This is a genomic window from Paractinoplanes ovalisporus (assembly GCF_016834655.1).
GTDB lineage: Bacteria > Actinomycetota > Actinomycetes > Mycobacteriales > Micromonosporaceae > Actinoplanes > Actinoplanes ovalisporus.
The window spans coordinates 1-55,625 of the sequence record NZ_JAENHP010000020.1 but is presented as its reverse complement, the minus strand read 5'-3'; the positions used below and the strand labels follow the sequence as shown (position 1 = coordinate 55,625).

56 protein-coding genes (1 of these 56 running past the window's edge) are annotated in these 55,625 nt (G+C 71.2%); 33 read left to right on the top strand and 23 right to left on the bottom strand.

What is annotated here, in order from left to right; all coding sequences use genetic code 11:
* A protein-coding gene (locus JIG36_RS39150) for a DEAD/DEAH box helicase (protein ID WP_203381516.1) crosses the window boundary here: on the bottom strand, positions 1-226 show its beginning. It extends 1,262 nt beyond the left edge of the window; the window shows 226 of its 1,488 coding nt (coding positions 1-226); its start codon is at positions 224-226; its stop codon lies off the left edge, out of view.
* 310 nt (positions 227-536) lie between these two features.
* Here JIG36_RS39150 and JIG36_RS39145 point away from each other — a divergent pair, with 310 nt between their 5' ends.
* Positions 537-1,418: a sigma-70 family RNA polymerase sigma factor gene (locus JIG36_RS39145; RefSeq protein ID WP_203381515.1), complete on the top strand. Its 882-nt coding sequence runs from the start codon at positions 537-539 to the stop codon at positions 1,416-1,418.
* 68 nt (positions 1,419-1,486) lie between these two features.
* Here JIG36_RS39145 and JIG36_RS39140 read toward each other — a convergent pair whose 3' ends face one another.
* Positions 1,487-2,002 (bottom strand): hypothetical protein, encoded by a 516-nt coding sequence (locus JIG36_RS39140; RefSeq protein WP_203381514.1) that lies wholly within the window; start codon positions 2,000-2,002, stop codon positions 1,487-1,489.
* Positions 2,003-2,162: 160 nt separating this feature from the next.
* On the opposite strand from JIG36_RS39140, the gene JIG36_RS39135 reads away from it, so the two are divergent.
* Positions 2,163-4,481: a HelD family protein gene (locus JIG36_RS39135; RefSeq protein WP_203381513.1), complete on the top strand. Its 2,319-nt coding sequence runs from the start codon at positions 2,163-2,165 to the stop codon at positions 4,479-4,481.
* A 70-nt stretch (positions 4,482-4,551) separates the two neighbouring features.
* On the opposite strand, the gene JIG36_RS39130 is transcribed toward JIG36_RS39135, so the two are convergent.
* Positions 4,552-5,466 (bottom strand): sigma-70 family RNA polymerase sigma factor, encoded by a 915-nt coding sequence (locus JIG36_RS39130; RefSeq protein ID WP_203381512.1) that lies wholly within the window; start codon positions 5,464-5,466, stop codon positions 4,552-4,554.
* Between the two features lie 331 nt (positions 5,467-5,797).
* Here JIG36_RS39130 and JIG36_RS39125 point away from each other — a divergent pair, with 331 nt between their 5' ends.
* Positions 5,798-6,313 (top strand): DUF456 domain-containing protein, encoded by a 516-nt coding sequence (locus tag JIG36_RS39125; RefSeq protein ID WP_203381511.1) that lies wholly within the window; start codon positions 5,798-5,800, stop codon positions 6,311-6,313.
* A gap of 213 nt (positions 6,314-6,526) precedes the next feature.
* Here JIG36_RS39125 and JIG36_RS39120 read toward each other — a convergent pair whose 3' ends face one another.
* On the bottom strand, positions 6,527-7,696 hold the full coding sequence (locus tag JIG36_RS39120; RefSeq protein ID WP_438870789.1) for a D-alanyl-D-alanine carboxypeptidase family protein: 1,170 nt from the start codon (positions 7,694-7,696) through the stop codon (positions 6,527-6,529).
* 188 nt (positions 7,697-7,884) lie between these two features.
* Entirely contained in the window at positions 7,885-8,313 is a 429-nt protein-coding gene (locus JIG36_RS39115; RefSeq protein WP_203381510.1) for a hypothetical protein, read from the bottom strand.
* A 266-nt stretch (positions 8,314-8,579) separates the two neighbouring features.
* Between JIG36_RS39115 and JIG36_RS39110 the strand changes: the two genes are divergently transcribed.
* On the top strand, positions 8,580-8,927 hold the full coding sequence (locus tag JIG36_RS39110; protein ID WP_203381509.1) for a histone-like nucleoid-structuring protein Lsr2: 348 nt from the start codon (positions 8,580-8,582) through the stop codon (positions 8,925-8,927).
* A 228-nt stretch (positions 8,928-9,155) separates the two neighbouring features.
* Here the strand turns inward: JIG36_RS39110 and JIG36_RS39105 are convergent, their stop codons facing one another.
* The 3 genes from JIG36_RS39105 to JIG36_RS39095 form a co-directional block, all read right to left on the bottom strand.
* Positions 9,156-9,617, bottom strand: coding sequence for a MarR family winged helix-turn-helix transcriptional regulator (locus JIG36_RS39105; protein ID WP_203381508.1), 462 nt, complete (start codon positions 9,615-9,617; stop codon positions 9,156-9,158).
* Positions 9,618-9,690: 73 nt separating this feature from the next.
* A complete protein-coding gene (locus JIG36_RS39100; protein ID WP_203381507.1) occupies positions 9,691-10,833 on the bottom strand; it encodes a PP2C family protein-serine/threonine phosphatase in 1,143 nt (380 codons plus the stop codon).
* Positions 10,834-10,933: 100 nt separating this feature from the next.
* Complete coding sequence (locus JIG36_RS39095; protein ID WP_236049107.1) at positions 10,934-11,323, bottom strand: ATP-binding protein; 390 nt, start codon at positions 11,321-11,323, stop codon at positions 10,934-10,936.
* Positions 11,324-11,491: 168 nt separating this feature from the next.
* Here JIG36_RS39095 and JIG36_RS39090 point away from each other — a divergent pair, with 168 nt between their 5' ends.
* Positions 11,492-13,357 (top strand): sigma-70 family RNA polymerase sigma factor, encoded by a 1,866-nt coding sequence (locus JIG36_RS39090; RefSeq protein WP_203381505.1) that lies wholly within the window; start codon positions 11,492-11,494, stop codon positions 13,355-13,357.
* 10 nt (positions 13,358-13,367) lie between these two features.
* On the top strand, positions 13,368-14,366 hold the full coding sequence (gene fgd / locus JIG36_RS39085) for a glucose-6-phosphate dehydrogenase (coenzyme-F420) (RefSeq protein WP_203381504.1): 999 nt from the start codon (positions 13,368-13,370) through the stop codon (positions 14,364-14,366).
* A gap of 14 nt (positions 14,367-14,380) precedes the next feature.
* Here the strand turns inward: fgd and JIG36_RS39080 are convergent, their stop codons facing one another.
* A complete protein-coding gene (locus JIG36_RS39080) occupies positions 14,381-15,586 on the bottom strand; it encodes a glycosyltransferase family 2 protein (protein WP_203381503.1) in 1,206 nt (401 codons plus the stop codon).
* Between the two features lie 297 nt (positions 15,587-15,883).
* On the opposite strand from JIG36_RS39080, the gene JIG36_RS39075 reads away from it, so the two are divergent.
* From JIG36_RS39075 to JIG36_RS39055, 5 genes are all read left to right on the top strand, one after another.
* Positions 15,884-16,756 (top strand): LLM class F420-dependent oxidoreductase, encoded by an 873-nt coding sequence (locus JIG36_RS39075; RefSeq protein WP_203381502.1) that lies wholly within the window; start codon positions 15,884-15,886, stop codon positions 16,754-16,756.
* A gap of 2 nt (positions 16,757-16,758) precedes the next feature.
* A complete protein-coding gene (locus JIG36_RS39070) occupies positions 16,759-17,415 on the top strand; it encodes an HAD family hydrolase (RefSeq protein WP_203381501.1) in 657 nt (218 codons plus the stop codon).
* A gap of 67 nt (positions 17,416-17,482) precedes the next feature.
* Positions 17,483-19,153 carry a sodium:solute symporter family protein gene (locus tag JIG36_RS39065; RefSeq protein WP_203381500.1) on the top strand — a complete coding sequence of 557 codons (1,671 nt, stop codon included), beginning with the start codon at positions 17,483-17,485 and terminating at the stop codon, positions 19,151-19,153.
* A gap of 12 nt (positions 19,154-19,165) precedes the next feature.
* Entirely contained in the window at positions 19,166-19,462 is a 297-nt protein-coding gene (locus JIG36_RS39060) for a hypothetical protein (RefSeq protein ID WP_203381499.1), read from the top strand.
* 88 nt (positions 19,463-19,550) lie between these two features.
* Positions 19,551-19,802, top strand: coding sequence for a hypothetical protein (locus JIG36_RS39055; RefSeq protein WP_236049106.1), 252 nt, complete (start codon positions 19,551-19,553; stop codon positions 19,800-19,802).
* A gap of 5 nt (positions 19,803-19,807) precedes the next feature.
* Here the strand turns inward: JIG36_RS39055 and JIG36_RS39050 are convergent, their stop codons facing one another.
* Complete coding sequence (locus JIG36_RS39050) at positions 19,808-20,926, bottom strand: PQQ-dependent sugar dehydrogenase (protein ID WP_203381498.1); 1,119 nt, start codon at positions 20,924-20,926, stop codon at positions 19,808-19,810.
* A gap of 115 nt (positions 20,927-21,041) precedes the next feature.
* On the opposite strand from JIG36_RS39050, the gene JIG36_RS39045 reads away from it, so the two are divergent.
* The 4 genes from JIG36_RS39045 (at position 21,042) to JIG36_RS39030 (ending at position 27,627) form a co-directional block, all read left to right on the top strand.
* Positions 21,042-22,511 (top strand): alpha/beta hydrolase, encoded by a 1,470-nt coding sequence (locus JIG36_RS39045; RefSeq protein ID WP_203381497.1) that lies wholly within the window; start codon positions 21,042-21,044, stop codon positions 22,509-22,511.
* Positions 22,512-22,727: 216 nt separating this feature from the next.
* Positions 22,728-23,921, top strand: coding sequence for an MFS transporter (locus JIG36_RS39040; protein WP_203381496.1), 1,194 nt, complete (start codon positions 22,728-22,730; stop codon positions 23,919-23,921).
* Positions 23,922-23,932: 11 nt separating this feature from the next.
* Positions 23,933-25,711: an ABC transporter ATP-binding protein gene (locus JIG36_RS39035; protein WP_203381495.1), complete on the top strand. Its 1,779-nt coding sequence runs from the start codon at positions 23,933-23,935 to the stop codon at positions 25,709-25,711.
* The gene (locus JIG36_RS39030; RefSeq protein ID WP_203381494.1) at positions 25,708-27,627 is read left to right on the top strand and encodes an ABC transporter ATP-binding protein; all 1,920 of its coding nucleotides are present in this window, start codon (positions 25,708-25,710) and stop codon (positions 27,625-27,627) included. The genes JIG36_RS39035 and JIG36_RS39030 overlap by 4 nt, the downstream gene beginning before the upstream one ends.
* A gap of 12 nt (positions 27,628-27,639) precedes the next feature.
* On the opposite strand, the gene JIG36_RS39025 is transcribed toward JIG36_RS39030, so the two are convergent.
* Positions 27,640-28,464, bottom strand: a complete 825-nt coding sequence (locus tag JIG36_RS39025) for a LysR family transcriptional regulator (RefSeq protein WP_203381493.1) — start codon at positions 28,462-28,464, stop codon at positions 27,640-27,642.
* Positions 28,465-28,533: 69 nt separating this feature from the next.
* On the opposite strand from JIG36_RS39025, the gene JIG36_RS39020 reads away from it, so the two are divergent.
* The 3 genes from JIG36_RS39020 to JIG36_RS39010 all read left to right on the top strand — a co-directional run bounded on the left by JIG36_RS39020 (position 28,534) and on the right by JIG36_RS39010 (position 32,582).
* Positions 28,534-29,280, top strand: coding sequence for an SDR family NAD(P)-dependent oxidoreductase (locus JIG36_RS39020; RefSeq protein WP_203381492.1), 747 nt, complete (start codon positions 28,534-28,536; stop codon positions 29,278-29,280).
* A 78-nt stretch (positions 29,281-29,358) separates the two neighbouring features.
* Positions 29,359-31,152, top strand: a complete 1,794-nt coding sequence (gene ggt, locus JIG36_RS39015) for a gamma-glutamyltransferase (RefSeq protein WP_203381491.1) — start codon at positions 29,359-29,361, stop codon at positions 31,150-31,152.
* A gap of 113 nt (positions 31,153-31,265) precedes the next feature.
* Positions 31,266-32,582, top strand: a complete 1,317-nt coding sequence (locus tag JIG36_RS39010; protein ID WP_203381628.1) for a hemolysin family protein — start codon at positions 31,266-31,268, stop codon at positions 32,580-32,582.
* Positions 32,583-32,656: 74 nt separating this feature from the next.
* Here the strand turns inward: JIG36_RS39010 and JIG36_RS39005 are convergent, their stop codons facing one another.
* On the bottom strand, positions 32,657-33,142 hold the full coding sequence (locus tag JIG36_RS39005) for an ArsI/CadI family heavy metal resistance metalloenzyme (protein WP_203381490.1): 486 nt from the start codon (positions 33,140-33,142) through the stop codon (positions 32,657-32,659).
* Positions 33,143-33,219: 77 nt separating this feature from the next.
* On the opposite strand from JIG36_RS39005, the gene JIG36_RS39000 reads away from it, so the two are divergent.
* The 3 genes from JIG36_RS39000 to JIG36_RS38990 all read left to right on the top strand — a co-directional run bounded on the left by JIG36_RS39000 (position 33,220) and on the right by JIG36_RS38990 (position 34,798).
* Positions 33,220-33,594, top strand: coding sequence for an ArsR/SmtB family transcription factor (locus JIG36_RS39000; RefSeq protein ID WP_307873088.1), 375 nt, complete (start codon positions 33,220-33,222; stop codon positions 33,592-33,594).
* Positions 33,591-34,322 carry an aquaporin gene (locus tag JIG36_RS38995; RefSeq protein WP_203381489.1) on the top strand — a complete coding sequence of 244 codons (732 nt, stop codon included), beginning with the start codon at positions 33,591-33,593 and terminating at the stop codon, positions 34,320-34,322. The genes JIG36_RS39000 and JIG36_RS38995 overlap by 4 nt, the downstream gene beginning before the upstream one ends.
* A 65-nt stretch (positions 34,323-34,387) precedes the next feature.
* On the top strand, positions 34,388-34,798 hold the full coding sequence (locus JIG36_RS38990) for an arsenate reductase ArsC (protein ID WP_203381626.1): 411 nt from the start codon (positions 34,388-34,390) through the stop codon (positions 34,796-34,798).
* A gap of 76 nt (positions 34,799-34,874) precedes the next feature.
* On the opposite strand, the gene JIG36_RS38985 is transcribed toward JIG36_RS38990, so the two are convergent.
* Positions 34,875-35,516 carry an alpha/beta fold hydrolase gene (locus tag JIG36_RS38985; protein ID WP_203381488.1) on the bottom strand — a complete coding sequence of 214 codons (642 nt, stop codon included), beginning with the start codon at positions 35,514-35,516 and terminating at the stop codon, positions 34,875-34,877.
* A gap of 55 nt (positions 35,517-35,571) precedes the next feature.
* On the bottom strand, positions 35,572-35,916 hold the full coding sequence (locus JIG36_RS38980; RefSeq protein WP_203381487.1) for a hypothetical protein: 345 nt from the start codon (positions 35,914-35,916) through the stop codon (positions 35,572-35,574).
* 97 nt (positions 35,917-36,013) lie between these two features.
* On the opposite strand from JIG36_RS38980, the gene JIG36_RS38975 reads away from it, so the two are divergent.
* The 7 genes from JIG36_RS38975 to JIG36_RS38945 all read left to right on the top strand — a co-directional run bounded on the left by JIG36_RS38975 (position 36,014) and on the right by JIG36_RS38945 (position 43,135).
* The gene (locus tag JIG36_RS38975; protein ID WP_203381486.1) at positions 36,014-36,748 is read left to right on the top strand and encodes a hypothetical protein; all 735 of its coding nucleotides are present in this window, start codon (positions 36,014-36,016) and stop codon (positions 36,746-36,748) included.
* Between the two features lie 125 nt (positions 36,749-36,873).
* On the top strand, positions 36,874-37,830 hold the full coding sequence (locus JIG36_RS38970; RefSeq protein ID WP_203381485.1) for a TolB family protein: 957 nt from the start codon (positions 36,874-36,876) through the stop codon (positions 37,828-37,830).
* Between the two features lie 67 nt (positions 37,831-37,897).
* On the top strand, positions 37,898-38,269 hold the full coding sequence (locus JIG36_RS38965; protein WP_203381484.1) for a hypothetical protein: 372 nt from the start codon (positions 37,898-37,900) through the stop codon (positions 38,267-38,269).
* Positions 38,270-38,323: 54 nt separating this feature from the next.
* Complete coding sequence (trmB, locus tag JIG36_RS38960; RefSeq protein ID WP_236049118.1) at positions 38,324-38,968, top strand: tRNA (guanosine(46)-N7)-methyltransferase TrmB; 645 nt, start codon at positions 38,324-38,326, stop codon at positions 38,966-38,968.
* A 19-nt stretch (positions 38,969-38,987) separates the two neighbouring features.
* A complete protein-coding gene (locus tag JIG36_RS38955; protein WP_307873087.1) occupies positions 38,988-41,030 on the top strand; it encodes a sensor histidine kinase in 2,043 nt (680 codons plus the stop codon).
* Positions 41,031-41,090: 60 nt separating this feature from the next.
* Positions 41,091-42,500 carry a selenium-binding protein SBP56-related protein gene (locus JIG36_RS38950; protein ID WP_203381482.1) on the top strand — a complete coding sequence of 470 codons (1,410 nt, stop codon included), beginning with the start codon at positions 41,091-41,093 and terminating at the stop codon, positions 42,498-42,500.
* Positions 42,497-43,135, top strand: coding sequence for a hypothetical protein (locus JIG36_RS38945; protein WP_203381481.1), 639 nt, complete (start codon positions 42,497-42,499; stop codon positions 43,133-43,135). Before JIG36_RS38950 ends, JIG36_RS38945 begins: the two co-directional genes overlap by 4 nt.
* On the opposite strand, the gene aroA is transcribed toward JIG36_RS38945, so the two are convergent.
* From aroA to JIG36_RS38930, 4 genes are read right to left on the bottom strand one after another with little or no spacing between them, the layout of a single operon-like run.
* On the bottom strand, positions 43,124-44,368 hold the full coding sequence (gene aroA, locus JIG36_RS38940; RefSeq protein WP_307873086.1) for a 3-phosphoshikimate 1-carboxyvinyltransferase: 1,245 nt from the start codon (positions 44,366-44,368) through the stop codon (positions 43,124-43,126). The two genes, JIG36_RS38945 and aroA, sit on opposite strands and share 12 nt — an antisense overlap.
* Before the next feature lie 4 nt (positions 44,369-44,372).
* Complete coding sequence (locus JIG36_RS53660; protein WP_268919863.1) at positions 44,373-44,495, bottom strand: hypothetical protein; 123 nt, start codon at positions 44,493-44,495, stop codon at positions 44,373-44,375.
* Positions 44,492-45,001: a pyridoxamine 5'-phosphate oxidase family protein gene (locus tag JIG36_RS38935; protein WP_203381480.1), complete on the bottom strand. Its 510-nt coding sequence runs from the start codon at positions 44,999-45,001 to the stop codon at positions 44,492-44,494. Before JIG36_RS38935 ends, JIG36_RS53660 begins: the two co-directional genes overlap by 4 nt.
* The gene (locus JIG36_RS38930; protein WP_203381479.1) at positions 44,992-45,210 is read right to left on the bottom strand and encodes a hypothetical protein; all 219 of its coding nucleotides are present in this window, start codon (positions 45,208-45,210) and stop codon (positions 44,992-44,994) included. Before JIG36_RS38930 ends, JIG36_RS38935 begins: the two co-directional genes overlap by 10 nt.
* Before the next feature lie 387 nt (positions 45,211-45,597).
* On the opposite strand from JIG36_RS38930, the gene JIG36_RS38925 reads away from it, so the two are divergent.
* Together JIG36_RS38925 and JIG36_RS38920 are read left to right on the top strand one after the other, a co-directional pair.
* Entirely contained in the window at positions 45,598-46,203 is a 606-nt protein-coding gene (locus JIG36_RS38925) for a hypothetical protein (protein WP_203381623.1), read from the top strand.
* Between the two features lie 230 nt (positions 46,204-46,433).
* The gene (locus JIG36_RS38920) at positions 46,434-47,186 is read left to right on the top strand and encodes an alpha/beta hydrolase (RefSeq protein ID WP_203381478.1); all 753 of its coding nucleotides are present in this window, start codon (positions 46,434-46,436) and stop codon (positions 47,184-47,186) included.
* A gap of 50 nt (positions 47,187-47,236) precedes the next feature.
* Here JIG36_RS38920 and JIG36_RS38915 read toward each other — a convergent pair whose 3' ends face one another.
* Both JIG36_RS38915 and JIG36_RS38910 read right to left on the bottom strand, forming a co-directional pair.
* Positions 47,237-48,145, bottom strand: a complete 909-nt coding sequence (locus JIG36_RS38915; protein ID WP_203381477.1) for a proteasome assembly chaperone family protein — start codon at positions 48,143-48,145, stop codon at positions 47,237-47,239.
* Positions 48,146-48,204: 59 nt separating this feature from the next.
* Positions 48,205-50,541, bottom strand: coding sequence for a putative bifunctional diguanylate cyclase/phosphodiesterase (locus tag JIG36_RS38910; protein ID WP_203381476.1), 2,337 nt, complete (start codon positions 50,539-50,541; stop codon positions 48,205-48,207).
* A 123-nt stretch (positions 50,542-50,664) separates the two neighbouring features.
* Between JIG36_RS38910 and JIG36_RS38905 the strand changes: the two genes are divergently transcribed.
* Positions 50,665-51,396, top strand: a complete 732-nt coding sequence (locus JIG36_RS38905) for an EcsC family protein (RefSeq protein ID WP_438870788.1) — start codon at positions 50,665-50,667, stop codon at positions 51,394-51,396.
* Here JIG36_RS38905 and JIG36_RS38900 read toward each other — a convergent pair.
* Positions 51,296-52,138, bottom strand: coding sequence for a helix-turn-helix transcriptional regulator (locus JIG36_RS38900; protein ID WP_203381474.1), 843 nt, complete (start codon positions 52,136-52,138; stop codon positions 51,296-51,298). The genes JIG36_RS38905 and JIG36_RS38900 overlap by 101 nt on opposite strands.
* Positions 52,139-52,199: 61 nt before the next feature.
* Between JIG36_RS38900 and JIG36_RS38895 the strand changes: the two genes are divergently transcribed.
* A complete protein-coding gene (locus tag JIG36_RS38895; RefSeq protein ID WP_203381473.1) occupies positions 52,200-52,907 on the top strand; it encodes an SDR family NAD(P)-dependent oxidoreductase in 708 nt (235 codons plus the stop codon).
* Positions 52,908-52,978: 71 nt separating this feature from the next.
* Positions 52,979-53,557 (top strand): fibronectin type III domain-containing protein, encoded by a 579-nt coding sequence (locus JIG36_RS53655; RefSeq protein ID WP_203381472.1) that lies wholly within the window; start codon positions 52,979-52,981, stop codon positions 53,555-53,557.
* Here the strand turns inward: JIG36_RS53655 and JIG36_RS38885 are convergent.
* Entirely contained in the window at positions 53,544-54,371 is an 828-nt protein-coding gene (locus JIG36_RS38885) for an NAD-dependent epimerase/dehydratase family protein (protein WP_203381471.1), read from the bottom strand. The two genes, JIG36_RS53655 and JIG36_RS38885, sit on opposite strands and share 14 nt — an antisense overlap.
* On the bottom strand, positions 54,368-55,447 hold the full coding sequence (locus tag JIG36_RS38880) for a cytochrome P450 family protein (RefSeq protein WP_203381470.1): 1,080 nt from the start codon (positions 55,445-55,447) through the stop codon (positions 54,368-54,370). The genes JIG36_RS38885 and JIG36_RS38880 overlap by 4 nt, the downstream gene beginning before the upstream one ends.
* Positions 55,448-55,625 lie beyond the last annotated feature (178 nt).

The window sequence follows — 55,625 nt, the reverse complement described above, 5'->3', positions numbered from 1 at the left end:
GCCGGCCAGGGCGGCGCGGCGACTTCGACGCGGCCAGGCGGGCCAGCAGGGGCAGGACGAACGCGTACGTCTTGCCGGAACCGGTGCGGCCCCGGCCCAGCACGTCACGGCCGGCGAGCGAGTCGGGCAGCGTGGCGGCCTGGATGGGGAACGGGGTGGTGATGCCGAGTTCGGCGAGGGCCGTGGTGAGCACGGCGGGCACGCCGAAATCGGTGAAGGTGGTCATGTAGCGGAAGCTCCTGAGCTGTTGAAAGGTCGTCCTGCCCGGCGCAACTATTGCTCTCAGTTGCGGCGCGTGGTGGCCGATCCGAGGGACGGTGCGGCGCTGATGAGCGAGCACCCGTCCAAGGCGGCCCGAGGCAAGACTGGGCGGGCCGCGTGATCAAGCATACCCGCGCTCCGGAATCGGGGATGCCGGGCCGGGAAGCAACCACCTTGCACCCGTACGAGACCCATTTCGCACTTTATCGGGATCACCTTTCTTCTCAGTGCCGGGAACCCCCCTCCCGGCCTGGTTCGCGAGGAGACCCCCCAACATGAGCGGTGCCACATTTGCTGCCGACCGCCGTCGCGAGAACCGTGGTGGCGAGGACCGCCGCCGCGAGGACCGCGTCCAGGCCCACATGCCGCTCGTCGGCCATCTGGTCCGCGAGATGCTGGCGCGGGTCCCGGCGCACGTCAACCGGGACGACCTGCTCTCGGCCGGATACGCGGCCCTGGTGCACGCGGCCCGGGGCTACGACGAGGACCGCCAGGTTCCGTTCGCCCGGTTCGCGGCCGCCCGCGTCCGGGGCGCCCTGCTCGACGAGCTGCGCGGCCTCGACTGGGCCAGCCGCTCGGTGCGGCAGCGGGCCCGGCGAACCGACGGCGCCCGTCAGGAACTGACCGCCGAGCTGGGCCGCGTGCCCACCGTCCGCGAGGTGGCGGACCGTCTCGGCTGCTCGGTCGAGGACATCGAGCACGCCGACGACGACGTCCAGCGCGCGGTGGTGTTCAGCCTGCAGGGCTTCGCCACGGCCGGCGCCGAGGACATGGTGACCGAGCCCAGCGCCGGTCCCGAGGAGATGCTGCTGATGCGCGAGCGTCTCGGTTACCTGCGTCACGCCATCGAGGCGCTGCCCGAGCGGCTGCGCGTGGTGGTGCAGGGCTACTTCTTCGAGGAGCGGCCGATGGCCCGCATCGCCGAGGAACTGGGCGTCACCGAGTCGCGTGTGTCACAACTGCGCGCCGAGGCGCTGACCCTGCTGCGGGACGGCCTGAACACGCACCTCGATCCGTCGCTGGCGGCGCAGACCCCGGCCAAGGAGGGCTGCGTGGCGCGCCGCCGGGCCGCCTACTACGACCAGATCGCGTCCCGCGGCGACCTGCGCACGCGGCTCTCGCTGACCGGCCCGGACGGCCTGCCGGTGGCCGCCTGAAGTCTTCACCTAGTGGTTCGGTGCCCGCCGCGGTTCGCGGCGGGCACCGGGGTGTTTCCGGGGGACGGTTACTGGTTGGCGCAGGTGCCGGCCTTCTTCTGGGCCGCGATGGCCTTGGCCGCGCCCTGCTTGTAGAGGGCGAGACCCTCCTTGGCCGGCTCGAGCTTCCAGGCGTCGGCCTCGTAGACCATCGTGTAGGACTGGGCGGCCACGAGCTGCTTGGCGATGACGACGGCCCGGTCGGTGCCCTCCATGCGGGCGCTGGTGAGCTGGATCGCCAGGCCCTTGCGGGAGCAGGCCTGGTTCAGCTTCACGTAGTCGTCCTTGCTGATCGCCTGCTTGCCGGCGGCGGTGTACATGTCCCAGGCGCCGGCGAAGTCGCCCCCGGCGAATCGGTCGAAGACCGTCTGGGCGGCCGACTTGGCGCCGTCGATGGTCTTGGCCTCGGGGCCGCCCGCGGCCGCCTGGGCGGCGTTGCCGGCCGGGGCCTCGTCGTCGCCGGTGCACGCGGAGGAAAAGGCGAGGGTGGCGGCAGCGATGAGGGCGAGCGCGCCGAGGCGTCGGATCGGGTGGTTGTGGGTCATGCCCGGGTTAAAGCGGATCGGCGGTCGTGCGTAACGGCTCGCCGTAAAGCATGACCGATAGACGACAATTTCCCGGCGAGCCGTAACCTGCCATCGATGCGCTAGTCTGGTCGTTTGCCGAGCAATAAAAAAGCGGCCGTCAATGGGCCGCTGAGCCCGAATGTTACCACAAAGGGGAGTGGCTTTGTCAAGCTCCGCCGCGGCCGACCTCGAAGCCGAACAGGCGTACCTCACCACCCTCTACAACCGGCTGGACGGCCTGCGTACGCAGGCTGACGAGCGTCTTCGTGCCATTCTGCTCGAGGGCGGCGGCACCCCGCAGGGCCGCGCCCAGCGCGAGGCGACACGCTCCCATTACGCCGAACAACTGGCGCAGATGAATGCCGTGGAAAACGGCCTCTGCTTCGGACGGCTCGATTTCGCCGCCGACCAGCCGCGCTACATCGGACGGATCGGACTGTCCGCCGAGGAACACGATCGTGACCCGCTTCTCGTCGACTGGCGGGCCCCGGCCTCCCGGGCCTTCTATCTGGCCACCGCGGTGTCGCCCGACGGAGTGACCCGCCGCCGCCATCTGCGCACCAGGGGCCGGCTGCTGACCGCCATCGACGACGAGGTGCTCGACCTCGAAGCCGGCGGGAGCGGCGGCCGTGAAGACGTGACCGGCGAGGCCGCGCTGCTGTCGGCGCTGACCGCCAACCGTACGGGCCGTATGCGCGACATCGTCGAGACGATCCAGGCCGAGCAGGACGAGGTGATCCGGGCCGGGCTCAACGGCGTGATGGTGGTGCAGGGCGGCCCCGGCACCGGCAAGACCGCCGTCGCGCTGCACCGCGCGGCCTACCTGCTCTACACCTATCGCGGTCAGCTGACCAAGCAGGGCGTGCTGATCCTCGGGCCCAACCCGACGTTCCTGCGCTACATCTCGCAGGTGCTGCCCTCCCTCGCGGAGACCGGCGTGCTCCTGGCCACTTTGGGGGACATGTTTCCCGGCGTACGGGCCCGGGCCGTGGAACCCCCCGCCGCCGCGGCGCTGAAGGGTCGCACGGCGATGCTCGACGTCCTGGCCCGCGCGGTCGCCGACTGGCAGACCGTGCCCGAGACGTATGTCGAGGTGGATCACGACGGTTACCCGCTGCGGATCGAGCGCTCGGTGCTCGAGGACGCCCGGGCCGTGGCCCGCCGGTCCGACCGCCCGCACAACGTGGCCCGGTCGATCTTCGTCACCGAGGCCATCCACGCGCTGTCGCTGCAGATCGCCGAGCGCATCGGCGCCGACCCGCTGGGCGGGGAAAATCTGCTCTCCGAGGCCGACCTGGCCGAGACCCGGCGCGAGCTGCGCGAAGACATCGACGTCCAGCAGGTGCTCTTCGACTTCTGGCCGGTTCTGACCCCGCGCCGCGTGCTGCGCGAGCTGCTGACCGACCCCGACCGGCTCGGCCACGCGGCCCCCGGCCTGACCGAGGCCGAACGGGCGCTGCTGCTGCGCGACCGCGAAGCCCGCTGGACCCCGGCCGACGTGCCGCTGCTCGACGAACTGGCCGAACTGCTGGGCGTCGACGACACCCTCAAGGCCCGGCAGGCCGCGCAGGAGAGGCGGGAGGCGATCGAGTACGCCGAGGGTGTGCTCGAGATCGTCGAGGGCTCCCGGTCGCTCGACTTCGAGGACCAGGAGGAGGAGATCCTGTCCGCGACCGACGTCGTCGACGCGAGCGCGTTCGTCGAGCGGCACGAGGTGCTTGACACCCGTACCGCCGCCGAGCGGGCCGCCGCCGACCGTACGTGGGTCTTCGGTCATGTGATCGTCGACGAGGCGCAGGAGTTGTCCCCGATGGCGTGGCGGCTGCTCATGCGGCGCTGCCCGAGCCGCTCGATGACCGTGGTCGGCGACGTGGCCCAGACCTCGGAACTGGCCGGCACCACGACGTGGGAGCAGGTCTTCGAGCCGTACGTGGCCCAGCGCTGGAACCTGGTCGAGCTGACCGTGAACTATCGCACTCCGGCCGAGGTGATGGCGGTGGCGGCCGACGTGCTGGCGGCGGTCGACCCGGCGCTGGAACCGCCCCGGTCGGTGCGGACGGCCGGCGTCGAGCCGTGGGCGCTGCGGGTGCCGGCGGTCGCGCTGGGGGCCGAGACAATTGCGGCCGTACGGCTCGAGGCCGCCGAAGCCGGCGAGGGGCGCGTGGGGGTTCTGGTTCCCGAAGCGCGTCAGGCGGATCTGGGCCGCGCTCTCGTCGAGGCGGTGCCCGGTGCGGCCGTGGGGGAGCAGCCCGACCTGCTCAACCAGGTCGTGCTGATGACCGTGCGGCAGGCCAAGGGGCTCGAGTTCGACTCGGTGATCGTGGTCGAGCCCGACCAGATCATCGCGGAGTCGCCGCGGGGGTTGTCCGACCTTTACGTGGCGGTCACCCGGGCCACGCGGCGGCTCGGTGTGCTGCACACAGCCGATCTGCCGAAGGTGCTCAGCGCGTTGGCATAAATGGTTGTGGGGGGCTCGGCATCTGCCGAGCCCCCCACTTTGTTCTGGTCTTGTTCAGGTCTGGTTCAGGTCAGACGGCCGCCGCGAGCGGGCCGCGGCTGTACGCGGTGTGGCCGTGCGCGTTGGTCATCGCGAGCCGGCTGTGCATCGTGGTGCTCTCGGCGATGCTGTTGTAGTAGCTGGCCCGGCGGCGGGCGGTGATGCTCTCCGGGTTGTCCGGAACCGGCGCCAGCTCGGGGTTCAGGTGCGTGTTGAGACCGTCCTTGAGCAGCGACAGCGCCTCGGCGCGCAGCTGCGACACCCGCGACTCGGTCACGCCGAGGTCGGCCGCGATGTCGGCCATCGGACGCTCCTGCAGGAAGTACTCGGTGATGACGACCTGCAGACGCTCCGGCAGCGAGCTGATCGCGTGGTGCAGGTAGCCGATCTGCTCACGGCGCAGCAGCATGTCCTCCGGGCCCGGGGTCTTCTCGGTGACCAGGTCGTCGGCGCTGCTGGTGGTGAAGCCCTGCAGCGACAGCACGGTCGCGCGCTGCACGTCGGTGTCGGTCTGCTTGAGGTCGGTGGTCGTGGTGCCGAGGGCCTGGGCCAGCTCGTCGGCGGTGGGCGTGCGGCCCAGCGTCGTGGTCAGGGCCTGGCGGGTGGTGTCGGTGGCGCGGGCCTTCGTACGCACCGAGCGGGTCGCCCAGTCGAGAGCGCGCAGCTCGTCGAGGATGGCGCCGCGGATGCGGGTGCTCGCGAAACGGTGGAACGGGATGCCGCGCTGCGGGTCCCAGCCGCGGGCCGCGGTGACCAGGGCGTGCAGGCCGGCGCTGGTCAGGTCGTCGCGGTGGATGTGGTTGGGGATGCGGCTGAGCATGTCGCGCACCAGGTGGCCGACGAGCGGCATGTGGGTGCGGATCATCTCCTCCTGCTCGGCAGCGGACAGAACCGTGACGGCGGCGGTGTCGGCAACGATGTCGGCAGCGTTCGCGATGGTGGTCATGTGTGGTTCCCCCCGTTGTCGGCGGCCCGTTTCGCAGCGGGCTCGTCGGCGTGACACAAGGAGGTTCGGCGGGGGATCGGTGCAGGCTAAGCGCCGATGAGGTGCGGACCGGTTGCCGTTGGGCGGGTTGCTTCGCGCTCTCTTTCCGCGCTCCCGGCGGTCGCGTTTCTGTGCCTCTGGTCTCGGCCGCAGCTGTGCTTCTGGTTTCGCCCGCAGCTGTGCTTCTGGTTTCGCCCGCAGCTGTGCTTCTGGTTTCGGTCGCGGCTGTGGGTTGGTTGAGAACTCGGGCCCGTGACTTTGCGCGATTGCCCCGGGCTGGCACCTTTGGCGCATGGACCTCACCGACAGCGCCTGGCTGATCAACCTGATCGCCGGCGTCGCGATCGCCGTGGGCGTGGTCGGCGTAGTCGTCCCGGTCGTGCCCGGCCTCCTGCTGAGCTGGGCCGGGGTGCTGTTCTGGGCCATCTTCGGCGAGGGCAGCGGCGCCGTACGCTGGCTGGTCTTCGGCGTGGCGACCGCGGTGGCCCTGCTCGGCGGCCTGATCAAATACATGGTTCCCGGCCGCCGCCTGAAGAACGCGGGCGTCCCCAACTCGGCCCTGCTGGCCGGCGGCGTGCTCGGCGTGGTCGGCTTCTTCGTGATCCCGGTGCTCGGCCTGCCGCTCGGCTTCGTGCTCGGCGTCTACCTGGTCGAACGCGCCCGCCTGGGCCCCGGCCAGGCCTGGCCCTCCACCAAGTACGCACTGCACGCGGCCGGCATGGCCATGCTGATCGAGTTCACCGCGGCCCTGGCGGTGGCCGTCGTCTGGGTGTTCGGCCTGCTGTGGTCAGGCTGGGCCCTGCCCTGAACTGACACTCAGGTCACACGTGTCGCCCTGTGGATAACCCGATGGTGGCCCTCCCCGCGGCGTATTTTTTGGCCAGCCCCCTGGGAGCGGTGGGGTGGGCAAGTTGCGGCTTGATCAGTGGTCCGGCTGGGCGAAAGAAAGCCATTTGGGCTGGTCAAACGCGCGCCGACGGCCTGCGGCGCGGATTCAGCGGGCTTGTGGGGCGGTGCTGGGTCAGCGGGCCCGTGCGGTGGGGCGTCGGCGGCGGCGCTGGGTCAGCAGGAGCAGCAGCGGGGCGCCGCCCAGCAGCAGCGCGACGGAGGCGGCTGCGGCGACCGTCAGCACCTTCGGTGGCTCGCCGCGTGTGGGCTGTGTGGCTGCGGGTGGGGCACCGGCGGGCTTCTGGGTGGGGGACGGCTCGGGAGCGACCTCCTGCGGGGAGACCAGCTTGCCGACCGACTCGTCCTTCGGCAGGGCGAAACCCCAGTCGAGCAGGGCCGCGCCCTGCTGATAGCCGCGCATCGGGCGGGCCTCGGCGCCCAGCAGGGTCACCACCAGGCGGCGGCCGTTGCGTTCGGCCGCGCCCACGTAGCTGTGCCGGGCCACCGTGGTGAAGCCGGTCTTGCCGCCCAGGGCGCCCTCGTAGTTGAAGATCAGCTTGTTCTCGTTCTGGAACTGGAACCCGCCCTTCTTCAGCTGGGGCTGGGCGGGCATCTGGGCGCTCCGGGTCAGCACATAGCGGCGGAAGTCGGCGTTGGCGAAGCAGACCCGGGCGATCAGCGCCAGGTCGTACGCGCTGGTGAACTGGCCCTTGCCGTCGAGGCCGGACGGGGTCACAGCGTGGGTCTGCCAGGCGCCGATCCGCTTGGCCAGCGCGTTCATCTCGCCCACGGTCTTCGCCACGCCGTCGGTGCCGCCGCCACCGGCGAGCCGGGCCAGCGCGTTCGCGGCGTCGTTGCCCGAGTTGAGCATCAGGCCCAGCCAGAGGGTCGAGATCGGGTATTTGCCGCCGACCACCAGGCCCACCGCCGAGCTGCCGGGCTCGATGTCGAGATCGCCGCGGGTCACGGTGATCCGCTGGTCGGGGTCGAGCTTGTCGATCACGGTGGCCGCCAGCAGCGTCTTCTGCACGCTGGCGGGGGTCTGGTAGACGTGGGGCCCGCAGCCGCCCAGGACCTCGCCCGTGTCGAGGTCGGCGACCATCCAGGTGGTCGCCGTGACCGCCGGCGGTGACTTCACGCCGGGCGGGATCACCAGGCCGTGGGTGGCGAGCGCGTCGCCGCCGATCGCGCTGCCGACCGGGTCGTCCGGCGGCGGAACCGGCCGGGGCGGGCGGTTGGCCGGCGGCGCCACCTTGGGCTTGGGACAGGGGACCTCGGCCGCGGCCCGACCGGCGTGAGCCACGAGCGGCGCGACCCCACCGGGGCCGGCCGACAGAGCGAGGGGCGCGGCTCCAGCGGGGCCGGCGGGAAGAGCGAGGGGTGCCACCCCAGCCGGGCCGGGAGCAGCGAGAGGCGCGGCCGCAGCGGGGCCGGCGGGAACAGCGAGGGGGACGAGCAGGGCGGCACCGCACGCCGCCAGGACGCGACGGATCAAGGCCAGGAGACCCCCGCCTCGAGCCGCTGGTCGAGCAGCTGCCGCAGCGGGATCGTCTCGCCGTCACCGCCGCCCGCGCCGACGATCAGCCGGGGCATGCTCGGGGTCAGCTCGGCGCCGGTGAAGCGGGCGCGCAACGAGGCCGGCACGGTCAACACGTAGTACTCCCCGTCCTCGCCCACGGCGACCGACCGGTTCGACTTGAGATACCACCCCCGCACATGGGTCCGGTACGTGGCGCGGCCGTCGAAGGTTCGAGCCATCAGCATGTGTGGTGTCAGCCCGTGGTCGCCGGCCTTTCGCACGAACTCGTCGATCAGGGCCGCGGCCTCGCGGGCCTCGGCCGCCCGGCCGGCCTCGAGCGCGGCGGCGTGACCGGCGATAGCCTGCCGTCGCTGTTCCTGCCAGTCGGCGTCGCGCTCCATGCCCGCGACACTAGCGCCTGCTTCGTGGCTGAGGCGAGGCCGCGGCGGGGTCCGGCCCCCGGCTGCGAAACGGGCGCCGGGTGATGTCCGGCCGCCCGTCCCAGCCGAGTTTTCCGCTCTGATTCCGGTGAATGCCTGGGGTCCCCATTCAATAACCGGGCGGCCGGGGGAGAAAAAAGAATTGCTAATCCGCGCCGGACAGTTGCGCGCGAAGGCCGTTCCGAGCAACACTTGGCGCGGTTGGTCGGGCGGACTCGGGAGTCGTCATGGCGCGGCAGGTAATCACCACTCTGATCGACGATCTGGACGGAAAGACGGCGGACCGCACGGTCGAGTTCAGTCTGGACGGCATTAACTACACGATCGACCTTTCCGAGGCCAATGCGGGGAAGCTGCGTAAGGCCCTCGACCCGTACATCAACGCCGGCACCCGGCTCGGGCGCTCGTCCGGCCGCATCCCGCCCCGGCGTCCCGGCGCGGGCCGCACCGCGGGCTCCCGCGACGAAAACCGCCAGATCCGCGAGTGGGCGACGGCCAACGGGCATCAGATTTCCGAGCGCGGCCGCATTCCACAGAGCGTGACGCAGGCATACCGCGCGGCGAACGGGCGCTGACCGCACGCACCCGCGCCACGTGCAAATTGCGTACCACGAAAGGCGTTGCCGCCTTTTCGCCGGCCGCATACCAACGTGACTTGCGCAGCCAATGCGTGATCACGCCGGCGCGCCCAGGACCCACAGTCGTCGCGCCGCGGCCCGGCGAATAGTCGTTGGCAAGTGCGGGTTCAGATAGTGCGGCATCGACCGCCCCGCGAACGGGACTCGGCGAACGGCGGTGCTGAATCAGGCCGTACGGCGGGATTCGTCTTCCTCTTCGCCGCCGGCCGCCGCCGCGAAGGCGCGCAGCGAGTGCACCAGCTCCTCGCGATCGCCGGGCGACATGCGCTTCAGCACCTCTTCGAGGGCCAGGCGCCGCCGTTCCCGCAACTCGTCGAGCAACCGCTGCGCCGACGGGGTGAGCAGCAACCGCACCTCGCGCCGGTCCCGTGGGTCGGGCACGCGGCGCAGCAGGCCGGTGGCCTCGAGACGGTCACAGAGCCGGCTGGCCGACGACGGCACCACCTCGAGCGCCTCGGCCAGGCGGCTCATGTTGGTGGTGTGCCGGTTGTCGGCCACGATGGCCAGCACCCGCAGCTGGGCCGGCGGGACGCTCGGGCTCTGGCCCAGGCCGGCCGACTCGAGCACCGTCATGAGCGCGTCAGCTGTCGACTCGACGGCCGACGCGACGTCGGTGACCCGGTCCATGGCGGATGCGTTCCTGTTCGTCAGACGTACTCGGCCCTGCGCCCGCACTGCCACTACCCGCCCGGCCGGAGCTTCATGCCGACTGGCGCAGCCAATCCAGGCAGACGATGACGGCGTCGTCGTCCGGGTCGGAACCGGCGTGGTATTCGCGCAAGGCTCGGATCACCGTACCCACCGCCTCGGTCGGTGGCTGCAGGCGCGTCCGTCGCAGCGCGGTGAGCAGTCCGGATTCACCGTACGGGGAACGGCCGCCGGGTGCCGCCGCGTGCACGCCGTCGCTCACCACGAGCAGGCGGTCGCCGGGCTCGAGCTGGAACTTCTGAGTTTCGTAACGGCTGTCGCCGAACATGCCGAGCGGCAACTGTTGTTCCAAACTGACCGCGCGGATGTCACCGTCGTGCGCGACCAGGGCCCGGGGCGAGCCGGCGTCGACCGCCTCGATCGTGCCGCCGGTCAGGTCGATCTCGAGCAGCAGCGTGGCCACGTGCAGGCCGCCGCCGTACCGCGAGTAGACCGCGTCGGAGGCCAGCTCGGCCTGCTCGACGATGTTGGCGCCGGAGCGGCGGGCGTTGCGCATGGCGTTGACCGCGACCGTGGTCAGCAGCGCCGCCTCGATCCCGTCGCCGTCGCCGTTGAGCACGGTGAGGGTGAGCCGGTCGTCGGTGACCGCCCAGTCGTAGTGGTCGCCGTACATCGCGTACGCGGGCTCGAGCTGGCCGGCCAGCTGGAAGCGCTCGCCGCTCAGCGAACGACCGGGCAGCAGGTCCCACTGGAGTTCGGCGGCCATGGTGAGGCGCTGCCGGCGGACGATTTGGCGGTAGCGGTCGGTGTCCTTGTCGGCGGCGCGCAGACCCAGGGCGAGCTCGTCGGCGACGGTCGTGAGCTCGGCGCGCAGCTCGCTCGTGGGCGTTTCGGTGAGGTCGATCCGCAGCACGCCGAGGCGGTCGCCCCACGTGGTCAGCGGCAGCAGCAGGCGCCGCGACCCGTTGTCGACGATCGGCTGCTGGCTGCCGAAGCAGCGCTGCTCGAGGGCTCCGCCGGTGGGTGACTCGGGATCGAGCAGGGGCCACAGGGAACTCAGGGTGAGGTCGCTGAGCAGCAGTTCGACGTCGCTGACGGGAAACCAGGTGCGCAGGTGCTCGGCCACGACCTCGGGGAGACGATCAGGCGGCGCGGAACGCAGGAACGAGCCAACAGATGCCGGACGGACGGACACTTCATCTCCCCTTCTGTGAGGCGTGAGGGCAATAGTTGCCGAGGAGCAAGCATCATATGCGCTTGTCTCCCGTCGGCCGACACGAGGTACTGGTCGTGTCCTATGCGAACGACTTCTCGAAATGGATCAAGCTGCCTCGCCTCGGCACGGAGTGCATGCGGACGTTCTCGCCCAGGGCCTTGATCAGGAAAAGCCCGCGGCCGCTCTCGTTCGAGGCGTCCGTGTGCCCGCCGACCGCCTCGGGGTCGAACCCGTCCCCGGTGTCGCGCACGTCGATCGAGCAGTGGTGGTCGGCCACGTCGAGGCTCACCTCGAAGTTCTCGGCGCCGTTGGCGTGCCGCACGACGTTGGAGCACGCCTCGGTGATCGCGATCTCGAGGTCGTCCTGGGCGTCCCGGTCGATGTGCAGGACGGCCAGAGCGGAGCGCAGCATCCGGCGGACGGTGGGCACACTGCCCGCCTCACGAGGGAGATCCAGCTGGACTGTCATACGCATGCTCTTGTGGTTCCCGCTCTGCCCGGGCGTTAATCGTGGCCGGCGCCGCAGCACCTCATCCGATCATCGCCGAAAAACGTGTTATCCATGGACGGCTTGGGCGTCTCCCTTCCCGTGGCCGGCAAGGGCCCACGGCACGGACGTCCGACGGAAGGCTGAACAATGGCGGAGCAACCCGACATCGCGGTCGTGATCGCCGCTCGCGACGGCGACCCGGTGGCGGTCGACCGGCTCGTGGCCGGCTATCTGCCGCTGGTCTACACGATCGTCGGCCGGGCGCTGGAGGGTCACGCCGACGTCGACGACGTGGTGCAGGACGTGATGCTGCGGGTGCTGCGCAACCTGGGTGACCTGCGCGAGCCCGAGGCGTTCCGGTCGTGGCTGGTGGCCATCACGGTCCGCCAGGTGCGCGAGCGGTTCCGGGCCCGGCGCGGCGCTCCCGAGGCGCTGGTGCACGAGGACGTCCGCGACCCCGGCGCCGACTTCACCGACCTGTCGATCACCCGGCTCGAGCTCAGCGGCCAGCGCCGCGAGACCGCCGAGGCGACCCGCTGGCTCGACGAGGACAACCGCGAGCTGCTCGCGCTGTGGTGGCTGGAGGCCTCGGGCGAGCTCACCCGCGACGAGATCGTCGAGGCCATGGACGTCACCCGCCAGCACGCGGCGGTGCGCATCCAGCGGATGAAGGGCCAGCTCGAGACGGCCCGGGTCGTGGTGCGGGCGCTCGCCGCCAGCCCGGCCTGCCCCGACCTGCAGCTGCTGACCACCGAGTGGGACGGCCGGCCCAGCCCCCTGTGGCGCAAGCGCATCGCCCGTCACACGCGCGAGTGCCGCTACTGCTCCCCGGCCTGGAACGGGCTCGTGGCGGCCGAGCGGCTGCTGGCCGGCATGGCCCTCGTGCCGCTGCCGGCCGGTCTCGTCGGCAAGGGCGCGCTGGCCTCGCTGGGTGCCGGTGGTGGCACCGCGGCTACAAAAGCGGCGGCCGGCGCCGCCGCGACCAAGGCCGGCGGCGCGGGTGGCTCCCACCTCGCGGCCAAGGTCGGCTTCAGCCTTTCCCGCAAGGTCCTCACCGCCGCGCTGTCGACCACCGCGGTCGCGGGGGGCACGGCCGCCGTGGTCGTGACCCAGCAGCCCGACCCGCCGGTCACCACCGCCGCGATCGTCGCCCCGACCACCCGCCCGGCGCCCACGCCGACCACGGTCAAGCCGACCACGGCCAAACCGTCGCCGAGCGTCACCCCGAGCGCGAAGCCCAAGCCGACCACCAAGGCGCCGGCCGTGATCACGGCCAAGGCGAGCAAGAAGAAGGGCGTCGGCGTCTGGGAGTTCACCGGCACCAAGTCGGCCCTCGACGACGTCGGGGCCGGCTGGTACTACAACTGGTCGTCGAACAACAAGAGCATGCCCGGCCCGGCCGACGTCGAGTTCGTGCCGATGATCTGGGGCAAGGACAACGTCAACGACGCCACCCTGGCCGAGGCCAAGAAGGAGGGCGACGTCCTGCTCGGCTTCAACGAGCCGGACATGGACGGCCAGGCCAAGATGTCGGTCGAGGACGCCCTGGCCGACTGGCCCAAGTTGCAGGCGACCGGCATGCGGCTGGGCAGCCCGGCGGTCGCGTTCGGCGGCGACACCGCGGGCGGCTGGCTCGACCGGTTCATGACCGGGGCCATGGACAAGGGCTACCGAGTCGACTTCATCACGTTGCACTGGTACGGATCGGACTTCTCGGCGGCCGCGGTCAACCAGTTCCTGGGGTACGTCGATGCCGTGCACAAGCGGTACGGCAAGCCGATCTGGATCACCGAGTACGGCCTGATGAACTTCGGTGGTTCCCCCAAGTACCCGACGCAGGCCCAGCTCGTGACGTTCATCGACGGCTCGACCAAGGGCCTGGAGAAGCGGTCGTTCATCGAGCGCTATGCCTGGTTCGGCCTGCCCGCCGTCGGTGACAGCGTCGATTTCGGGCTCTACAAGGACGGGAACAGTCCCACCGAGGCCGGAAAGGCGTACAAGGCCGCGGGGTAACGTCAGGATCATGATTCGGTTCGGGTACAAGGCTTCGGCGGAGCAGTTCCCGCCGGCGGAACTTCTCAAGTACGGCGTGCTGGCCGAGGAGCTGGGGTTCGACTCGGTCTTCGTCAGCGATCACCTGCAGCCGTGGCGGCACGACGGCGGGCACGCTCCCGCCGCCCTGCCGTGGCTGGGCGCGCTGGCCGCCCGCACCGAGCGCGTGCTGATCGGCACCAGCGTGCTCACGCCGACGTTCCGCTACCACCCGGCCGTGGTCGCGCAGGCGTTCGCCACGCTCGGCTGCCTCGCGCCCGGGCGGGCGATCCTCGGCGTCGGCTCCGGCGAGTCGCTCAACGAGGTGCCGCTCGGGCTCGAGTGGCCCGACGGCAAGGAGCGGTTCGCCCGCCTCAAGGAAGCGGTGCTGCTGATCCAGAAGCTCTGGACCGAAGACCGGGTGACGTACGAGGGGCAGTTCTACAAGACCGAGAACGCCACCATCTACGACAAGCCCGAGACCCCGGTCCCGATCTACATCGGCGCCTCCGGCCCGGCCGCCACCCGGCTCGCCGGCCGCATCTCGGACGGTTTCATCACCACCAGCGGCAAGGGCCACGCGCTCTACACCGACACGCTGCTGCCCGCCGTCAAGGAGGGCGCCGAGAAGGCCGGCCGCAAGATCGACGACCTCGACCTGATGATCGAGGTCAAGGTCAGCTTCGACGACGACCTGCAGAAGGCGCTCGACGACACCCAGCACTGGGGCGCGCTGGCCCTCTCGCCCGACGAGAAGACCGGCGTGGAGGACCCGATCGAGATGCAGCGGCTCTCCGACGCGCTGCCGGTCGAGCGCACGGCCAGCCGCTGGATCTGCTCGTCCGACCCCGACGAGCACGTCGCCAAGGTCGTCGAATACCTCGACATGGGCTTCAAGCACCTGGTGTTCCACGCGCCCGGCCCCGACCAGGAGCGCTTCCTGCGCCTGTACTCCGAGCGCATCCTGCCGCAGCTGCGCGCCCGCAGCTGAGAGAGCCGAAAACCTCAGCTCTCGGGCTTCTCCACCGCGCGGAGGCGGGCCCGGCGGCCGGACGTCGTGCCCGTCCCCTCGCCGTTGATCACCCGCAGGTCGGGCTGGGACTGCCGCACGCCGGGGATGCGACGCCGCCGCGAGCCGACCTCGCGCTTCACGGGCTGGGTCGCGCCCGGGGCGACGCGCCACGGCGTCTGGGCCGACCGGGGCTGCACGTCGGGCCCGCCCAGCCGTTCCGGGTGCCCGTCGCGCCAGGTCGCCGGCACGCCGTTGCGGGTGCTGCGCGTGTCGGCCCGGTGGAACGGTGGCTGGACGGGCGGCATCCAGGCGTGCTGCCGCTGGTCCGCCTCCGACCAGCCCTTGGTGCCGGTGAACCGCCTCACGGTGGTGCGTTCGCGGGTCAGCCGCTCGTGCGCGAGGCGTTCGGCGGCCAGCGCCTCGACCGCCCGGCGGTCCAAGGCCCGGCGACCAGCACCGGTCTCGTCGTTCAGCGGCGCGTGGCGTTCCGCACCGGCATAGGTGAGGTTGCGGACCGGGGTGGGCGGCGACCACACCGCCCGGTCGTGGCCGCCGCGCAGCTCGCCGAGGGCGGTGCGCAGCCAGTGCCGCAGGCGGGGACGGTCGGCGCCGGCGGCGCGGCGGACCGGGGGATAGGCGATCGTGGCGACCTCGGCCACGCGCAGGCCACGGGTGGCGGGCCGCAGGGCCAGCAACGGTCCGATCTCGGGGCCCTCGCCCCAGGCCGCGGCCGATCGGGTGCCCGGGTCGGCCAGGCCGAGGCCCGGCACGGCGTCGCGCCAGAACGCGGCGTACCCGAAACCGGGGTCGGTGCGGCGGATCCCGAGGACGGTGCTGAGGCACCAGATGAGCAACAGGTCGGCCCAGCGGCGGAAGCGGCCGCCGGTCAGATCGCGCCCGCCCGCCGAGTAGCGCGTGCCGAGCGCCACGTCGGCCCCCGCGACCAGCGCGTCCACGAAGCGCGGGATCTCGCCCGGGTCGGTCGAGCCGTCGCCGTTGAGGGTCACCACGATGTCGCCGTGCGCCGCCCGCACGCCGCACGCGATCGCGTTGCCCAGGCCGGGCCGGGTCGGCGGCACCATCGTCACGCCGGGACGCCCGGAGAGATCCGCGCCCGTGCCGACCACGATCACCTCGTCGACCCGGGGGAGTCCGCGCAGCATCAGGTGCAGGCCGGCGGAGTCGCGGGCCGGGATCACAACGCTTACGGAGGGTGACGATGTTCGGTGGTGGTTCGTCGCTGCGGAAAGCGGCGAAGGAGGCATGGCGGTGCTCCTCAGGCTGGTTCCTGATCAAGAAAACTACCGGTCGGCAACCGGACAGCAACTCACCGGAACGGTGGAGGGCGATCATCTTCGCGGTCTGTCCGGGGCCCGCCCGACGGCCCTCGGGGGTCCGATAAGGCCGGTTCGTCACTACGCTGCGTACGGGAATGGGGGTTTAGGGGTAGGGTTTGATCCGATGCGGGGAATGTCGGAAGACGAGGGGATCCAGCAGTGAAACTCGGCCTGCACATCTCGAACTTCACCTGGCCCGACGGGGCGCCCCGGCTCGGCCCGGTGCTCGCCGATATCGCTTCGGCCGCCGATCAGGCCGGCTTCGAGCGCATCAGCGTCATGGACCACTTCTGGCAGATCGGGGTGATCGGCCCGCCGGAGTGGGACATGCTCGAGGCCTATACGGCGCTCGGCTTCCTCGCTGCACATACAAAGAACGCGAAGCTGTTCACCATGGTTACGGGCGTCGTCTATCGAGAGCCCGGCCTGCTGGCCAAGGCGGTCACCACGCTCGACGTGCTCAGTGGCGGCCGGGCGATCCTCGGCATCGGCGCCGCCTGGAACGAGGAGGAGTCGCGCGGGCTGGGCCTGCCGTTCCCGCCCACCAAGGAGCGGTTCGAGCGGCTCGAAGAGGCCCTGCAGATCTGCAAGCAGATGTTCTCGGGCGACGAATCCCCGTACGAGGGAAAGCATTACCAGCTCGGCCGCACGCTCAACCATCCGCAGCCGCTGAGCCGCCCGCACCTGCCGATCCTGATCGGTGGCGGGGGCGAGAAGAAGACGCTGCGGCTGGTCGCGCAGTACGGCGACGCCTGCAACCTGTTCGCCGGGCCCGAGCTGCCGCACAAGCTCGACGTGCTCAAGCGGCACTGCGACGACGTCGGCCGCGACTACGACGAGATCCAGAAGACCGTGATGTACCGGTACGACCTGGGTGAGCGCGGCGAACGGGTCGGCGAGACCCTGAACGACCTGCGCGACCTGGCCCGTCTGGGCGTCGAGGTCGGGCACGGCGGTCTGCGCAACGCCTGGCAGCTCGATCAGTACGAGGTCTTCGCCAAAGAGATCATCCCGGCCGCGGAGGCGTTCTGAGCATGGCGATCGAGGCGGTGGTCTTCGACCTGGACGGCGTCATCATCGACACCGAGGAGGTCTGGGAGCAGGTGCGGCGGGGCTACGTCGCCGAGTACGACCGTGAGTTCCTGCCCGACACGCAGGACCGCATGATGGGGATGAGCACCCCGGAGTGGTCCGGTCACCTGGCGAACGACGTCGGGGTTCCCCGTACGCCCGAGCAGGTCGCCGACGACGTGCTGAGCCGGATGGCCGAGCGTTACCGCACGTCGCTCCCGCTCATCCCCGGCTCGATCGAGGCGGTGCAGCGTCTCGGCGCGCGCTTCCCGCTGGCCCTGGCCAGTTCGTCGGCCCGGGTCCTGATCGACCAGGTGCTCGAGACGGCCGGCCTGACCGACGCGTTCCGGGTCACCCTGTCGACCGAGGAGGTGCCGCGCGGCAAGCCGGCCCCCGACGTCTATCTGGCCGCCTGCGAGAAGCTGGGTTTCGCCCCGTCCGTCTGCGCCGCGGTCGAAGACTCCAGCAACGGCCTGCGCTCGGCGGGCGCGGCCGGTCTGGCCGTGATCGCCGTCCCGCACGGCGTCTACCCGCCGGCCGAGGACGCCCTCGCCCTGGCCTCCATGGTTGTCACCAATGTGTCCGAGTTGTCACCGGCGGTTATCGAAGGTCTCCGCTAGGACACATCCAGGTGTGAAAGATCTTCGAGTCGGGTAGTCCGCGGCTGACCTGCCTTGGAGGTGGCCTGTGGTAACTGCCGCGGAGAGTGGGCTACGGCTCGATCTCGACCTTTTCGACTACCTGATCCTCGTCCTGTACTTCGGCACCGTCCTGGGGGTTGGTTTCGCGGCGCGAAGAGCGATCAAGACCAGCGCCGACTTCTTCCTCTCCGGACGGTCGCTGCCGGCCTGGGTCACCGGCCTCGCGTTCGTGTCGGCCAACCTGGGCGCGCTCGAGATCCTCGGCATGGCCGCCAACGGCGCCCAGTACGGCCTTCTCACGCTGCACTACTACTGGATCGGCGCCGTCCCGGCGATGGTGTTCCTCGGCATCGTGATGATGCCGTTCTACTACGGCTCCAAGGTGCGCAGCGTCCCCGAGTTCCTGCGGCGGCGCTTCAACCGGCCGACGCACATCTTCAACGCGATCAGCTTCGCGGTGGCGCAGGTGCTGATCGCCGGCGTCAACCTCTTCGCACTGGCGCTCATCCTGGACGCGCTGCTCGGCTGGGAACTGTGGGTGTCGATCCTGGTCGGCGCCGCGATCGTGCTGACGTACATCACGATCGGCGGCCTGTCCTCGGCGATCTACAACGAGGTGCTGCAGTTCTTCGTCATCCTGGCCGGCCTGATCCCGCTCACGATCGTCGGCCTGGTCAAGGTCGGCGGCATCGACGGCCTGTTCGACGCCGTGCGCAGCGGCCCGCTCGGTGACGCCGCCCTGCACACCTGGTCGAACACCGGAAGCAGTGCCGACAACCCGCTCGGGGCCAACTGGATCGGCATCCTCTTCGGTCTCGGCTTTGTGCTGTCGTTCGGCTACTGGACGACCAACTTCGCCGAGGTGCAGCGTGCGCTCTCGGCCAAGGACATGAACGCGGCCCGCCGTACGCCCATCATCGCGGCCTTCCCCAAGCTGCTGATCCCGGCCGTGACCGTGATCCCCGGTCTGATCGCCGTCATCACGGTCAAGGGCCTGGGCGCCGACGAGGGTGACCTGACCTACAACAACGCGATCCCGCTGCTGATGCGCGACCTGCTGCCCAACGGCGTGCTCGGGGTCGCGGTGACCGGTCTGCTGGCGTCGTTCATGGCCGGTATGGCCGCCAACGTCAGCGGCTTCAACACCGTCTTCACATACGACATCTGGCAGGCCTACATCAAGAAGGGCCGCAGCGACGAGTACTACCTGCGGATCGGCCGGTACGCCACGATCGGCGGTGTCGTGATCGGCATCGGCACGGCGTTCATCGCCTCCGGCTACGGCAACATCATGGAGTACATCCAGCAGCTGTTCTCGCTCTTCAACGCCCCGCTGTTCGCCACGTTCATCGTCGGCATGTTCTGGAAGCGGATGACCCCGTGGGCCGGGTTCTGGTCGCTGGTGCTCGGCTTCATCGCCTCGCTGGCCCTCTACGTGGCCTACCTGACCGACGCGATCGCGTTCAACTCGGCGCTGGAGCAGAGCTTCTGGGGCGCCGGTGTGGCCTTCGTGACGGCGGTCATCGTGGCCGTCGCGGTCACCTTCTTCACCCCCTCGAAGCCCGACGACGAACTGCGTGGTCTCGTCTACGGCCTCGGCGGCACCTCCGGCGGCGAAGTGATCGTCTCCGGCGAGAAGGTCTGGTGGCGCAACCCGGTGGTGCTCGGCGTGACCGCGGTCGTGCTGGCCCTCGCCCTGTACATCCCGGTCTGGTAAGGAGGAGTCGCGATGGCGGAGAACGACCAGGTCGACGAGAAGAAGCTCTCGGCCGCGGCAAGGCTTTTCGACGTACGGCGGGTGATCGGTGGCCTGTTCGTCGTCTACGGCGTGATCGTCACGCTGATCGGCCTCTTCGACAGCCAGGCCGAGATCGACAAGGCGGAGGGCGTCCGGATCAACCTCTGGATGGGCCTCGGCATGCTGGTCCTGGGACTGCTGTTCCTCCTGTGGCTCCGGCTCAATCCCCCCAAAACGCCCGACCCGTCGGATCTCGACACGGACGACGACCGGCCCCCGGCGCACTGATGTCCGAGGCGGTGTGACCCGGTTGCCTTCGGGTTGCACCGCCTCCGCATTCTTCGAGTGCGGCCGGTCGGTGACCGATACACGGGGCATGGAAGCCATCGCCCCTATCAGCAACGCCCGGGCTGGCGGTTACCGCACCGCCGGCTGGCAGCAGCAGATCCGTGTCGACTACGCCGTGAACAAGGTCATGCAGACCCACCGGGGTCAGAGCGAGGACCAGGTCGCCCAGGCCATTCACGACCAGCTCCGCGCTGTCGGTGTGGTGCCCAACAGCCGTCAGATCGCGCAGTACGCCGCCGCGATCTCGGCCCTGCCCGAGCTCCCGCCCAACAACAAGTAGGCCGTTCAAGCAGCCGCAAACCGCAAGATCTTGTCGTCGCCGTCGCGGGGATCACCTCGGCCGTCCCGGTTCGAGGTGGTCACCCACAGGGCGCCGTCCGGGGCCACGGCCACCGTCCGCAACCGGCCGTACTTCCCGCTGAACTCCGCCTTCGGCTCACCGCCGCCGAGCGGGACCGTCCACAAGCGCTCACCACGCAGCCCGGCCGCATAGAGCGTGTCGCCGGCCACGGCCGCGCCCGACGGCGAGGCGTCGTCGGTGGACCACTGCACGATCGGGTCGACGTACTTGGCGTTGCCCTCCTTGCCCTCCACCTCGGGCCAGCCGTAGTTCCGGCCCGGCTGGATGACGTTCACCTCGTCCCACGTGTTCTGACCGAACTCGATGCCGTACATCTTCTTGTCCGGCCCCCAGGCCAGGCCCTGCACGTTGCGGTGGCCCACCGACCACACCGGTGAGCCGTCGAACGGGTTGCCGGGCGCCGGTTTTCCGTCGCGGGTGATCCGCAGGATCTTGCCGTTCACGTCGTCGCGGTCCTGGGCCGCGCTGCCGTCGCCGGCGTCGCCCGTGCCCACATAGAGGAAGCCGTCGGGGCCGAACGCGATCCGCCCGCCGTTGTGGATGCGCGCCTTGTCGATCCCGTCCAGGATCACCTGCTGCTTCCCGTCCGGAAAGGTGAACCGCACGATGCGGTTGTCACCGCTCGCCGTGAAGTACGCGTAGACGAACTTGTTCCGTGCGTAGTCGGGGTCGACCGCGATGCCGAGCAGGCCGCCCTCGCCACCCGCGTCGACACCGCGGATCTCGGCCACCTTTTTCGGCTCGCCGCCACCGGCCGGGATCTGCCGGATGTCGCCCGCGTCGCGCTCGCTGACCAGCGCCGAACCGTCGGGCAGGAACGCCAGCCCCCACGGCACGTCGAGTCCGCTCACGATCGTCTGCGGCCGGCTCAGGTCGGGTTTCCGATCTTGAGCAGGACTTTCCGAAAAGGATGACGGCGCGGACGACGGCGGCGCGTAGGTCGTCTCTCCGCGCGGCGCCGAAGCCTCGCCGTCGGAGCAGGCCACGAGCAGAAACGCTCCGGCCGTGGCGAAAACCAGGCGGGTCCGGGCGGCGGGAGTCATCGCTCCACGGTGCCACGGCCCGGCGAACTTCACCGGTTTACCGGACTCATGATCTTGGTTCGTCCGAAGATGGGGCCGCGCGGTGCCTCGGCCGTGCAGGGCGGAGAAACAGCGCGTGCGAGCCGCGGTCCTCACGGTCATCACCCTGCTGACGTACGGCGTCACGCCGGCCCCGGCGAGCGGCGCCACCACGATCACCTGGTCCACCTGTCCCGAGGACGCGCAGGTGCAGTGCGGCGAGATGAAGGTGCCGGCCGACTGGTCGAAGCCGGACAGCCCGAAGATCACGCTGACGATGGCGCGACGCAAGGCGACCGACCCCGCCCACCGCCTCGGCGTGCTGATCGTCAACCCGGGCGGGCCGGGCGGCTCGGCGGTCGACTTCACGTTCGGCGCGACCGGCTTCTTCGGCGAGGAGGTGCGCAAACGGTTCGACATCGTGGGCGTGGACCCGCGCGGGGTCGGCCGCAGCGCGCCGGTGCTGTGCTCGCGTGACCTGGTCGACGCCAAGCCTTCCCCGCTCGTCGAGTCCGAGCAGCAGTACGCCGCGATGATCACCTTCAACCGCAAACTCGCCGCCGACTGCGCCGCCCGCACCGGAGCCCACTTCAACCACGTCGACACGGCCAGCGTGGTGCGCGACTTCGACACCGTCCGCGCGGCGCTGGGCGAACAGAAAATCAACTTCTACGGCGCCTCGTACGGAACCCTGATCGGCCTGCAGTACGCCCAGCGCTACCCCACCCGGCTGCGCGGGCTCGTGCTCGACAGCGTGATGGACCACAGCGCCGACCTCGGCGACTTCCTGATCCGCGAGACCGACGCCGCGCAGGACTCGTTCGGCGAGTTCGTGAAGTGGTGCGCCCGCGACACCCGGTGCGTGCTGCGCGGGCAGAACCTCTACCAGCTCTGGGCCACCGCCGTCGTGAAGGCCCGGGCCGGGCAGCTGACCAACCCGTACGACCCGTCGCTCAAACTGAGCCTGTCCGACCTGCTCACGGCGGCGTTCTCGGCGTTCTACGATCCGCAGTGGTACTCGTTCGCCTATTACCTGCGCGACGCCCTGGCCCCCGCGCCCGCCCCCACCCCGGCCCAGAAGTCAGCCCGGACCACGCCGCCGACGGTCGACCTCATCGACTACAGCTTCTCGCCGGTCATCTGCGAGGACTGGAACCTCTCGGTCACCGGCTACGCCGACCTGCGCGCCCGGATGACCGAACTGGCCGCCCGCGCACCCCAGATGCTGATCTCGCCGCTGGCGCTGACCGCGATGACCGGCTGCCTGGGCTGGCCGTCGCCGCCCAGCAACCCGCAGGCCGCGATCACCCCGCCGCCCGGCCTCGGCCCGGTCCTGCTCGTGAACTCGCGCCACGACCCGGCTACGGCCTACCCCTGGGCCCGTAACGTCGCGGCGCAGCTCGGCACGCCGACGAGCCTGCTGACGTACGACGGCTGGGGTCACGTCGCCTACAACAAGAGCCCGTGCGTCTCCGGCGTGGTCGACCGTTACCTGCTCAAGCTCCGCCCGGTCGCCCCCGGCGCCCACTGTCCGCCGGCCGATCCCGAGCCCTTCGGCGTCGGCTGACCGGCTCCGGCGCCGCTCCGGCCGCTGGGCCCTCGGGCGTCGCGCCGATCGGGTTCGGCGTCGTCCCGGCCGCTGGGCCCTCGGGCGTCGCGCCGATCGGGTTCGGCGTCGTCCCGGCCGCTGGGCCCTCGGGCGTCGCGCCGATCGGGTTCGGCGTCGCCCCGGCCGCTGGGTCCTCGGGCTTCGCGGTGATCGGGTTCGGGCAGACTGGGCCCGGTGTCGTCCTCGTTCGTCCTCGCCCGCTATGTGGGCGCCGCGGTGTTCGCCCGCCTCGCCGACGAGGGCGCCCGGGTGTCGATCCTGTTGCTGGTGCTCGAGCGCACCGGCGACGAGGCCCTGGCCGGCCTGTTGATCGCCGCTCTGATGGTGCCGCACGTGCTGGCGGCTCCGGTGGTGGGCGCGGTGGCCGACGCCGTCCGGTCGCGCCGCCTGCTCTATCCGGTCGCCTATCTCGCGTACGCCGCATGTCTCGCGGCCGCCGCCGCGATGATCGGCCGGTCCACCGCGGGCGCCGTGCTGGTGCTGGTGCTCGCCGGCTGCGTCGCCCCGCTGCTCATCGGCGGTCTCAGCAGTCTGCTCGGCGACCTGGTGCCCGACCGGCTGGAGCGGGCGTTCGGCCTCGACGTGATGTCCTACAGCGTGGCCGGCATCGCCGGGCCCGCCCTGGCCGCCGTGCTGGCCGGGCTGGCCGGCGCCGCCTGGTCGACCGTCGGCCTGGCGGCGCTGGTGCTGGCGGCGGCGGTGCTCGTGATCACGTTGCCCCTGCCGTCCGCCACCCGTCGCCGGCGGCTGGCCTCGCCGCTTGCCGCGTTCGCCCTCATGTGGCGGCGGCCGCGCCTCGGCGGGGTGACCGCCGGAACCGTGTTCAGCATGGTCGGCACGGGTGCCCTGCCTCTGGTGGCGGCCCTGATCGCGGCGGGGGAGCACCGGCCCGAGCTCACCGGCGTGATCCTCTCGGCCGGTGCGGCCGGCGGCCTGATCGGTTCGCTGCTGTGCACCCGTTGGCCGATCCGCCGGTGGCGCCCGGAACGGGTCGTGATCGTCTGCCTGGCCGCCACGGCACTGCCGTACCTGATCCTGATCGTCCTGCCGGTCGGCTGGGCCGGGTTGCCGTTCTTCGCGCTCGCCGGCGGTCTGGGGGCGCCGGTGTCGGTGGCGGTCTTCGCGGTGCGCGATCAGGAGTCGCCACCCGGGCTGCGCACGCAGGTCTTCTCGCTCGGCGCCGGGCTCAAGGTGACGGCGGCCGCGACCGGGGCGGCCGCGGCCGGGCTGGCCGCGGGGGCCGGAGCGGCCGTCATTCTCGCCGCAGTCGGGATCTGCCAGTTGCTCGGCGCCGTGGCCGTGCTGGCGGTGGGCCGCGTCACCCCCACGTCTCCCCAGCCTCGGAGTATCGTTAGCCAGGCTAACTAAGGGAGGCCCGTTTGACCCGTCGCGCGCCCCGGGCATCCATCGATCCGGACGCCCGCAAGAGCTGGCTGCGGCGGGCGCTGCCGCTGGTCAAGGCCCACCGGGCTCTGCTGATCACGTCGCTCACGCTGTCCTTCGCCGGCCTGATCGTGCAGGTGCAGATCCCCAACCTGGTGCGGGTCGGCATCGACGACGCCATCGTCGAGAAGACCGCGCAGCTCAGCACGTACGTCTGGTGGATCGTCGGGCTGGCCCTGCTGCAAGGGCTGATCAACTTTCTGGCGCGGCTCTATCTGCTGCGTACCGCGTTTGAACTCGAATACGACCTGCGCAACATCGTCTACGCCCACCTGGCCCGCATGCCGTTCGGCTTCTACGACCGGGTGCAGACCGGCGAACTGATGTCGCGCTCCGGCTCCGACATCCGAGCCGTCCAGCTCTACCTCTCGTTCGGCCCGTCGATCCTCGTACAGTGCCTGATCGCGGTGGTCGCCTTCGGCCTGATGCTCTCGATCAACGTGCCGCTCGCGATCGTGGCGATGGCGACCATGCCGGTCATCGGGCTGCTCGGCGTCAGCATGCGCAAGGCGATCTTCCCGGTGTCCTGGATGATCCAGGCCCGGCTGGCCCAGCTCGCGACCGTGGTCGACGAGAACATCCAGGGCGTCCGGATCGTGAAGGCGTTCTCGGCCGAGGGCCGTCAGCTGCGCCAGCTCGCCGAGAGCGCCGACCGCATCCGGTGGGCCTACCGGCAGGACGCCCGCATCCGCAGCCGCTGGAACCCGGTGCTCGACAACCTGCCGCGCCTCGGGCTGGCGCTGGTGCTGCTGGTCGGCGGCTGGATGGTGATCGAGGGCAGCACCACCGTGGGCACGATCGTCGCGTTCAACTCGTACGTGCTGATGCTCCAGCCGCCGTTCCGCCTGCTCGGCATGATGATCATGATGGGGCAGCGGGCCTCGGCGTCCGCGCGGCGGATCTACGACATCCTCGACACGCCGAGCGACGTGGTGGACGGGCCGGAACCGGTCGTGGTGCCGCTGCGCGGGGATCTTGCGTTCGACGAGGTCGGTTTCGCGTACCCGAACGGAACTCCCGCCCTGGACGGACTGAACCTGCGCATCCGGGCCGGGGAGACGGTGGCCGTGGTGGGCGGGACCGGGTCGGGCAAGTCGACACTGGGCCGGCTGATCGCGCGTTTCTACGACGTCTCGGCCGGGCGGGTCACGATCGACGGGCACGACGTGCGCTCGCTCGCGCTGGAGTCGTTGCGGCAGCAGGTCGGCATCGTGCCCGACGAGCCGTTCCTCTTCTCGCTCTCCCTGCACGACAACATCGCGTACGGGAAACCGGAAGCCTCCCGGGCCGAGGTCGAGTCGGCGGCGATCGCGGCCGGCGCCGACGAGTTCATCCGCGCGCTGCCCGACGGCTACGACACCGTGGTCGGCGAACGCGGCTACACGCTGAGCGGCGGCCAGCGGCAACGCGTCGCGATCGCGCGGGCGCTGCTGGTCAACCCGCCGGTGCTGGTGCTCGACGACGCCACCAGCGCCATCGACGTGACCGTGGAGCAGCGCATCCACTCCTCGCTGCGCGACCAGATGCGCGGGCGGACCACGCTGATCGTCGCGCACCGGCTGTCCACGATCGGGCTGGCCGACCGGGTCGTGCTGATGGAGGGTGGCCGGGTGATCGCCGACGGCACGCACGCCTCGCTGCTGGCTTCCGAACCGCGGTACGCCGCCGTTCTGGCTTCCGCTTCTTCCGCTTCTTCCGCGGAGGTTCCGTCATGAGCATGTACGGGGGTGGGTTCGGGGGCTTCAACGTCGGCGGGCGCCCCACGGTCGGCGCGGCCGGTCGCAAGGGCAACGGGCTGCCGTTCGCTGGCATCCCCGACGACCTGCGTGAGGGCGTCGCCCAGCTGGAGGCGCGCGAGCCCGAGCACGGCGATCCCGGCGTCTCGTACGACCCGGTCGGCGACTCGGGGCGGCGCATCTCGATGACCCGGCTGCTGCTGGGCCGGCCCGGCCTGCTGATCGCGGCGTCGCTCGCGATCGGAGTCGAGACGCTGCTGCTGCAGATCGGCCCCTACCTGCTGCAGATCGGCATCGACCACGGCATCTCGGCCGGCAACCTGCGGGTCCTGATCCTGGCAACGGTCTGCTTCGTGGCGGCGGTGCTGCTCACCGGCGTGGCCACCGCCGTACGCATGCGCAAGAGTGGCCTGCTGGCGGCCGCCGCCACCCGTGACCTGCGCATCCGCATCTTCGCCCACCTGCAGCGGATGTCGCTCGACTACTACACCCGCGAGAAGGCCGGGGTCACCATGACCCGGATGACCTCCGATGTGGAGTCGTTGCAGAGCCTGCTGCAGGACGGCTTCGCCCAGTTCCTGATCCAGGGGCTGACCATGGTGGTCGTCACCGGGGTGCTGTTCCACTACAACGCCTACCTGGCGATCATCACGCTGGCCCTGGTCGTGCCGCCGCTGACGATCGCGTCGCTGTGGTTCCGGCACGCGGCCGACCGTGGCTACAACCGCCAGCGCGACGCCATCGCCACCATGTTCGCCGACCTGTCCGAGAGCCTGAACGGCGTACGGGTAGTGACCGCCCACAACCGCCAGGAGCGCAACGTCGTCGCCCATCGTGAGGTGGTCGGCGGCTACCGCGACGCGAACGACTTCACCGGGCGGATCAACGCGATCTACGGCCCCGGTACGTCGGTGATCGGCCTGATCGCGATGGCCGTGCTGCTGCTGGTCGGCGGGCGGATGGTGCTGCGGGGCTCGCTGACGATCGGAGAGCTGACGGCGTTCGTCCTCTACGTGAACTCGTTCTTCCAGCCGGTGCAGCAATTGGTGCAGCTCTACACGCAGTACCAGCAGGGCAAGGCCGCGATCGGCAAGATCCGGGGGCTGTTGTCTTCTGTTCCGTCGGTTGTCACCGCGCCGGACGCCGTCGTTCTGCCGCCGGTCACCGGGAAGATCGTTTTCGATGACGTGACCTTCGGCTATTCCTCGGACCGTCCGGTGCTGGCGGGCGTCAATTTGGACATCTCGCCCGGCGAGACTGTTGCCTGCGTCGGCCCGACCGGCGCCGGCAAATCGACGCTGGCCAAGCTGGTGACCCGGCTCTACGACCCGACCTCGGGCCGCATCACGATCGACGGCCACGATCTGCGCGACGTCACCCTGGAATCGCTGCGCACCCAGATCGGGGTCGTCCCGCAGGAACCGTTCCTGTTCGCCGGCACGCTGCGCGACAACATCGCCTTCGCCCGTCCCACGGCCACCGACGACGAGATCTGGGCCGCGGTCGACGCGGTCGGCCTGCGCGAGCTGGTCTCCCGCTCGCCCGAGGGCCTGGACACGCCGCTGCACGAACGTGGTCAATCGGTGTCGTCGGGGGAGCGGCAGTTGCTGGCGCTGGCCCGGGCGTTCCTGGCCGAGCCGCGGGTGGTGGTGCTCGACGAGGCCACGTCCAGTCTGGACCTGCGCTCGGAGCTGCGCGTCGAGGCAGCGCTGGACGCGCTGCTGGAGGGCCGGACGGCGATCCTGGTCGCCCACCGTCTGTCCACGGCGATGCGCGCCGACCGGATCATCGTGGTCGACGACCACCACATCGTCGAGACCGGCAGCCACGACGAGCTGGTGGCCGCGGGCGGTCGCTATGCGGCCATGTTCGAGACGTGGGCCGCGCACTCCTGAACGTTGTCGGTCTCAGTGCGGCGCGCTGGCCGCGACGAAGGCGGCGACCTGGCGGGACGTGCTGTCCCGGGACCAGGCGATCACGACGGTGGCCGGAACGGCGTCCGTGACCGGCCGCCAGACCGCGCCCGGCGGCACGCGGTCACGGATCGACTCCGGCAGCACCGCGACCATCCGTCCGAGCATGATGAGTTGCATCAGCTGGTTCGTGTCACTGATCGGATAGCCGGTCACGCCGGGGCGGGCCTCCGGCCAGCGGGGCAGCGTCTCGCCGCTCAGGTCGGCCATCGACACCGTGTCCTGGGCCGCCAGCCGGTGGCCCTCCGGAAGCACCACGACCTGGTCCTGGGTGAGAAGGTCGTCGCTGTCCAGTCCGGTCAGGTCGTTCTGCGGCCGGTGCAGCAACGCGAGGTCAGCGCGGCCGTCGCGGACCATCTGGGCGCGTTCGCCGGCGCTGAAGGCCAGATCGACCGGGACGGCGCCGGGTGTGGCCGCGTAGCGGTCCAGGATCGACCGCAACAAGCCGCCGTCACCGCCCGGTTTGAGCGCCAGCACCAGACGCCGGGTGGTCTCGGCGGCCCGTTGCGTACGCCGTACCGCCGCGGCCGCCGCATCCAGAGCACCTCGGCCCTCGGCCAGGAGCACCTCGCCGGCCGGGGTCAGGTGAACCTCGCGACTGGTGCGCTCCAGAAGGGTGACACCCATCCGCCGCTCGAGCAGGCGGATCGCCCGGGACAACGGCGGCTGGGCGATGTTGAGCCGGCGGGCCGCCCGTCCGAAGTGCAGTTCCTCGGCCACCGCCACGAAGTAGCGAAGCTCCCGCATCTCGATGTCCATATCTTTAGGGTATCGATCGAGATCGGGCGGATCCTGGTCCGTGACGCCGGGCGGTGGTCGTCTGGAGGCATGACTGATGATGCAGCGATCGTGCTGGTGACGGGGGCGAACAAGGGGATCGGGCGGGCCGTCGCGGATCGGTTCGCCGGCCTCGGGATGACGGTGCTGGTCGGCGCCCGGGACCGTGGGAAAGGTGCGGCCGCGGCCGACGAGATCCGCGCGGCGGGCGGCGAGGCGTATCCGATCGGTCTCGACGTGACCGACCAGCGCGGCGTGACCGCGGCGGCCGAAGAGATCGGCGACCGGTTCGGCCGCCTGGACGTTCTGGTCAACAACGCCGGCATCTCCGGCGGGTTCGCGGGCCAGGCGCCCGGTTCGGTGCACCTCGACGAGGTGCGGGCAGTGTTCGAGACGAACCTGTTCGGCGTGATAGCCGTCACCGAGGCGATGCTGCCGCTGCTGCGGCGCTCCTCCGCCGCGCGGATCGTGAACGTGTCCAGTGGCACCTCGTCGATGACCTGGATGAACGACGCCACCCACTATCTGAGCCGGATGCCGGGCTCGCTGGGCTACCCGGCGTCGAAGGCCGCGCTGAACATGCTGACGGTGCAGTACGCGAAGGCGCTGTCCCGCGACGGGATCCTGGTCAACGCGATCGCGCCCGGCGCCTGCGACACCGACTTCGCCCAGGGCCTGCCGTTCACGCTGACCCGGACCGCGGCCGAGGGCGCCGCGATCGTCGTGCGGCTGGCCACGCTGGGCCGGGAGTGCCCGACCGGCGGGTTCTTCGACGACAACGGCACCGTGCCGTGGTGAGTGTTCCAACTCGGGGGGCGTATTCCCGACGGATCTGGTAGGCAGGGATAGACCAACAGCACTGTCTTCGGAGGATCAATGCGGATTCTGCCGGTCCTTGGCGTGACATCCCTGGCCGCGACCCTGCTCGTGGCGCCCTCGCCGGCGCTGGCCGGGGGCGGCTACGGCCAGAAGCTCGGACCCACCGCGACCGGGTACGGCGGCGCGGTCTCCACGGTCGACCCCACGGCCACCGCGGTCGGCCTCGACGTGCTGCGCCGCGGCGGCAACGCGGTCGACGCGGCGGTGGCGGCGGCCGCGACCCTCGGCGTCACCGAGCCGTTCTCGGCCGGCATCGGGGGCGGCGGCTTCTTCGTCTACTACGACGCCCGCAAGCGCAGCGTCTCCACGATCGACGGCCGCGAGAGCGGCCCGGCCACGATGAAGGAGACCCACTTCATCGACCCGGCCGACAACACGCCGTACGACTTCCAGGAGGCCCGCGTCTCCGGCCTCTCGGTCGGCACGCCCGGCACCCTGGCCACCTGGCAGTCGGCAGTGCGCCAGTGGGGCACGAAGTCGCTGGCGAGCCTGCTCGAACCGGCCGCCCGGGTCGGTGACAAGGGCTTCCCGGTCGACGCCACGTTCCGCCAGCAGATCGCCGACAACGCCGCCGCGTTCGGGCAGTTCGACGCGACCAAGGCGCTCTACCTGCCGAACGGGACGCCGCCGGCGGTGGGCTCGACCCAGCGCAACCCCGACCTGGCGGCCACCTACCGGCTGATCGCCAAAAAGGGCATCGACGTCCTCTACGAGGGGGCGGTGGCCCGCGACATCGTGAAGACGGTCCAGAACCCGCCGGTGTCCAGCAACCCCGTGGGGAGCTGGGCGTTCCCGATCCGGCCGGGCACGCTGACGTTGAACGACCTCAGGAACTACGAGCTGCGCCACCCCGAGCCGACGAAGTCGAAGTTCAAAGACCTGACGGTGTACGGGATGTCGACCCCGTCCAGCGGCGGCGTGGCGGTCAGCGAGGCCCTCAACATCCTCGAAACGGCCGGCCTCTCCAAGAGCGACGTCACGAAGGCGCTGCACTACTACCTCGAGGCCTCGGCGCTGAGCTTCGCCGACCGCAACCGCTACGTGGGGGCGTACACGAAGAACTCGGTCTTGCGGAAGCTCGTGTCGGACGGCTGGGCCAGGCAGCGTGCGTGCCAGATCAAGCCGGGCGCCGCGCTGACCAAGCCCGTGCCGCCGGGTGACCTCAACGCCTCCGGCTGCACCCCGGCCACCGTCGGCGGGCCCACCGAGCAGGGGCAGAGCACGACCAACCTGACCGTCGCCGACCGCTGGGGCAACATCGTCGAATACACGTTCACGATCGAGCAGACCGGTGGCAACGCGATGGTCGTGCCCGGCCGGGGCTTCCTGCTCAACAACGAGCTGACCGACTTCAACTTCACCAACACGCAGGCCCCCGCGGCCGACCCGAACCTGCCCGGCCCGACCAAGCGGCCGCGCAGCTCGATGTCGCCGACGATCGTGCTGCAGGACGGCAAGCCGTTCCTCGCGCTGGGCTCGCCCGGCGGCGCGACGATCATCACGACGGTCCTGCAGATCCTGCTCAACCGGGTCGTGCTCGGCCAGTCCCTGCCCGACGCGATGGCCGCTCCCCGGGCCTCGCAGCGCAACACCGCGGGCATCCAGGCCGAGCCGGCGTTCCACACCACGTACGGGCCGGCGCTGACCGCGCTGGGGCACACGTTCGGGCCCGACGTGCCCGAGCTCGGCGCCGCCACGGCGATCGAGTTCACCCGCGGCGGTGGTTTCATCGCCTCGGCCGAGCCGGTCCGCCGCGGCGGTGGAGCGGCCGGAGTCGTCAACCCTCGATAAACCCACGCTGAGCTGTGAAAGGGCCGGGAATTCCCCGGCCCTTTCCTGGATGCGCACTCAGTTTTCTCCCGTACGGTCTGAGGCCCCGGATCGTGAAGGAGAGTGGAACCGCCTTGGGCGGCTATGGGTGGCAGGTCGTACTCGTCGTTGTTCTTGTTCTGGTCAACGCCCTGTTCGCGGGCAGTGAGATGGCTCTGGTCTCACTCCGCGACAGTCAGCTGCAGCGGCTGGAACGCAGCTTGAAGGCCGGCGCCACACTGGCCCGGCTGGCCCGTGACCCCAACCGGTTCCTGGCCACGATCCAGATCGGCATCACGCTGGCCGGCTTCCTGGCCTCCGCCTCGGCCGCGGTCTCGCTGGCGGCCCCGCTGAACGGCCCGCTCGACTTCCTCGGATCGGCCGCCGAACCGGTCTCGATCGTCATCGTCACGATCATCCTGACGTTCTTCACCCTGGTCGTCGGCGAGCTCGCCCCCAAGCGCATCGCCATGCAGCGGGCCGAGACCTGGGCGCTGCTGGTGGCCCGCCCGCTCGACATGCTGTCCTCGCTGTCCCGGCCGGTCATCTGGCTGCTCGGCAAGTCGACCGACATGGTCGTCCGGCTGCTCGGCGCCGACCCCGACGCGTCCCGCGAAGAGGTCTCGCCCGAGGAGATCCGCGACCTCGTGACCCAGCAGCAGGAGTTCACGCCCGAGCAGCGCACGATCATCAGCGGCGCGTTCGAGATCGCCGACCGGGTGCTGCGCGAGATCCTGGTCCCGCGCCGCGACGTGGTGGTCGTCCCGGCCGACATGGACTCGCGGGAGGCGCTGGGCCGCTTGGTCGCCGGTGGGCATTCGCGGGCGCCGGTCACCGGGCCGATGGGCCTCGACGACGTGCTCGGCGTGGTGCACCTGCGTGATCTCGTCGACGCCCAGGGCCCCGTACGGGACCATATGTTCGCCCCGATCTTCCTGCCCGACTCGCTCAAGGTGTCCGACGCGATGCTCCAGCTCCGTGTCCAGCGCCAGCAGCTGGCGCTGGTGGTCGACGAGCGCGGCGCCATCGACGGCATCGTGACCATGGAGGACCTGGTCGAGGAGGTCGTGGGCGAGATCTACGACGAGACCGACCGCGACGTGCAGTCGGTGGTCCGCGAGCCGGACGGCTCGACGCTGCTGCCCGGCACGTTCCCGGTGCACGACCTGCCCGACATCGGGGTCGACGCCACCAACCTGACCGACGGCGACTACACGACGGTGGCCGGCCTGGTGCTGTCCCGCCTCGGCCACATCCCGACGACCCCCGGCGAGGTCGTCCAGGTCGACGGCCACACGGCCGAGGTCGTCGAGATCACCGGCCGCGCCATCACTCGCATCCGCTTGCGCGCGATCCCCGGGGAAAGCGAGTCGGAGAAGGCCGGGTCCGAGCCCCAGCCGGCCGGAAGCTGATCACCGCCGCAACCGCCCACGACCCCGACGACATCCGAATCCCGCGAGTCGGCGATCGACCCGTCCGGGGTTCCTCAGCAGCAGCCGGATGACGCCGGCGCCACGGCCGAGCCCGGCCGCGGCGGGACCGCAGCGGCGGCCGGGCTGTCCGCACAGCAGTCGACGGCGTCGGGCATCGGCTTGTCGCCGACGTCGGAGTCGCCCTTGACGACGTAGACCTCCCACGGCTCGTTGCCGGGACCGCGGACCCACACCTTGTCCTGCAGCGCGTAGCAGCACTCGGTGTCGCCCTCGGTCAGGGTGACCAGCCCCGACTCCGTCAGCCGGGTGGTCGCCGCGTCCACCGCCTCGGACGTCTCGACCTCGACGCCGAGGTGGTCCATCACGGTCGGGTTCCCAGACTCGCCTTCGAGCAGGACGAGCTTGAGCGGCGGCTCGGCGATCGCGAAGTTCGCATACCCGGGCCGGCGCTTGGCCGGCTCGACCCCGAACAACTTGGAATAGAACGCCACCGACCCCTCCAGATCGGCGACCCGCAACGCGAGCTGAACACGAGACATCTCCGGACCTCCAGCGAATTCGACTGCCATCTAATCCGCAGATTGCCATCGGATTCGACAAGTGTCAAACTCGACGGGTGTCGAATTCAGAGCTGCCGGTGATCCCGGGCGAGGGCTGCTGCAGCACGCCGATGGTCGCCGAGCCGGTCAGCGAGCCCGATGCCGTCGCGTTCGCCCAGACCTTCAAGGCCCTCAGCGACCCGGTCCGGCTGCGGCTGCTCTCGCTGATCGCCGCCCGGGCCGGCGCCGAAGTGTGTGTCTGCGACCTGCTCGACGCGTTCGCCCAGACCGCGCCGACCATCTCGCACCACCTGAAAGTGCTCCGCGACGCCGGCCTGATCACCGGCGAACGCCGCGCGTCCTGGGTCTACTACCGGGTCGTCCCGTCCGCCCTGGCCGAGCTGTCGCAACTGCTGGACGCCTCCGCCATGACCGCCGCGGCCGACGCGTGACCCTCGCCCGCCGCGCCAGCGCCGAGTTCACCGGAACCGCCCTGCTGGTCGCCGCGGTCGTCGGTTCCGGCATCGCCGCGACCCGGCTCTCCCCGCACCAGGTCGGCCTGCAGTTGCTGGAGAACGCCGTCGCGACCGCGCTGGCCCTGACCGCGCTGATCCTCACCTTCGGCCCGGTCTCCGGCGCCCACTTCAACCCGGTCGTCTCCGCCGTCGACTGGTGGCTCGGCCGCCCCGCGCGCACCGGACTGACCGGACGCGACCTGCTCGCCTACACCCTGGCCCAAACCGCCGGGGCGGTCGGCGGCGCCATCCTGGCCAACCTCATGTTCGGCCTGCCCGCCATCTCCGTCGCGACCACCGCCCGGTCCAGCTCCAACCTCTGGCTCGCCGAGACAGTCGCCACCGGTGGCCTCGTCCTGCTCATCGTCGCGCTGGCCCGCTCCGGCCGCGCCGTCACCGCTCCGGCCGCGGTCGGCGCCTACATCGGCGCCGCCTACTGGTGGACCTCGTCGACCAGCTTCGCGAACCCCGCCGTCACCATCGGCCGCATGTTCAGCGACACCTTCGCCGGCATCGCCCCCGCCTCGACGCCGGCGTTCCTGGCCGCGCAACTGGCCGGCGGCCTGCTGGCCGGCGCCGCCATCGCCTGGTGGTATCCCGGCACCGCCCCGACGGCCGCCGACGTCGTCGTCCCGCACGCTGAGCAGGAGGCCGCGCCGCGATGAGCACACGACGTCGTCCTCGTCGAACGCCGCCGCCCCACCATCACCTGACCACCGGAGCCACCACGATGACCAGCACCAAGCCCAGCGTCCTGTTCGTCTGCGTCCACAACGCCGGCCGCTCCCAGATGGCCGCCGGCTGGCTGCGCCACCTCGCCGGGGACACCGTCGAGATCCGCTCCGCCGGCTCCGAACCCGCCGACCGGATCAACCCCGTCGCTGTCGCCGCGATGGCCGAAGTCGGCATCGACATCACCGCCGAGCACCCCAAGAAACTCGAACCCGAGGCCGTCGAAGCCAGCGACGTCGTGATCACCATGGGCTGCGGCGACACCTGCCCGTTCTTCCCCGGCAAACGCTACGAAGACTGGAAACTCGACGACCCCGCCGGCCAGAACCTCGAGGCCGTCCGCCCTATCCGCGACGACATCCGCACCCGCGTCGAACAACTCCTCCATGAGCTGCAAACCCGGCCCTGAACCGTGCCGGCTGACGTCCACGCCCGGCTCTCGAGGGCATGGATCGCCGTCGTGTGCGACGTGATCGGACGATGACTCAGAGCAGGGCGCGCAACCGGCCGGCGAAACCCTCCGGGTCGGTGAGGTGGGTGAAGTGCTCCGGGGCCGGGCCGGCGGGTCCCGAGCCCGGCCCGGCGACGGCCAGCCGGCGGGTGGGTGGTTGCGCTTTCCAGCCCGCGTACGCCTTCAGGAGTGCCGGATCGCGGCGGGGCTCGGCGAACGGGCGGTAGTGCTCCGGCACCGCCGCCAGGCCGGCCGCCTCGAGCAGGTCGTCGACCGTGGCCGGCATGCTGTCCTCGGGCTCGTCGAGGGTGAGCAGGCAGTGGGTCGCGTACGCGTCGGCGAACGCGATCGCCAGCCAGGCCGACGTGCCATGGCCGACGACGATCGGCGCCCGGTGCAGCTGCAGGTCGTTCACCAGGGACGCCAGGTCGGCGGCGATCCGTTCGAGGCTGTAGTCCGTGCGGTGCGGGCACTGGCCGTGGCCGGGCAGGTCGGGGGCGATGACCGTGCAGTCGCCGGCCAGCTCGGCGGCGACCGGCCACCACATGGTGCGGTCGAAGAGCAGGCCGTGCAGGAGCAGGACGGGCCGGCCGAACTCGCCCCAGCGGTCGTAGACGAGACGGTTCAGCGGACTGTTCGTGGCATGGGTGGAGCGGCGCGGGGGCTGGGGGTGCATGCGACGGTCCTTCTTCGGGCTCGGGCGGGCAACGGGGCGCGGCAGGGCCCGGTCGCTATACCCGGAGGACCGAACTTGAAGCTTCGTCGCCGTGGCCCTCGCCACCAGCCGGAACAACGAGATCGACGGCCGCCAGGGCGTGGCCCTCGGCCGGAACGGTGTTGCGTACGGGGACGTTGGCGGCCGGACGCAGCCGGTGACTCGCCGTCGGTGTCCACTCGGCACCGTGCTGGTGATCGTCCGGCGTGTACTCCGCGATCCCGGACCGAGCCGAGCCGGCGACGTCGTGGTGACCAGCGCCCGGAAAGGCGCCCGCCGAGACCAGCGTGACCCCGCTCAGGGCCAGCACCGCCATCACGAGCGCGGCGAGACCGGCGCGTGTGCGTCCGGCCCAGGTCATGACCCCAGCGTACGTCGCCCGGCCGCGGTGACCAGGGGCAGCGCGAGCCGCGATCATCGGGCATCATCCTGTCGTGCTGTGCGAACGCTGCGGAACCATGTTGGAGCGCCCCGGACAGGGGCATACCTGTCGTTCGGCGCATTCCGCCCCGCAGGGGCCGCCGCTCGGCTGGCACGTCGCCACCTGGGTGACGGTCGGCCTGCTCGTGCTTCTCGCGGCCTGTTCGCTGGCGGTGGCCATGACCCGGCTCGGGCTGCCCGCCCCGGGCGAGCCGACGCCCCGCACCGACGAGGCGATCGTCCACGGGCTGCTCAGCCTGGTCTGGTTCGGGCTGCTGGTGGGCGTGCTGGTCGCGCTGGTCGTCTTCAGCCGCGGCACCCGCCGGGTGGCCGACCGGTTCTCCGACCAGTGGCGGTGGTACCCGCGACCCCGCCTCGTGCTGCGTCTCTACGGCCTGGTCGCGATCGTGACGATCGTGGCCCAGGTGTTCGCCGGCGCGGGCTGGCGTCAGGTCCTGGTGGCGGCCACCGTCGTGCGGTTCGTCGGCATTCTCCTGCTGATCGGCGCGGTGCTGATGGCCTGGGCCCGGATCCGCGGCCTGGCCTCCGATTCGGCCGCCCAGACGTACGCCGCCGCGGCCGACCCGCCGCCGGTGAGCCGCTACGCGTGGGACGACGAGATCCCGGCCCCGCGGTCCGAGCCCGAGCCGCCGGCCCGGCCCGCCGCCCCGATCGTCGAGCAGCCCCGCGGCCTGGCGCCCCACCGCGCCCCGCTGAACGCCGTCGCCTCCGACGCCGACTGGAACCCGCACCACTGGGAGCCGGAGTCCTGAGCGCACACACTCACCGGATCGGGGGGAAATTCCCGGTTTCGCGTGTGGGAATCGCTTAGGAGCAGAACGGTTGCGACGATCCTCTCGATGTACAAGCAGGTCAGACGCGTCGGGGGGCGTTCGTCATGAAGGTGGTCAGCGGTCTGGCATGGGCGGCCGTCGTTGCCGGTGCGATGGTGCACCCGGGTGCGGCGACGGCCGCGACGACAAGTCTGCCCAGCCTGGTGGCGTACGTCCGCAACGGCGACATCTATGTCAGCAAGGGCGCGACCGAGAAGCGGCTCACCACCGGCGGCAACCAGGCCCGGCCGCGCTGGTCGCCCGACGGCAAGTCGATCGCGTTCCTCAAGGGCGGCTACCTCTTCGTGATGAAGGCGGACGGCACCGGCCAGCGCCGCCTGACCACGCGCGCCGCCGCCGGCCCCTCGTGGTCGCCCGACGGCAGGTCGATCGCGTTCGCCTCGCTGTCCTGCTCCGGTGGGCCCGGGGTCTACAAGATCGCGGCGACCGGCAAGGCCGCCCCCGAGGTGCTCTTCCCGCGTGACTGCCGGGGCGAGGATCTGCCGGCCGAGCCCGCGCCGGTCACCGCGCGGGCCGGGTCGCTGACCGAGCGGCTGCGCACCGACGACGCCGTGGCCTGGTCGCCGGACGGCACCCGGGTCGCGTTCCGCGGCGGCGACTGCGAGTCGGTCTACGACGCCTGCCTCAGCGTGGGTGAGCTGGCCACCGGCGGCGAGCAGACCGTGGCCGCGTACGGCGGAGGCAGCCTGCAGACCCGGGGCTTCGCGGTCGTGCCGAGCTGGCGGGCGGACGGGGCGAAGCTGGCCTGGACCGCCTCCCAGGAGGGCGAGACCAAGGCCGACGACCAGCCGGTGCACGTCGTCGAGTACGACACGAAGACCCGGGCCAAGAAGACCGTCGGCGGAACCCTGGACCGCGAGATGGCGTACCTCTCGACCGGCCGCGCGGCGATCACCGGGCAGTACCGCAACGGCTCGTGGGTGATCCTGGTCGACCTGGCCAGGAACAAGCGCACGCCGTTCCACGAGGGCTCCCAGCCCAGCGTGCAACCGGTGCGCTAAGCAGCCCGGGCGGGGTTGCCGATAGGGGAGTTGACCGGGAGCACCAGGGTTGCGATGGAGGTAATGCATGACCGTCTCCGGACCGGGCAGCGCGCGCACCGCCTACCCGCCGCTGATGCTCAACCGCACCGCGCGCGCGGAGAAGCCGGCCGAGCGCACCGACGACTACCTGACCGGCCGCGACCGCGAGCTGATCTTCCAGGTCACCGGTCAGCGGGACCCGTCCAAGCAGTCGGCCACCGCGTTCGCCGCGATCCTCTCCTCGGAGCGGGCCGCGGGCCGTCTCGCGCCCGGTCAGGAGGCCACGGCGCTCTATCTCAAGGACCTCAACCGGCGGTACGAGCAGACCGGCGGCCCCAACCCGGTCGCGGCGTTCCTGCCCAAGGCCCTCGACTATCTGAGCCAGGGCGGCGGAAGCCGGATCGACGTCTCGGCGTAGAAACATGGGGTGACCCACCCGCCGATCCGCACCTTCCACCCGCGCCGGGGCCGCATGAGCGCGCGCCACGCCGACGCCCACACCGCCCTCTGGCCCTCGGTCGGCCTGACCGTGGAGGACGGTGACCGCACTCCGCTGGACCTCGACGAGCTCTTCGGCCGACCGGCGCCCAAGGTGCTGGAGATCGGTTTCGGCATGGGTGACACCCTGGCCGCGATGGCGCGGGCCGATCCCGGCCGCGACTATCTGGGCATCGAGGTCCACACGCCCGGCATCGGCAACCTGCTCGCCCTCCTTCAAGATCAAGAGCTTTCCCACGTACGGGTGGCCCGCGGTGACGCCATGCAACTGGTGCACCGCCTGGCGCCCGGCCGCCTCGACGCCGTGCACATCTTCTTCCCCGACCCGTGGCCCAAGGCCCGTCATCACAAGCGCCGCCTGGTTCAGCCCGGCAACGTGGCCCTGCTGCGCGACCGGCTGCGCCCGGGCGGCGTCCTGCACTGCGCGACCGACTGGCCGCACTACGCCGAGGCCATGGCCGAGGTGCTCGACGCCGATCCCGGGCTCGAACTGGTCGACCACGACCGGGCCGGGCGGCCGGAGACCAAGTTCGAGCGGCGCGGCACCGGAGCCGGCCGGCCGATCGCCGACCTGCGATACCGTCGCGTACATGATGATTCGGGGCTTTCCGGCAATTAGCACCTTATAGGCTGGACGGGTGGCGAAGCGGCGAGACGACCCTGGCCGCGAAGCGTGGCCCGGTGGCCTCGACGAGAGCCTGTTGCACGAGGTCGCGGAGCTGCATCCGGCCTCGCTGGACGGCGGCGGCGGCGACGAGCTGGCCGCCCTGCTGGCCCGCGCCGCGCACGCCCCGGTCGGCATGATCCACCTGGTGCGCGGCAGCACCCTGCGCCTCTATGGCGGCCACGGTCTGACCGAGGCCTGGAAGGTGCCGGAATCGCCCCTCGAGGGCTCGATGGCCGGGATCGTCGCCGGGACGGGTGAGCCGCTCGTGATCGACGACCTGTCGGCCGACGACCGGGTGCCGGTCCGGCTGCGCGGGCACATCGGGGCCTATCTGGGCCATCCCATGCGTGACCAGAACGGCGCTGTCCTGGCCGTCTGCTGCGCCGCCGACACCGAGCCCCGGCACTGGTCGGCGGAGCAGGGCCGCTCGGTGGCCGAGGCCGCGCTGGTCGGCACCCTGCTGATCACCGAGCAGCTGGCCCGGTACGAGATCGACCGCCAGCGCCGCTTCCTCGACGCGGTGCTCGACAGCCTGCACGACGGCGTGACCGCCTGCGACGAGCAGGGCCGCATCGTGTTCGTCAACGAGCGCATGCGCCGCATCCGGGACGACCTCGGGCATCCCGGCGACGACCTCGGCCTGCTCAGCGCCCTTCGCGGCGCCCACCTGCGCGACAGCGACGTGGTGCTCCAGGACCCCAACCGGCGCAACCGCCACTACCTGGTCGACGCGCACCCGATCACCGGTCCTGGGGGCCGGACGGTGGGCGCGGTCCAGGCCGTGCAGGACGTCACCCGGCGCAAGCGGGTCGAGCGGTTCCGCACCTGCGAGCTGGCGGTCACCACCGCGCTGGCCGACGCGCCGAGCATCGAGGCGGCCGGTCCGCGGGTGCTCGAGGCCGTGGTCAGCACCCTGCAGTGGCTGCACGCCGAGCTGTGGCTGGTCGACGAGACGGCGGCCGTGGTGCGGTCGGCCGCCCAGTGGACCGCCCCCGGCCGGTCGGCGCGGATCGAGGTGCCGGCCGACCTGCCGTACGGGGTGGGACTGGCCGGGCGCGCGTGGCAGGTGGGCAAGCCGTTGTGGATCCGGGACGTGGGCCGCCCGCAGAGCCTGATCTCGCCGGAGACGGCCGAGTCGGGCTCCCTGCACACGGCGCTGGCGGTGCCCGTACGGGAAGGCTTTGAGACCCTCGGTGTGCTGGTCGTGTTCACCGACTCGATCGAAGACCCCGAGGACGAACTGCTCGCCCTGATGTCCGGGATCGCGGCGCACATCGGGCAGTTCGTCGAGAAGCACCGGGTCGAGGATCTGCAGCGGCAGCTCGTGCGCAGCAAGAACGAATATCTGGCGCTGGTCGGGCACGAGCTGCGCACGCCGCTGACCTCGATCAGCGCCTACACCGAACTGCTGCGCGAGGCCGACGAGAAGAGCCTGGTGGCCGACGGGCCGCGGCTGCTCGAGGTGATCGAACGCAACACCAACCAGCTGCGCGACATCATCAACGAGCTGATGGAGCTGTCCGCCCTGGACACCGGTCACGCCGACGTGCAGCTCACGCCGATGGACCTGGCCGAGGTCGTCCGCGACTCGGTCGCCAAGACGCGGGCCGCGGTCGTGGGCGCGCCCCTGGTCATCGACGACGAGCTGCCCGACCGGCTGGTGCTGCCGGGCGACCGCAAGCGGCTGCGCCAGGTGGTCGACAACCTGCTCGGCAACGCGGTCAAGTACAGCCCCGACGGCGGGCACATCGGGGTGACGCTCAAGGCCGACGGGCGGGCGGCCGAGCTGGCGGTGTCGGACACCGGGCTGGGCGTCTCCACCGACGAGCGCGAGAAGCTGTTCACCGGGCTCTACCGCACCTCGCGGGCGCGGGACGGGGCCATCCCGGGCACCGGCCTGGGCATGACGCTGAGCCGGGCGGTGGTCAGCAAGCACCACGGCAGCATCGAGCTGCTCGACCACGACGGGCCGGGGACCACCGTGCTCGTACGCCTGCCGATGGACGCCCGTTGACAACCTGTTGACACTTGTGACTCTAGTCACGCCCAAGCCCGCGGGGTGAGGATGGGCGGCATGACCCGGTGGACTCCTGACCCGACGTTCTATCCCTCTCCGCGCGACGCGGCGGGCGCCCCGGCCGAGCAACTCGCGTACGTGGCCGCCTTCGACCGCTCCGCTCAGAAACCCGACGCCATCGCCGTCGTCGACACCGACGCCGGCTCCGACTCGTACGGCCGCGTGGTGGGCTGGACCGACCTGCCGCACACCGGCGACGAGCTGCACCACTTCGGATGGAACGCGTGCAGCAGCGCGCTCTGCCCGACCGCACCCCACCCACACGTCGAACGGCGCTATCTGATCGTGCCGGGGCTGCGCTCGTCCCGCATCTATGTGATCGACACCAAGGACGACCCGCGGGCGCCCCGTATCGTCAAGGAGATCCCGGCCGAGGAGCTGGCCGCCAAGGCCGATTACTCACGGCCGCACACCATCCACTGCGGATCCGACGGCATCTACGTCTCGGCGCTGGGCAACGGCCGTGACGGCGGTGGGCCGGGTGGCATCGCCGTGCTTGATCACACCACCTTCGACGTACGGGGGCAGTGGGAGGCCGAACGTGGGGACCAGAGCCTCGCGTACGACTTCTGGTGGCACCTGACCCGCGACGTGCTGGTCACCTCCGAGTGGGGCACGCCCGACATGATCGAGGACGGGATCAACCCCGAACTCCTGCTCGGGCGCAGGTACGGCCACCGCATCCACTTCTGGGACCTCGCCAAGCGCACCCTCGTGCAGTCGGTCGACCTCGGCGACCAGTATCAGATGACCCTCGAGCTGCGCCCGGCCCACGAGCCGTCGAAGGAGTACGGCTTCGTCGGCGTGGTGGTCAGCGTCGAGGACCTGTCCGCCTCGATCTGGATGTGGCACCGCGACGGCGGCGAGTTCCAAGTCACCAAGGTGATCGACATCCCGGCCGAGCCTGCCGCCACCGACGACCTGCCGCCCGCGCTGCAACCCTTCGGGGCGGTGCCGCCGCTGGTCACCGACATCGACCTCTCCGTCGACGACAAGTTCCTGTACGTCTCGTGCTGGGGCACGGGTGAGCTCAAGCAGTACGACGTGAGCGACCCGTTCCACCCGGTCGAGGTGGGCTCGGTGCGTCTCGGCGGCATCGTCGGGCGGGTGCCGCACCCGTCGTTCCCGGACGAGCCCCTGGCCGGCGGCCCGCAGATGGTCGAGGTGTCGCGCGACGGCAAGCGCGTCTACGTCACCAATTCCCTGTACGGCTCGTGGGACGACCAGTTCTATCCCGACGGTGTCGGGGCGTGGCTGGCGAAGATCGACGTCGGCGGGTCCGGCGGCCTGACCCTGGATCCGCGGTTCTTCCCGCACGGCGACGAGTTCCGGGGCCTGCGCGTGCACCAGACCCGTCTGCAGGGCGGCGACGCCAGCTCCGACTCGTACTGTTTCCCCTCCGCGTGACCTGGGGACAGATCGCGGCCCTGGCCGGGCTGGGCGCCTTCCACGGGCTCAACCCGGCCATGGGCTGGCTGTTCGCGGTGGCCCGGGCCATGCAGGAGCGGTCCCGGGCCGTACTGGTGAAGTCTCTTCCGCCGATCGCCCTCGGTCACCTGGCCTCGGTGGCGATCGTGGCCGCCGTGGTGTCCGCGACCTCATCGGTGGTGGCGGCCAACATCGTCGGCATCGTGGGCGGGGTCGTGCTGGTCGGCTTCGGGCTGTGGCGGTTGCTCTCCGAGCGGCACTTCCGCTGGGCCGGGATGCGGCTCTCGTCGGCGCAGCTGGCCGGCTGGTCGTTCCTGATGTCCTCGGCCCACGGCGCCGGCCTGATGCTGCTGCCCGTCCTGGCCACCACGCCGGTTGTTTCCGGCGAACATTCCGGACATGCCATGCCCGGTGCGGCCTCCGGCGCTCTGGAGGGCATCGCGGCGGCCGGCGTGCACACCCTCGCGATGTTCGCGGCGATGGCGGCCTGTGCGTTCGTCGTCTACGAGTTCGTCGGGGTCAACATCCTGCGTCGCGCGTGGTTCAACATGGACCGCGTGTGGGCCGGCGTCATGGTCGGCGCCGGCGCCCTCACGATCGCGCTAAGCGCCTAGGTTTTCCAGGTCGGCGAAGAAGTCCGGGTAGGTCTTGGCGACACAACCCGGATCCAGGATCTCGATGCCCGGCACCCGCAGCCCGATCAGCGCGAGACTCATCGCCATGCGGTGATCCTCGTACGTGTGGAAACTCGTCGGCCGCGGCGAGCCCGGATGCACGGTGAAGCCGTCCTCGTCCTCGGTGGCCTCGATGCCGGCGCGGCGCAGCTCGGTGACGACCGCCGCGATCCGGTCGGTCTCCTTGCGGCGGATGAAGTCGATGCCCGTGACCCGGGTCGGCGAGTCGGCGAACACCGCGACCGCGGCCAGCGTCTGCGCGGTATCCGAGATGTCGGCCATGTCGACGTCGACGCCGTGCAGGGTTCCGGTGCTCTCCACGGTGATCGAGGTGGCGGTGCGGGAGACACGCGCGCCCATCCGCTCGAGCACGTCGGCGAACCGGACGTCGCCCTGGGTGCTGCCGGTGCCCAGGCCCTCGACGGTGACCCGCCCACCGGCGATCACGGCCGCGCCGAGCAGGTAAGAGGCCGCACTGGCGTCCGGCTCGACCGCGTAGTCACACGGCCGGTAGCCACCCGGGGCGACGGTCAGACCCTCCACCCGTACGCCAAAAGCCTCCATCACGGCCGTGGTCATCTCCACGTACGGCACCGAGACCAGCTCGGAGGTCAACGACACCCGCAAGCCGTCGCGCATCAGCGGGCCGGCCATCAGCAGCCCCGAGAGGAACTGGCTGGAGACGTGCCCGCTGACGTGCACCACCCCGCCCCGCATGGGCCCGCTGACGGCGGCCGGCAGGTAGCCCGTGGCGCCGTGCTCCTCGACCTTGGCGCCCGCCTCCCGCATGGCCTCGAACACCGGCCCGAACGGGCGGGCCCGCAGCTGGGCCGAGCCGTCCACGACCGTACGGGAATCGAAAAGCCCCGCCGCCGGAAGCACGAACCGCGAGGTGGTTCCCGACTGCCGGGCATCGACCACCGCACCGGGCGCCGGCCGGCCCCCGCCGTGCACCACGACGGTCCGCCGCTGCTCGTCGGCCTCGACGGTCGCGCCGAGCGCCGCGACCACCCCCATCATGGCCCGGGTGTCGTCGGCGAACAGCACCCCGGTCAGCGTCGACGTGCCCGGAGCGAGGGCGGCGCAGAGGAGGGCGCGGTTGGTGAGGCTCTTGGAACCGGGCGGCCGGACAGTGGCATCGAGGGGCTGGGTCTTCACACGAGGTTGAGTCACTGTCCTATTCTCCCGGCCCGTCCAGCCTTTTCTGCCGGCCTTCCCAGCCGGTGTCGTGCTCGTGCACCAGGCGCAGGGCCGCCGCGCAGGCGGGCAGGTCACCGGCGTGGCGCGGCCGGACGATCACGGCTTCCAGAACTGGCGGGCGGCGAAACCCTCGCGGCGCAGCCAGTGCTCGGTGTAGACGATGCGGGTCGCCTCGACGACGATCAGCGTGTCGGCCGGGGGTTCGGTGAGCGGGCGGCCGCGCTCGACGTGCTCGTTCTCCCAGCGGAACGCCTCCCAGTGGCGCTCGCGGTCGGGGTGGCCGGGCGGGAGCACGCGCGCCTGGCCGAACAGTTGCGCCCCACGGCTGCTGGCCAGCCCGGTCAGCGGCGCGAAGATCCCGGCCGAGACCCGCGGGTCGGCCTCCAGGTTGCGCACCTTGGGCGAACGCGGCGCGGCCGTGAACATCACCGTGAAGCCGAGCGGGTAGTAGCGGACCGGCGTGGCCAGCGGACCGTCCGGGCCGGTGGTCGCCAGCACACACATGTTCTGCGACGACAGCAGGTTGAGGATGCGCTCCTCGAGACGTTCCCGGGGCAGCCGCCCGGCCGGCATCGGTTCGGTGAGCCAGGGGTTGGTCAGCGGCATGCGTTCTCCGATGCGACGAGGCGGTGCAGCGAGGCCACGGCCGGCGGGCCCCAGGTGGGTTTGCCCCCGGGCGGCCCGGCGTGGGCGATGAAGAGGCTGCCGAGGGCCCGCCACACGGCCCACCCGTCGGCCCCGTGGGTGATCGTGAGGCCGGCGAGGTCGGGGTGCTGATCGCGCAACAGTTCCCGAACAAGCTCAGCGTCCACCACCCCATGATCGTAACGACGACCCTCCACAGTCCCGTCCCGCGTCGCGCCTCGGTGGATCTCGCGACCTGAAGCAGCGCCGTTCGCAACGATGCTCGATCGTTGCGAGGCGACCGGGCATCGTCGCGCGGTCGCGCGTGCCGTCCGCCGGCTCGGCGCGACCATCCAGGGCAGACGGAAGCGGTGGTTCAGGTACGCGGCTGCGGGGTTGGGAATGTCGTACCCGTCGATTAGAATGTATGTACGAAAAGGGCCTGTGAGCTGCTGATCTTCGGGCGTGTCGTGCGCTCTGAGGGTCGACCCTGGGTCAGTTAGGAGATCGTCGTGACCGCGCCCGTTCTGAGCGTCCCCTCGACCAACCCCGTGCCCGTCATCCCGCCCTACGCGACCATGCTCGGCTTCACCCGCTATGTGACCCGCACCGGCCCGGCCAAGGCCACGTTTGTCGGCGGGCTGCGCCGTGCGCGTGAGCGCCGGTCCGGTTTCAACCCGCACGGTCAGATGGTGAAGGCGCTCAAGGCCGACATCGCGTTCCGCACCGGCGGCAGCTATCTGTCCGGTGTGGTCGATCTGGTCAAGGAGCGGTGGAAGCCGCTCTACGAGTCGGTCAGCGCCGGCGCGAAGACCTATCTGGCCTCGCTGGGCGACCCCGAGAAGGTCGGTCTGGCCCAGACCCGCGACGCGCTGGCGTCCGTGGGGCCGCTGGTCGTGAAGATCAACCCGCACTTCGGCCTGAAGTACGACGACGGCCGGCGTGAGGCGGTGCGTCTGCACTTCGACGAGGCGCCGCCCACGCCCGAGACGGTGACGGCCATGCTGCACCTGATGGCCCGCCACATGGACCAGATCCTGCCCAACGCCGAGCCGGTCCTGGTCGACCTGCGCCGGGGCGAGGTGCACCGCCTCGACCCCGCGGCCAAGCCCGCCGACATCGAGACCTGGCTGGCCGGTGAGGCGGCGGCCTTCACGGCGATGTGGGGCACGCCGGCCGCCTGATCGCCTCATCGACCGTCCCGGCTGTGCGTGCCGGGGCGGTCGGTGCTGGGCTGTCCGCGTGCGGGGGAGCAGGGTAGTGCCGGTGCTGGGCTGCCCGCGTGCGGAAAGCAGGGTAGTGCCGGTGCTGGGCTGCCCGCATGTGGGAGCGCAGGGGAGCGCCGGAGCGGGGCTTCGTGGCTCTGGATGGCGATCGCCTGGCGGGAGCGGTGCGGGGGCACGAGACTGGGGCGATGGCCCTGATCCACGTTGACTTCTTCGCCGAGTCGCTTGACCTCAGCACCTCCATGACGGTGATCCTGCCGCAGGAGGGGGCGACCCCGCCGCCGCTGCTCTATCTGCTGCACGGTCTCACCGACGACCACACCGCCTGGACACGGTACACCTCGATCGAGCGGTACGCGTACGACCATGGCCTCGCCGTGGTGATGCCGCAGGTGCACCGCAGCTTCTACGCCGACGAGGCGTACGGGATGAAGTTCTGGACCTTCCTGTCGGACGAGCTGCCCCGGCTCGTACATCGATTCTTCAACGTCTCCGATCAGCGCGAGGAGACGTACGTGGCCGGTCTGTCCATGGGTGGCTACGGCGCCTTCAAATGGGCCCTGCGTCAACCCGAGCGCTTTGCCGCGGCGGCCAGTCTGTCGGGGGCGCTCGACCTGGCCTGGCTGCAGAAGAACGACGAAAGGCCGCACATCCGTGAGGTCATGCGGCGGGTCTTTCCCGACGATGTCGCCGGCACCGACGACGACCTGCTGCATCTGCTGGACGAAGCCGGCCGCAGCGAGTCCGGCAAGAGCGCCCTGCCCCGGCTGATGCTGCGCTGCGGCACCGGCGACCACCTGTTCGAGCAGAACGAACGGTTCGTCTACGCCAGTGCCCGCGCCGGCATCCCGCTGGACAGCGAGTTCGAGCCGGGCGGGCACGAGTGGTCGTTCTGGGACAGGCACATCCCGCGGGCGCTGGACTTCTTCACCAAGGGCTGATCGGCGACCAAGGGCTGACCGGCGACCAAGGGCTGACCGGCGACCAAGGGCTAGTCGTTGTCGCGGCCCTGCTGCTCGGCCAGGAAACGCTCCAGCTCGGCGCCCAGCTCTTCGGCGGTGGGCAACGGACGGTCGCTGTCGGCCAGCAGGTTGCCCTCGCGGCCGCGCAGGAAGGCGTCGTATTGCGCCTCGAGCGAGGACACCAGGCGGCTGGCCTGCTCGTCGTCGGCGACCTGCTTGTCCACGTCTTCGCGGACGACCGCGGCCGCCTCGCGGAGGTCGCCCGTCGGCAGGGCCAGGCCGGTGCTGGCCGAGACCGAGTCAAGCAGCAGCTCGGCGGCGGCCGGGTACGTGGTCTGGGCCAGGTAGTGCGGCACGTGCGCCGCGTAGCCCATCGCGTCGTAGCCGCCCTCACCCAGGCGGAACTCGAGCAGGTTGCCGACGCTGGCCGGCACCTGCACCTTCTGCAGCCACGGCTCGCGGTCGCCGAGCAGCGCCTTGTCGGTGGCGTGGGCGGTGACGCTGACCGGGCGGGTGTGCGGCACGGCCATCGGAATCGCGTTGAGGCCGACGGTGAGCCGCACGCCGAAACGCTCGACCAGGCTGGTCACGGCGGCGATGAACCTTTCCCACTGCAGGTCGGGCTCGGGCCCGGCGAGCAGCAGGAACTCGGTGCCGAGCTGGTCGCGCACGAGGTGCAGGGCGAGGCTGGGCTCGTCGTAGCTGACCCAGTGGTCCTCGTCGAAGATCATCGGAGGACGGCGGGAGCGGTAGTCGAGCAGCTGGTCGAGGTCGAAGGTCGCGACGACCCGGCTGTCGAGCCGGTCCAGCAGGTTCTCGCGCGCGAGCTGGATCGCACTGCCCGCGTCGACGAAACCGGTCAGCGCCTGGATGAGCACCGGCTCGTCCAGCTCCGGCAGTTCGTCGGCCAGCTCGTAGAGCTCGTTGGGATCGAGCACGTCGAGGACCTCCTGTGTTCCGTTAAGGGGTAAAAGCTGCGAACAACAGGACCGGACGTTTAATTCCGGGCCTCCGACGATCTTGCCAATTGACCTTCGGTGAGTCGCGAGCGCACCTCCGCCGGCGGCAGCGGGCGCGAGAACAGATACCCCTGAGCGAAACGGTAGCCCAACCCGTAAAGGGTGTCGGCCTGAGCGGTGGTCTCCACTCCCTCGGCGACGGCCTTCAGGTGCAGGCCGTCGGTGATCTGGATCATGGCGGTGGCGATCACCGCCTCTTCCGAGCTGCCCCCGATGCCGGCCACGAACGACTTGTCGACCTTGAGGGTGTCGGCCGGGACGGTCCGCAGGAGGCCGAGTGACGAGTGGCCGGTGCCGAAGTCGTCCAGGGCCACCTTCACCCCGAGCCGCACGATCTCGAGGAGCGTGTCGAGCGCCACACCACCGTCGAACACCGCGGTCTCGGTCACCTCGACGACCAGCCGGTCGGGGCTCACACCCGAGAATGACAGCGCCTCGCGGACCTCGCCGGCGAAACCAGGCTCGCGCAGCTGCCGGGCCGACACGTTGACGCCCAGTTCGCGCGGGGCCACGCCGGGGCCGAATTCGGCGTCCCAGGCGGCCATCTGGCCCAGGGCGGTGTGCAGGATCCAGGTGCCCAGCGGCACGATCAGGCCGGTGCGCTCGGCGATCGGGATGAACGTGTCGGGCCCGATGAAGCCGCGGTCGGGGTGGGGCCAGCGGATCAGCGTCTCCAGGCCGGTCCACGCGCCGTCGGGCAGCCGCACGATCGGCTGGTACATCAGGGTGAACTCGTGGGCGTCGAAGGCACGGCGCATCTCGGCGCCGAGCTGCTGATCGGCCTCGTGGGTGCGTTCCAGGGCGGTGTCGTAGACCTTGAACCGGCCCTTGCCGCTGTCCTTGGCCGAGTACATCGCGATGTCGGCGCGGCGCAGCAGCTCGGCGGCCGTGGCCCCGGGCCAGGCCTCGGCCAGGCCGACGCTGGCCCGGGCCAGCAGCTGGTGACCGGCGGCCCGGATGGGCGTGGTCATCGACTCGTCGATGCGGGTCAGCAGGGCCAGCGCCTCGTCGCCGCTGAGCCCGGGCAGCAGGATGCCGAACTCGTCGCCGCCGAGCCGCGCGGCCACGTCCGACGAGCGCAGGATGTCGGTCAGACGCTCGGCGATCGCGGACAGGAAGGCGTCGCCGACCGCGTGGCCGAGCCTGTCGTTGATCGTCTTGAAGTCGTCGAGGTCGACCATGGCCAGGCAGAGCGGCTCGCCGGAGGCCAGCAGCTCGTTCGTGGACTGCTCGAACAGCGCGCGGTTGGCCAGGCCGGTCAGCCCGTCGTGGGTGGCCCGGTGGGTGAGCTCGTCGGAGTACTGGTTGAGCTGGGTGAGCTGCTGGTCGACCCGCTTCAGCAGCCGTCCGTTGTCGCGCAGCGCGCCCACCTGGCGGGCGACGACCAGCCCGGTCAGCAACGTCGCGGCCAGGGCGACGACCGTCACGATGATGCCGGCCTCGCCGCTGACCCAGAGCAGCAGCGCGTCGGTGGCGGCCACCGCGGCGTACGGCACCAGGCTGAACAGCCGGCGCTTGGGCGGCCGGACCGGGATGCCGGCGGCCCGGCGGTGCCGGTCGGCGGCGAGCAGGACGCAGAGCATGGTGGCCGGCACGAAGATCTGGGAGCCGCTCATCCCGGGGCCGGCCGAGAACACCAGCGGGAACAGGCCGCCGCCGACAGTGCCGACTCCGGCCGCGACGGCGAACCACCGTACGGTGCCGGACTCGAGCCCGCCCATGCCGGTGACCGCGACCTTGACCATGGCGAGCGCAACGATCAGCCCGAGCACGGCGAGCATCAGCATCGGCACGGTGGTGCGCTGGGCCTCGCCGGCGCCGATCGAGCGGATCATGAAGAACCAGGCGAAGACGCCGGCGGTGACGCAGATGGTGAGCGCGTCGAGGATGAACCGCGCGCTGGCGCCCTGCCGTCCGAGCGGGAGCCGCAGCAGCGCCCAGATGATCACCACGACGGCGCCCGCGTACAGAATCGAGCTGACGATGTCGTGCTGCTGCAGCGGGACCCGCTCGGGGGCGACCAGCGACATCCGGAGGTCGCCGAGATTGCCCAGCGCGACGAACAACCCGCACCACGCCACCGATCGCCACAGCCGGGCCACGGCGCGGTCGGGCTGGGAGAAGCGGGCCGTCTGCCAGCATGAGACGACCGTCACACCGGAGATCAGAATGGCCGGAATCCAGACGAAGGCCGGGTTGAACCGCTGTTGCGAAGCGTTGACGGCGTAGAGCACGATGGCGCTCAGCACCATGACCACGCCCGGTACCAGCAGCGGAGTGGGGCGCAACCGTGCCACCGAGCGTTGAGTCGTCACGCTCCGGGTAATCGGTAGGACAGATCTCAGCCTGAGCACAACGCGGGATCAAGACTCGCGTGCACGTGCATGTGCACGGCACAATGGCACAGGAACGTTCCCTTCCCCCCTCGGAGCGATCTGGTGACCAACTCTTCGAACCCGTCCGACGTGATCACCGACACCGACAACACCGGCACCGACGCGCCTCCCGGCTCGCTCTGGCAGCGGATGAAGGCCGACCCGCAATACGCGCCGGAACACCTTGCGCTCGAAGCCGTGCGCCGCCTCGGCCCCGAAGCCGCGGCCTGGGCCGAGCGCCTGCGCGCCGAAGATCCCGATCGCACGCCCGACCAGATGGCCGACATCGCGGTCAAGCGGTTCACCACGCTGGCCCGCATCTCGGGGGCCGTCTCCGGGGTCACCGGCCTGCCCGGCGCGGTGCTCGACGTGGGTGTGCTGGCCTGGAACCAGGCCCGCATGGTGCTGCACATCTCGGCCGCCTACGGCCACGACCCGTGCGCCCCCGAGCGCGCCACCGACCTGCTGGTTCTCCAGCGGGTGCACAAGGTGGCCCAGACCGCCCGGCTGGCGCTGGGCGTGGCGGCGGGCCGCGAACGCGCCGCGCACCTGTTCGCCGGGGCGGCGTCACGCCCGCTCAGCGGTGTGATGCTGCGGCTGGGCGTGAAGCTCGCTCAGATGGCCGGTGTCCGCGCCGCCAAGCGCATGTTCGCCAAGGTCATCCCGGGCGCCTCGGTCGTGCTCGGCACCTGGGTCAACTCGGCCGCGACCAAAGATCTGGCCCGTCGCTCCCGGGAGCTCTATCGGAAAGCGCCCGCAGAGCCCGCGCAGACGGTGAGCCCGGGTCGGCCGTGACGAAGACCACTTGCTGATCGTCGTCGGGCACGGCCAGCACGTCGCAGTTGAGACGGAGCGTGCCGGCCCGCGGATGCTCCAGCGTCTTGGTGCGGTGACCGGGGGAGCGCACGGGATCGGTCGCCCAGATCCGGCGGAACTCCTCGCTGCCGGTGCTCAGGTCAGAGACGAGCGCGGCCAGGCGTTCGTCGTGCGGATAGCGCACGCGGGCCGCCCGCAGCCGGGCCACCGCGATCTCGCCGAACTCCTCGTGACCGCTGCTGACCGGCCGCTCCGTACCCGAGAAGCGCCGGCGCGCGAGATTGGGCCGGGCGCCCAGACCGCCGAGCAGGGCCTCGGCCAGCGGACTCCAGGCGATCACGTCGTAGCTCGCGTCGGTCACCACGGCCGCGGCCTCGGGCATCCGGTGCAGAAGATCCCGCACGTACGGGCGTACGTGACGCGACGGACCCGCCGGCGGGGTCGGGTCGCTGCCGGCCAGCCCGAACAGATGCCGCCGCTCGGCCGCGTCGAGCCGCAGCGCCCGCGTCAGCCCGTCCAGGATGCGCGGCGACGGCGACGGCCCCCGGCCCTGTTCGAGGCGCACCAGATAGTCGACCGACATGTTTGCCAGCCCGGCCACCTCCTCGCGGCGCAGCCCGGGCGTGCGGCGCAGCCCCGTCCCGGATGGCAGGCCGACGTCCGTCGGACGCAGTGAGTCACGGCGTTCGCGCAGGAAACGGGCCAGATCGCGGCGTGCCATGCGGCCTCCCTGGTATCGGTTGTCCCTGGCTGGGCCGCCCCGGCCGGGAGATCCTCGACCCATGAACAGTTCCACGGCCCTGGTCACAGGCGCCAACAAAGGCATCGGTATCGAGATCGCACGGCTCCTGGCAGGCGAGGGGCTCACGGTGTACGTGGGTTCCCGCGATCCCGAGCGCGGCAAACTCGCGGCGGACGAGATCGGCGGGGACGCGCGGCCCCTCACGCTGGAGGTGACCGACCCCGGCAGCATCGCCGCGGCGGCGGCCCAGGTCGGCGACCTCGACATCCTGGTCAACAACGCCGGTGTCATGGTCGACGGCGCCGCACCGGGCGAGGCGTCGATCGAAGCCTTCCGCCGTACGTACGAGGTCAATCTCTTCGGTGTTCTCGCGGTCACCAACGCGTTCCTGCCCGCACTCGGGCGCTCCCGTCACCCGCGCATCGTCAACATCTCGAGCGGCACCGGCTCGCTCGGCTGGAGCACCGGCGACGACGCGCAGTTCGGGACCGGCCGCGGCGCCGCCTACCGGTCGTCCAAGGCCGCCCTGAACGCGCTGACGATCTTCTACGCGTACGAGTTCCCGCGGTTCCGCGTGAACGCACTGGCGCCCGGGCTACGCCGTACGGACCTCGCACCCCGCGCCCAATCCGCGGCCGCTGGTGATCCGGCCGAGGCCGCCGCGGGTGCCGTACGGCTGGCTCTGCTGCCCGACGACGGCCCGACCGGCGGTTTCTTCTCGTGGGACGGCACCGTGGCGCCCTGGTAACGGCGCTAAGGGAATCGCCGTTCCATCCGAACGGAATCGCTGAACGGATCCGATCGGATGGGGGGCTGCGGGTGCGTCGTCGTTGGCTGGGTCTGGTGGTGCTCGCGCCGCTCCTGCTGCTGGGCGGATGCGGCAAGGACGCGAAGACCGACGCCACCGAGCAGCCGGCCGGCAAGTCGTGGGTCGTGGTGACCTCCGGCAGTGCCACCCCGTCGGCCGGTCCCGGCCGCGCCACCGGAGCGCCGAGCCCGTTCCCGAGCGGTTTCCTGCCGCTGCCCTCGACCACGCCGGCCGCGACGCCCACCGGCAGCTACTCCTGCCCGCCGGTCAAGAACCAGATCATCAACGGCGCGGACGCCACCGCCGCCACCACGAGCGGAACGGTGACCTGGTACAACCCGGCCACGGCGGATCTGGTCGAGTACCGGATCACGGCGATCAGCCAGGACGCCATGCTCGGCAACCAGCGCGACATCGGCTGGACCGTCGTGACGCCCGGCGCCGACTGCGGCTACATGACCGCCACGATCGTCGGCCTCGACCGCAACACCCGTTACGTGTTCTCGGTCGACGCGGTGTCGAGCCGCTCGGACAGCGACGGCACGTACGCCAAGACGGTCGCCCGTTCCCAGGTGGTCAAGACACGCTGAGCCCGGCCGCCGGCTTCCAGCCCCGGGCCTGCGCCTTGCCGATGTCGAGCACCAGGCCGTCGGTGACCTGGTCGATGGCGTACGGCGTGAGGGTGCGCGACACCACGGCAACCGCCCGGGCCAGCCCGATCGGCACGTGCCGAACCGGCACCCCCAGCACCGCGCTGACTGCCGCGTCGCGCGAGCGGGGCACAGGGTCGGCGATGTTGTAGGCCCCCGGCGGCCAGGTGACGGCGGCCAGGCACGCCGAGGCCAGGTTCTCCACCGCGGTCAGGCTCAGCGGCACGTCCGGGCCGGGGAGCCAGGCCGTCCCACCCCGTACGGTCTGCCGGAGCCGCGGCAGCAGGTGCGGATCACCGTCGCCGTAGACCGCGCGCGGCCGCAGCACGACGGCCCCCGCCGCGAGCGCCAGTCGTTCCCCGGCGGCTTTTGTTCTCCCGTACGCGGTCCGCTGCCGATCGGTCGGGTGATCCTCGCGGACGGCGGCCCGGTAGGGGCCGGGCCGATAGACGCTGGCGCTGCTGACCCACACGACGGGCCGGTCGCCGGCCGCTTCCAGCAGACGCCGGGTCCCGTCGACGTTGACCGCCGCGAACGTCCGTTCCGCGCCGCTGTCACCCACGGCGGCGGCCAGGTGGATCACGACGTCGGCGCTCGCGAGATCGGGCACGTCCCGGGTGGCATCCCAGAAGACGTGCTTGCCGACCGGTCCCGGCCGCCGTCCCAGGCAGACCACGTCGGCGCCGTTGCGGGCCGCGAGCTTCGCCACCGCACCGCCGCAGAACCCGCTCCCGCCGGTGATCGCGAGCCTCATGACGTGGCCGTTCCCCGCACGACCAGCGATCGCCAGCCGGGCAGGGCCGATCGACGGTCGGCGCGGGCTCGTACGACCACCGGCCGGTAGGGCGCCAGCGCGGCCAGCAGGTCGGAGAGTTGCGCGCGGGCCAGCGCCGCGCCCGGGCAGGCGTGTGAGCCGACCCCGAAGACCAGCTGAGCCGTACGGGCCGGGGCCGGCTCGACCGGATCCGGGTCCCGTCGGTGCGCCTCGGCCGCGTGCCGGGCGATCAGCATGAGCTTGTCGCCCGGCCGTACCGGGCAGCCACCCAGCTCCGAGTCGGCCGCCGCCACCCGGGGCAGCAAGGGCGTGGGCGCGGTGACCCGGAGCAGTTCCTCGGTCAGCGCCGGGTTGTCCGCGTGGTCCCAGAGGTCGTCGTCGCAGGCCCAGGCCGCGGCCCGGGGAAGCGCCGCCACCGTGGTGTTGATCGCCGCGACCGCGAGCATCGCGTTGAGTCCAGCCTCGGCCGGTGTCCGTGGCGCGACCAGGTCGAGCAGCTGGTCCGCCGCCGCCGAGGCGGCTGCCGCCGCCCGCGGGTTACGTGGCCCGGGCAGGTGCTCGCGGGCTGCTGCCGCTGCCGCGGTTCGAGCCGCCTCAGCCAGCCGGACCGGATCGACGTCGATCCCGAGCAGTTCGGCCGTGGTCGCCCCCGCGATCTCGGCCGTGAGCGGCACCAGGTCGACCGGGCCGCCCGCCCCCAGGACCGGAAGCCGATCGTCGAGCAGCTTCATCCAGATCGGCCGCAGCTTGGCCACTCCGGCTGCCCCCAGCATCGCCGCCGTGTCCCGGCGCGTACCCCGGTGTTCGTCCCCCTCCTGATCGAAGAGCGCCCCCGCGCCCGCCAGCTCTCCGGCCGCGCCGCCGGTGGTGCCCGTCGCCGTTCGATCGAGCGGCACCCGGGTCAGGGCCGCCCGGTAGGCCTCCGTGCCATGTACCAGCACCGTTCGCCCGAGCCGCGTCACGTCCCGCCCGCGGGTCGCCGCGAGCAGCGTGAACAAGATCGGGTGGCTCTCCAGATAGACCCGCCGATCCCGTCGCCGAGCCCTCCCGCTCACGGCCGCTCCTCAGCGGCAGCCGAAGGGCCGGACGCCGAGGGGCCGGACGCCGAGGGGCCGGACGCTGAGGGGCCGGACGCTGAGGGGCCGGACGCTGAGGGGCCGGACGCTGAGGGGCCGGACGCTGAGGGGCCGGACGCTGAGGGGCCGGACGCTGAGGGGCCGGACGCTGAGGGGC

What these genes read in the sequence shown, in the direction of transcription:
- JIG36_RS39145 (WP_203381515.1), top strand. Translation starts at nt 537, where the DNA reads ATGAGCGGTGCCACATTTGCTGCCGACCGCCGTCGCGAGAACCGTGGT.
- JIG36_RS39140 (WP_203381514.1), bottom strand. Translation starts at nt 2,002, where the DNA reads ATGACCCACAACCACCCGATCCGACGCCTCGGCGCGCTCGCCCTCATC.
- JIG36_RS39135 (WP_203381513.1), top strand. Translation starts at nt 2,163, where the DNA reads ATGTTACCACAAAGGGGAGTGGCTTTGTCAAGCTCCGCCGCGGCCGAC.
- JIG36_RS39130 (WP_203381512.1), bottom strand. Translation starts at nt 5,466, where the DNA reads ATGACCACCATCGCGAACGCTGCCGACATCGTTGCCGACACCGCCGCC.
- JIG36_RS39125 (WP_203381511.1), top strand. Translation starts at nt 5,798, where the DNA reads ATGGACCTCACCGACAGCGCCTGGCTGATCAACCTGATCGCCGGCGTC.
- JIG36_RS39115 (WP_203381510.1), bottom strand. Translation starts at nt 8,313, where the DNA reads ATGGAGCGCGACGCCGACTGGCAGGAACAGCGACGGCAGGCTATCGCC.
- JIG36_RS39110 (WP_203381509.1), top strand. Translation starts at nt 8,580, where the DNA reads ATGGCGCGGCAGGTAATCACCACTCTGATCGACGATCTGGACGGAAAG.
- JIG36_RS39105 (WP_203381508.1), bottom strand. Translation starts at nt 9,617, where the DNA reads ATGGACCGGGTCACCGACGTCGCGTCGGCCGTCGAGTCGACAGCTGAC.
- JIG36_RS39095 (WP_236049107.1), bottom strand. Translation starts at nt 11,323, where the DNA reads ATGACAGTCCAGCTGGATCTCCCTCGTGAGGCGGGCAGTGTGCCCACC.
- JIG36_RS39090 (WP_203381505.1), top strand. Translation starts at nt 11,492, where the DNA reads ATGGCGGAGCAACCCGACATCGCGGTCGTGATCGCCGCTCGCGACGGC.
- fgd (WP_203381504.1), top strand. Translation starts at nt 13,368, where the DNA reads ATGATTCGGTTCGGGTACAAGGCTTCGGCGGAGCAGTTCCCGCCGGCG.
- JIG36_RS39070 (WP_203381501.1), top strand. Translation starts at nt 16,759, where the DNA reads ATGGCGATCGAGGCGGTGGTCTTCGACCTGGACGGCGTCATCATCGAC.
- JIG36_RS39060 (WP_203381499.1), top strand. Translation starts at nt 19,166, where the DNA reads ATGGCGGAGAACGACCAGGTCGACGAGAAGAAGCTCTCGGCCGCGGCA.
- JIG36_RS39055 (WP_236049106.1), top strand. Translation starts at nt 19,551, where the DNA reads ATGGAAGCCATCGCCCCTATCAGCAACGCCCGGGCTGGCGGTTACCGC.
- JIG36_RS39050 (WP_203381498.1), bottom strand. Translation starts at nt 20,926, where the DNA reads ATGACTCCCGCCGCCCGGACCCGCCTGGTTTTCGCCACGGCCGGAGCG.
- JIG36_RS39030 (WP_203381494.1), top strand. Translation starts at nt 25,708, where the DNA reads ATGAGCATGTACGGGGGTGGGTTCGGGGGCTTCAACGTCGGCGGGCGC.
- JIG36_RS39025 (WP_203381493.1), bottom strand. Translation starts at nt 28,464, where the DNA reads ATGGACATCGAGATGCGGGAGCTTCGCTACTTCGTGGCGGTGGCCGAG.
- JIG36_RS39020 (WP_203381492.1), top strand. Translation starts at nt 28,534, where the DNA reads ATGACTGATGATGCAGCGATCGTGCTGGTGACGGGGGCGAACAAGGGG.
- ggt (WP_203381491.1), top strand. Translation starts at nt 29,359, where the DNA reads ATGCGGATTCTGCCGGTCCTTGGCGTGACATCCCTGGCCGCGACCCTG.
- JIG36_RS39005 (WP_203381490.1), bottom strand. Translation starts at nt 33,142, where the DNA reads ATGTCTCGTGTTCAGCTCGCGTTGCGGGTCGCCGATCTGGAGGGGTCG.
- JIG36_RS38990 (WP_203381626.1), top strand. Translation starts at nt 34,388, where the DNA reads ATGACCAGCACCAAGCCCAGCGTCCTGTTCGTCTGCGTCCACAACGCC.
- JIG36_RS38985 (WP_203381488.1), bottom strand. Translation starts at nt 35,516, where the DNA reads ATGCACCCCCAGCCCCCGCGCCGCTCCACCCATGCCACGAACAGTCCG.
- JIG36_RS38980 (WP_203381487.1), bottom strand. Translation starts at nt 35,916, where the DNA reads ATGACCTGGGCCGGACGCACACGCGCCGGTCTCGCCGCGCTCGTGATG.
- JIG36_RS38975 (WP_203381486.1), top strand. Translation starts at nt 36,014, where the DNA reads ATGTTGGAGCGCCCCGGACAGGGGCATACCTGTCGTTCGGCGCATTCC.
- JIG36_RS38970 (WP_203381485.1), top strand. Translation starts at nt 36,874, where the DNA reads ATGAAGGTGGTCAGCGGTCTGGCATGGGCGGCCGTCGTTGCCGGTGCG.
- JIG36_RS38965 (WP_203381484.1), top strand. Translation starts at nt 37,898, where the DNA reads ATGACCGTCTCCGGACCGGGCAGCGCGCGCACCGCCTACCCGCCGCTG.
- trmB (WP_236049118.1), top strand. Translation starts at nt 38,324, where the DNA reads ATGAGCGCGCGCCACGCCGACGCCCACACCGCCCTCTGGCCCTCGGTC.
- JIG36_RS38950 (WP_203381482.1), top strand. Translation starts at nt 41,091, where the DNA reads ATGACCCGGTGGACTCCTGACCCGACGTTCTATCCCTCTCCGCGCGAC.
- JIG36_RS38935 (WP_203381480.1), bottom strand. Translation starts at nt 45,001, where the DNA reads ATGCCGCTGACCAACCCCTGGCTCACCGAACCGATGCCGGCCGGGCGG.
- JIG36_RS38925 (WP_203381623.1), top strand. Translation starts at nt 45,598, where the DNA reads ATGCTCGGCTTCACCCGCTATGTGACCCGCACCGGCCCGGCCAAGGCC.
- JIG36_RS38920 (WP_203381478.1), top strand. Translation starts at nt 46,434, where the DNA reads ATGGCCCTGATCCACGTTGACTTCTTCGCCGAGTCGCTTGACCTCAGC.
- JIG36_RS38900 (WP_203381474.1), bottom strand. Translation starts at nt 52,138, where the DNA reads ATGGCACGCCGCGATCTGGCCCGTTTCCTGCGCGAACGCCGTGACTCA.
- JIG36_RS38895 (WP_203381473.1), top strand. Translation starts at nt 52,200, where the DNA reads ATGAACAGTTCCACGGCCCTGGTCACAGGCGCCAACAAAGGCATCGGT.
- JIG36_RS38885 (WP_203381471.1), bottom strand. Translation starts at nt 54,371, where the DNA reads ATGAGGCTCGCGATCACCGGCGGGAGCGGGTTCTGCGGCGGTGCGGTG.